Genomic DNA, 57,671 nt, shown 5'->3' with positions numbered 1-57,671 from the left:
TCTCGGGTACCTGCTGCACAAGCACCCCGATCGGGTTCAGGAGTTCACCCAATCCTGTGGTGTCGCACGCGTGTTCTATCCCGAGGCGAACGAGAATCGTTGCACGGCGGCACTGTTGCTCGATGTCGATGCGATTCGACTCGCCCGCACGTCCGGCAGGTCCGCCAACTACGCGCTCGGCCAGTACGTCAACGACCGGCCGTACGCTGTGTCGTCGCTGCTGTCGGTGGCGTTGGCGGACGTCTTCCGCACCGCCCGCGCGGGACGATGCACCGTCAAGCCGGAGTTGGCCGCGACGCCGATCCCCCTGGAGATTTCGCTGCCCGCACTACCGTGTCACGGTGGCCCGGAGTTGGCCGAACGCCTCTTCACGCCGCTGGGGTGGGCTGTCGAGGCACGCCCGGTGCCACTCGACGAAGCGTTTCCGGAATGGGGCGATTCCCGCTATGTGCGGCTCACTGTGCGCGGCGACATCCGGCTCGCCGACGCCCTGAATCACCTGTATGTACTGCTTCCGGTGCTCGACGACGCCAAGCACTATTGGGTCGCCTCCGACGAGGTCGACAAGCTGATCCGGGCCGGTGGATCCTGGCTCGCGGAACACCCGGAGGCAAACCTCATCACCCGCCGCTACCTGCGGCATCAGTCCGCCCTGACGCGCTCGGCGTTCGAGCGGCTCGCCGAACTCGGCGACGACGTGGCGGAGCGGCTGGAACCACCGGTCGACGAGGAGCCCGGCAGCGACGCGGCGGGCATCGGGTGCGAGGCGGACACGGCGGCCGCCCCTCCGCTGAACCTGCTTCGGCGCGAGGCGGTCCTCGGAGCGCTCGGCGAACTCGATGTCCGCACCGTCATCGACCTCGGATGCGGTTCCGGCCAACTCGTTTCCGCGCTGCTCGACGATCCCCGCTTCACCGAGATCGCCGCCGCGGACGTGTCGACCCGGGCGCTGACGATCGCGGCACGCCGGCTGCGGCTCGATCGGATGCCGGAGCGCCGCCGCGAGCGTCTGCAACTGTTCCAGGCGGCCCTCACCTACACCGACAGCAGGTTCGCCGGCTACGACGCGGCCGTGTTGATGGAGGTCGTCGAGCACATCGACCCGCCGCGGCTCACCGCACTCGAGCAGGTGATCTTCGGTACCGCGCGGCCCGGGCACGTGATCGTGACGACACCCAACTCCGAGTACAACGTGCGCTACCCCGAACTCGAGGGAATGCGTCACCGCGACCACCGCTTCGAGTGGTCCAGGGCCGAATTCCATTCGTGGGCAGGCAACGTCTGCCGGGTCCACGGATACACCGCCGACTTCCGACCGGTCGGCGAGGACGACCCCGAGGTCGGTCCGCCGACTCAGATGGCGGTTTTCGCGCGGGCGGGTGGTTCCGATGCCTGACGTCTCTGTGCCGGCACTGTCGCTGGTGGTTCTCGTGGGTGTGTCCGGCAGCGGCAAGTCCAGCTTCGCTGCACGGCATTTCGCCCCGACCCAGGTGCTGTCGTCCGACTTCTGCCGGGGGCTGGTCGCCGACGACGAAAACGACCAGGCCGCAACCTCGGACGCCTTCGACGTGCTGCTCTACATCGCCGGGACCCGGCTGCGGCGTGGTCTGCTCACGGTCGTCGATGCCACCAATGTGCAGCGCGAAGCACGCAAGGCATTGATCGATCTGGCCAAGTCCCACGACGTCCTGGTCGACGCGATCGTGATCGACGTTCCCGACGACGTCGCGATCGCGCGCAACGCGACCCGACCGGACCGCGACTTCGGTGCACACGTAATCCGACGGCAGCACAAGGACCTTCGGCGGTCACTGCCGAGGATCGGCCGCGAAGGTTTCCGGCGAGTGCACGTGCTCACCGGAGTCGACGCCATCGACTCGGCGACGGTGTCGAGCGAGAAGGCCTGGACCGACAAGCGGGATCTGACCGGACCGTTCGACATCATCGGCGACGTGCACGGCTGCCGAAGCGAACTGGAAACGCTGCTGCGCGAACTCGGCTGGCGGCTCCAGCCCGATGGCGCCGGCGCCCACCACCCCGAGGCGCGGACCGCCGTGTTCGTCGGCGACCTGGTCGATCGCGGACCGGACACCCCGGGAGTGCTGCGCCTGGTGATGGGTATGGTGGCGGCCGGAACGGCGCTGTGCGTCTCGGGCAATCACGAACAGAAGCTCGCCCGGGCGCTGCACGGCCGGAAAGTCGCCGCCTCGCACGGTCTGCAGGAGTCGCTCGATCAGCTCGCCGCGGAACCCGACGGCTTCCGTACGTCGGCGCACGCCTTCATCGACGGCCTGATCAGCCACTACGAACTCGACGGCGGCAATCTGGTGGTCGCGCACGCCGGGCTGAAGGAGGCCTACCACGGCCGTGCGTCGGCGCGGGTGCGTTCGTTCGCCCTGTACGGCGACACCACCGGCGAGACCGACGAGTACGGACTGCCGGTGCGGTCCCGTGGGCCCACGAGTACCGCGGACAGGCCGTCGTCGTCTACGGCCACACCCCCGTTCCCGAGACCGAGTGGATCAACAACACCATCTGCCTCGACACCGGAGTCGTCTTCGGCGGCAGACTGACCGCCCTGCGCTACCCAGAGAAGGACATCGTGTCCGTTCCGGCGGAGCAGGTGTGGTTCGAACCGGCGCGACCACTCGACACGGGGCCGGCCACACCCGGGCGTCGGACACAGCGCGATCCGGCCCTGTTGTCCATCGACGACGTGCACGGACACGGCACATCGACGTCCGGTACAACAAGGGACGTATCAAGGTGCGCGAGGAGAACTCCGCCGCCGCGCTCGAGATCATGAGCCGGTTCGCCGTCGACCCGCGCTGGCTGGTGTATCTGCCGCCGACCATGGCTCCACCGGCCACCTCGAACCTCGACGGCTACCTGGAACACCCTGCGCAGGCCTTCGCCGAGTTCGCGGCGAATGGGATCACCGAGATCGTGTGCGAGGAAAAGCACATGGGTTCCCGGGCGATCGCCGTGCTGGCCCGCGATGCCGCAACCGCGGCGGAGCGGTTCGGTGTCACCGACGGAAGTTCGGGGATCGTCTACACCCGCACCGGCCGGCCGTTCTTCGACGACCCGGCCACGATGAGCGAACTGGTGGCCCGGCTCCGCACCGCGTGCAGGCCGCTGATGGACGACCTCGGGTCGTCGTGGCTGGCGCTCGACTGCGAACTGCTGCCGTGGTCGGCGAAGGCAGGAGAACTGATCCGCAGCCAATACGCATCGGTTGGTGCCGCGGCGGGTGCGGCGCTGCCGGACGCGGTCACCGCACTGGAACGGGCCGCGGCGCGGGGGTTGGACGTCGCAGACCTGTTGACCCACACCCGGACCCGCGCGGCCAACGCCCGACGGTTCAGGGACGCGTACGCGCGGTACTGCTGGCCGGTGACCGGCCTGGACGGGGTGCGGCTCGCACCGTTCCACATCCTCGCCTGTGACGGCCGCGCAACCGCGGTCACCGAACCGCACTCATGGCACCTCGCGAAGCTGGCGACACTCGACGATCCCCTCGTCGCCGAGACCAGGCACCAGTTCGTCGATCTCACCTCCGACGAGTCCCGGGATGCGGCGACCACATGGTGGTCGCAACTGACCGATGCCGGCGGCGAGGGCATGGTGGTCAAGCCGCTCGGCGCCACACCCACAGAACTGGCGCAGAGAAGGATTCAGCCTGGCATCAAGGTGCGGGGACGGGAATACCTGCGAATCATCTACGGCCCCGATTACACCGAGAACCTCGACGTTCTCCGCGACCGCTCACTCGGTCGCAAACGATCGATGGCCCTGCGCGAACATGCGCTCGGCCTCGAGGCGCTGACGAGATTCACCGAAGGTGACCCACTGTGGCGAGTGCACGAAACGGTGTTCGCGGTTCTGGCGCTCGAGTCCGAGCCGGTGGACCCACGGCTGTAGCCGTCACCGGGTGTTCTGCCGGCGTGCGGTGATTGCGCCGTGAGGCCTGTAGCCGCTCCCCGTTCGGGTATGCGTCTCGATCACCTCGAAGCCGGCCTGGACCAACTGCCGGCCGAGTTCGGCAACCGGCCAACGACAGGCAGTGGTCACGGCGTGGTCGAAAGTCTCCACGGTTGCTCCTTCGAAGAAGCCGACCAGCAGCCCTCCGCCCGGTCGGATCACGCGCGCGAACTCGGCGAGCGGAATCTCGATGTCCTGTGGACCGTGATGAATGAGCGAATACCAGGACAACACACCACCCAGTGATTCTGTCGCGACGTCCAACGTCTCGAAGCTGCCGACGTCGAAGGAGAGGCTCGGATAGTGCGTGCGAGCCCGTTCCACGAACTCGGGCACGAGGTCGATCCCGCTCACAGCGGCTCCGCACCTGGCCAAGAAGTCGGTCCACTGCCCCGGACCGCACCCGGCGTCGAGCACGGGACCCGTCAGGGCGACGGCCCAGCTGCTCACCAGGGCCCGATCGGACGGGTGTGTAGAAGTCATGGAGCCGAAGAGGTCCGTGTACTCCTGGGATCTGGCCGAGTAGGACTGTCCGACGATGCCGCCTCGTTGGGTTCTCGTGTTCGCCATGCCGTCAATGATCGTCGATCGGGTACCGCATGCGCCGAACCTTCCTCGGGGCGAGTCGGCACCTGGCGTCGACAATCGCCGTACGATCGCCTGGACCGCCCACGACGATGCGCTGTCGTCCTCTGATCGGTCACAGTCTGTGGCAGAGCAGCGTGCAGAAGGATGGAGAGCCGGATGTCCAGCTCAACGGTGACATTGCCATGCTGATCTACTCTATGAGTGTCTCGGTGGACGGCTTCATCACCGACCGCAAGGGCGCGTTCGGGTGGACGGTGCCCGACGAGGAGCAGTTTCGTTTCCACGTCGCGCAGATACGCGAGCTCGGCGGCTATCTGTGCGGCCGCAGGCTTTACGAGACCATGCTGCCGTGGGACACGGATCCGTCGATGCGCGACAACGAGCTTCACGCCTCGTTCGCCGATGTCTGGTGTACTCTCCCCAAGGTCGTCTTCAGCCGCACGCTCGACAGCGTCCTCGGCAACGCCCGCCTCGCCGAGGCGTCGGTGGCCGAGGAGGCCGCCGCGGCGCGCGACGCGACCGACAAGAACGTCGCGATCGGGGGCGCCGGTCTGGCCGCGGCAGCAATCGAACTCGGCCTCGTCGACGAGCTGCGCATGTTCCGCAATCCGATCGTGGTCGGTGGCGGCACACCGTTCCTGCCGCCGGTCACCGAGAACGTTCCGCTGGACCTCGTCGAGACCAGGACGTTCGGCTCGCGCGTGATCTATGAGCGCTACCGGTGCGCCCGCGTCGAATCCTACGGGCAACATTTGCGTTCCTCGCCGCGAAGGACCCGTCGATGACGCTTCGGTTCAACTCGATATTGGCCTGCGGAATCGTCGTCGCCGCGTCAGGGGTGATGGCTGCGTGCAGTTCGGACGACGGCGAGTCAGCACCCCCCTCGGTGGGAATGGAAGCAACGTCTTCCGTGCCGACCACACCCGACATTCCGGGAACGCTCCCGACGGCGGACGAGCTGACCGCTCTGTACAACACTGCCCTCGACTACGACGTCCCGTTGTCCGACCGGGTGAATCTGATTCAGGGCGTCGATGACGCCGATCCACGGCTCGCATGGAAGATCGCCAGAAGCTGGGCATGCTCACAGGTCGGCTGCTAGGCAAGGGCTCAACCGGTTTGTGGCCGCATTGCACCCGCGTCCTACGAACTGCTACCGAATGGTCCGGGCGGCGGCTGGACGGGATAGGCGGCGACATCCATGATCACCGAGCCCTCGCACGGGCCGCTGTCGATATCGGTACGCCAGGAACCGGTCAACGTCCCGTCTGGCTGGGGTGTGTAGTACGCAACCGAGTGCGCCGGTGCCCACACCTTCGGCACGCCCTCGCCCTGGTAGCAGTCCCACTCCCAGTCGTAGGTGTGAACCCAGCTGGTCCCGTCCCAGGTGTATCGCGGCGGTAGCGGCAGTGTCGGATTGGCCGGCGTGGGCCCATCGGTCACGGTCGCTACGCAGGAGTCGTCCGTGCAACTCGTCTCGAATCGGTACGTATCGGAGAAGTCGGGCTCCCACTGCCGCGCGGCCAAACTCGTTCCGGTCTTCGTCGCGGCGAAGCGCTTCAACGAGTACTCCCCCGACCAGGACGGCTGCGTCGGCGCAGCCCCCGCGGGCACAGCCCCGGCAACCGACCAGGACGCGATCAACGCGACTATCAGCAGTGACTTGCGCATGACGAGATTGAAGCACAGGTGTAGGCAGCGCAGTGGGTATCTGTGTCCGCGCAGCGGCGGCCGGGATCGCGGTGTATGTGGCGGCGCTCGTGTTCCGCTCTACGCTTTTCGGCTCGAGCAGGTGTCTCACCGAGTCCTCGACGAGGAACGCCACGTCCCGTTCCAGTGTCGTCGCCTGAGCAGCGGCTTCGGGCATACAGCGGCGCGGGCAGCGATCAGGCGGATATACCGAGCACTGGCCCTGGCGGTTTGCGATGGTCGTCGCACTTGATCACGGACCGGGCCCTGCTGGTCTGTCGGGTTCAGGCGGCGGAGGTCTCGCTGTGTCGAACTCAGCGGCGATGTCAAGATCGCGGCGACGAAGCAGCCTCAACATGATTGGAGTCGCCCGCTCTGCACAGAGAACCAAGTCGCCGCATGCCTGCCAATCCGCGGAACTCCGCAGATCAGGCCCGTGATCAGATCACCGGTCTGGGCAGTGAGTGGCGACCTGTTGCTCGTCGCGACGGGAAGAGTAGTTCGCCCCTCTGACAGAGGGATCTGTTCCGCCCGCTGCAGCGCGACCCCCGGCTGTCGACCCGCGAGCCACGTCACGAAACCCCGCGCAACGCTGCGTCCGGTCGACGACGATGAGTTTCGCAGTGGTTCCCAGTCTGTACCTACATCGATCAAAACGTGACTCGAGGAGAACGACATGACCGCGACCTACACCTTCGACGTCTTTTCCAGCCTGGACGGCTACGGCGGCGTCAGCGGGGGCGACTGGGGAGGCTACTGGGGCAAGCAGGGCCCCGAGTTGCTCGACCATCGCCTTTCCTTGTACGAATCGGATCAGCGGATGGTATTCGGGGCCAACACGTATCGGGCGTTTGCGCAAATGCTGGCATCGAGCACCGAGGAGTCCGAAGTGCGTGACCCATGGGTCACGCGGATGAGGAGTCTGCCTGCAACGGTGGTGTCGACGACGTTGAAAGGACCTCTCGACTGGCCGGACGCGACCATCGTGAGCGGTGACGCCATCGACGTCGTCGCCCGGCTCAAGCAGGAGTCCGACGTGCCGCTGCGTTCCCACGGCAGCCTGTCGATGAACCGGGCGCTGTTGGCCGCCGGCCTCGTCGACCGCCTACAGGTGACGCTCTTCCCGGTGATTACCGGTCAGACCGGTGATGATCCGATCTTCCAGGGCGCGGCCGACTTCGACCTGGAGCTGTTGGAGAGCCGGACGCTCGATGGTCACATCCAGGAGCTCATCTACCGACCCACCCTCCATTGACCTACCAATTCCCGATGTGCGAGTAGAATTTCCGGTCCGTCGTCGACGGATCGGCGCACCGGATGACCGACGGAAAACGGAACTGGCAGTACCGGCCCTGAAACAGCGCACCAATCAGGACTCTGTACACGGATGTCGAGAATGCGGCGCCGGCTCCGTCCCAGATACACCAGCGGCCACGACAGGCCGCGCGACCAAGGAGGAGAACCACATGGCGATTCAGCGGATGGACCACGTGAGCGTCGTCGTCGACGACCTCGAGGCTGCTATTGCGTTCTTCGTCGAACTCGGTATGGAGCGGGAGGGCGCTGCGCAGATCGAGGGACCCTGGGTGGACCGCATCAACGCGCTCGACGGCGTCCGAGTCGACATCACGATGATGCGGACGCCGGACGGTCACGGCCGGCTCGAGCTGACGAAGTTCCACAACCCGACGGCGATCAGCGCCGAGCCGAAGAACGCACTGGGGAACACGCTGGGTCTCCGGAGCATCATGTTCGCCGTCGACGACGTCGACGCCACTGTCGCCGGCCTCCGAGCCCATGGCGCGGAACTCGTGGGTGAGGTGGCGCAGTACGAGGACAGCTTCCGGCTCTGCTACGTCCGCGGCCCCGCGGGGATCATCGTCGCGTTGGCCGAGGAGCTCAGCTGACGGCCCCTTGCCGCCGGATCGACGACCGTGCCGGTCTGCACAGGAATCTAGACTTTCGTGCGTGGTCGATCCGATGCATTTCGAGGCGCACGCCGACATCTACGGTGAGGCGCGGCCGCCGTATCCGCCGGCGCTGTGGGACAGTCTTCGCGGTCTCGGCGTTCTCGAGCCCGGCCGCCGCGCCCTGGACATCGGAGCGGGAACCGGGCAGGCGACCGGTCCCCTTCTCGCCGCGGGCCTGAGCGTCACCGCGGTGGAGCCCGGCCGTCAGCTCGCCGCACGCCTCCGACGGGCGCATCCCGACGCGGCCGTCATCGTCGAGCGCGTCGAGGACGCCGAGGTTCCCGAGCGTGCCTTCGATATCGCAGTCGCGGCCACATCGATTCACTGGATCGATCTCGATATCCTTCTTCCGAAGGTCCACCGCGCGCTGACCCACGATGGAAGGTTCCTGGTGTGGCGGAACGTCTTCGGAGACCCCGATGCCAGGACCCCGTTCCGGGAGTGTGTCGCACGGATCGTGCAGGACCGCGGCGCACCACCACGCCCCAGACCCGATCCGGAGGATGTTTCAGCGCTCACCGCAGAGTTGACTCGGTCGGGACTGTTCACCGTCGACGTGGTCCGCACGTTCCGGTGGACCATCGAGCTGAACGACCGGCAAGTGTTCCGGCTGTTCTCGACGTTCAGCGACTGGACCGCAGAGGAGGCCGACCTCGCTGCCGCCGCTGTCCGGGAACTCGGAGGCACCGTGGTCGAGCACTACATGACGTGGCTCGTCGCGCTGACCCCCGCGACGATTCCTTGCGCGGATCGGTGGTAGGTCGGCGTCCGTGGTTGTGCACGATGTGTGTGGTGCGTGAGTAGTCGTCGAGTGTGTTTCGGTCCACGCGTGCGGCGGTGCCTTCGAGGACCGTGCACTGCGTTGATGCGACGCGGTGCACGGTCCTCGAAGGAATAGCTCAGTCTGTGCGATCCGCCGTGACGGTCGTGGCGCTGCTTTCCTCCCAGAAGTCGGCTCCTTCGATGCCGAGCGACTTCGGGTCGAAGGCCGGGTCGAGTCCTTGCTTCTTCTGCTGCTCGAAGTCGCGGTAGACCCTGTAGACCAGCGGGAAGAGCAGTACCAGGCAGGCGAGGTTGATCCAGGCGATCATCCCCAGCCCGATATCGCCGATGGCCCAGACGATTCCGGCGTTCACCACGGAGCCCACGAAGACGATCGCGAGTGTGCCGACCTTGAGAATCAGCCTGGGCACCGGCCCCTTTCGCCCGTTCAGCAGGAACAGGAGATTGGAGTTCGCCACGTAGTAGTACAGCAGCAGACAGGTGAAGCCGAACAGGAACACGGCTACGGCGATGAAGCCCGCACCCCATCCCGGCGCCAGTGTGTCGATGGACTTCTGGACCCAGTTCGGGCCTGCCTCGACGCCGGGCAGATTCTCGACGAGATGTCCGCCGGCGCCGTCCGAGACGTTGTACTGGCCGGACACCACCATCATCAAACCCGTTGCCATGCAGATCAGCAGGACGTCGATGTAGATGCTGAACGTCTGGACGAGGCCCTGCTTTCCGGGATGCGAGGTCCGCGCCGCCGCGGCCGCGAAGGTGGCCTCACCGATGCCGTTCGCCGACGCGAAGACTGCCCGGCGAACACCCCACGCGACTGCGGCGCCCGCGATACCGCCCAGCACGGGATCGAGACCGAATGCCGAGTTCACGATGAGCTTGATTGCGTCGGGGACGCTTTCGAGGTTCGCGAAGATCACGGCCAGTGCCAGAACGAGGTATCCGATTGCAAGAGTCGGGACGAGGGTCTGCGTGACTTTGACGATCCGCGTCGTGCCGCCGAAGATCACCAAAGCGATCAGCGCGGTGACGAAGACTGCAGGCACCCAGCTCGGCAAGCCGAACGCCAGCTGAGCACTGGAAGCAATGGTGCTGACCTGAAACCCGGGGAACATGAAGCCGTAGCCGACCAGCCCGAGAAACGCGATGAGCGCCGCGACCTTCGGAAGCTTCAGGCCGTACTTGATGTAGTACGGCATGCCGCCGATGTCCTCGCCGGCCTTCTTCCGGTCCTCGTCCTCCACCTGACGTTTGAACACCTGCGCCAGGGTGGCCTCGGCGTATCCGACGGTACAGCCGACGAGTCCGGTCACGGCCATCCACAGCAGAGCGCCCGGTCCACCACCGCCGACCGCGGTTGCGACGCCCGCGATGCTTCCGACACCGACGCGGCTCCCGAGAGCGAGGACGAGCGCTTGGAAGGAGGACAGGCCTCCCTCCCCCTCGCTATGCTCCCTCAGCTGGCGAATCATGTCGGGAATGCGCCGGAACTGAATGCCTTTCATGGCGATGGTGTATGCCAGCCCCAGGCCCAGGACGACATAGGCCATCGGACCCCAGATTCCATCTGCCAGAGTCGTGAGTAACTCGGCCCAGTCGATGTCCGGCACGATTACCCGTTCCGGTCAGCGAGCTTCTTCAGAGCCCGTCCGATTCGCTCGACCTGCTCGGCGGGGAGCTCGGCCGTGGGTCGACGAGGAGCACCGACCGGCTCGCCCTGCAGAGCAAGTCCCGCCTTGACGGCGGAGATGAACGGAACGGAGATCATCGAATCGATCACCGGGTACAGGTCACGCCACTGGGCGAGCGCGCCGTGCAGGTCGCCGTCGGCGATGAGCCGGTTGACTGCGACGATCTCGTCCGGAACCACGTTCGCGGCACCTGCCATGACTCCGGCAGCACCCTCGACCAGAGCGCTGTAGATGTAGGAGTCCCAGCCGATGAACGTGCCGATCACGTCACTGTGGTGGTGAATCAGCTGCAGTGCCTGTTCCCAGTTCGCGCTCGAGTCCTTGATGTAGCGGATGTTGTCGACCTCTTCGGCCAGCGAGCGAACGGTGGCGGGGTCCAGGTTCACACCGGTGACCGCGGGGATGTTGTACAGCATGATCGGCAGTTCCACCGACGAAGCGACATCCTTGATGTAGGTCACTGTCTCTTCGGTCGAGAGCGGCTCGTAGAACGGGGTGATCAGCATGAGCACGTCAGCGCCGGACTTCTCGGCGGCGCGGGACAGCCGGATGGCTTCGGCAGTTGTCGTGGCACCGGTCTGAGCGATGACGGGCACCCGGCCACCGGCATGTTCGATGACCGTGTCGACGAGCCGCAGGCGCTCGTCCGACGACAGCGCCCCGACCTCACCGGTCGATCCCGCGGCGACGACGCCGTCCACGCCCGCCTTGATCGAGCGGTCCACCACGACCTTCAGCTTGTTCACGTCGATCTGCTCGTCGGCGTCGAACGGGGTGGTCAATGCAGTGAGGACACCGCTGAGTTGCTTGGACATGAAATGTGACTCCTGGATCGTTGGCGGGTGTTGGGTGTGCGGAATGTCAGGCGCTGGCGGCCTGTGCGGCCACAGGCCTGCTGTGAAGTGTCTGACGGTGTGTGGCAAGCACACTCGTCACCTCTTGTGCGGCGGAGAACCCGGAGGTGATCGACGTCTCCGTGTAGAGCGTTCCGAGATAGTCGCCGGCCAGGAAGACGCGACCCGCTCCACGAGTCAGCGTGGGCTGCAGCTTCGCGCGGCCCGGGAAGCTGTAGGGCGACGCATTCTTCCATCGCGCAGCCTTGGCCTCGACGACCGTGTCGGAGAATCCGGGCCCGAGGATCTGCTCGAGATCGGCGAGGTGCGTCTGCACGACCTCTTCGTCGCTCTTGTCGAGCAGCGCCTGGCCCAGGGCTGCCGGCGAGAACGTCATGAAGCTGCCGCCCGGCTGCCGTACGGACTCGCTGCCGCGCACGATGCTTGCCTGGTTCAGGGCAATGGCGAAGGAACGCTTCGGGGCAGCGATGGCGTAGATGTCGTCCCACGGCTGCTTCGTCTTCTCGTCGGTGAGGAACGCCGAGCTGACGTGGGGTCCGTACTTGACCTGCGCGAGCGCTTCACGCAACTCCTGCGGCAGATCGACCCCGACGCGATGCGACACGTCCGCGGTCGTGGCGAGAACGACGGTTCGCGCCTCCACCTCGTGGTCACGTCCGTCTTGGCGGTAGCGGACGACGACCGATTCCTTCTTGTGGACGACCTCCTGCACCTCTGCACCCAACTGAACGCGCTCACCCAACGACGCGGCGAGGGCTTCGGTGAGGGTGGAGGGTCCGCCGACGATGCCGCGACTCAGACCCTGTCCGAATCCGAGCACCAAGCTGAAGTATCCGATGCCTGCACCGGCCGAGATCTGGTCCATGTTTCCGGCCGACCGGGTGACGGTGGTCTTGAACAGAGCGGCCGCATCCTCCGGCAGGTCTCCGACGAAATCGAGGAACGACTCGTCGTTCGCGAAGTTGTAGATTCGCTGCTGTCGCATTGCGCCGGACTCACCGGCACGCGTCCGCACCACTCCGGTGTACTTTCCGACGCCCGCAACGATCTTCATTCCGGCACGCATGGTCGCCATCCGCGCCGACAGGGACATCGGTATCCGGAACGGGTAGGTGGCGATGTGTCCCTTCTTCAGGAACTTCCCGTTCATGGAGAGCGCCTGAAGCGACCCGGGAATGTCGACCGACATGACGCCGGCCTCGTTGAGCAGGGCTTCGGTCGACGAACCGGGGCCGGCGAACACGTGGCCACCCCAGTTCAGCCAGTACGACCCGCGACGCTCGGAGCGAATACGGCCACCGACGCGCTCGTCGGACTCCAGAACAAGGGTGTCCCAATGACGCAACCGCCAACCGGCAGAGAGTCCGGCCAGGCCCGCGCCGACAACAACTACATCTCGCACTTCGTATCTCCTTGACTAGCGCCGCGTCCCCCACCGGAGGCATCGGCGAGTTGCTGGCGAATCCTTGTTTCGGGACGCCCGTCCTGGCTTGCGGTAGCGCCGTTGAAAGCCAGGCCGGGTCGAGTCGCACACATCGGGTGTGATGGTGATGCCCGTCATACCCGGACCACCTAAGACTAAAGTGTGATCACAGATCACGCAATCCTGAATCGCGGAAATTTCGGCGATTTCGCAGACTGTGGCGAACTGACTGTCCGGTCAGGAAGGCACAAACACCCTTTTCCGGACTACGAGGCGATCTTCCTGATGCAGCGAGACACCGAACGTGAATGCAACCTGTTCGAGGTTGTCGCGAGCGGGTGAGAGACTGCTCCGCGTGCATGCGTTCATCGACGAATCCACACGGGGCGAGTACGCCCTGTGTGCGGTGACCGGCGACCTCACAGCGCTACGGAAGCAGATGAACGCGCTCCGCCCACCCGGACACCCCGCATCCACAAGACCGGTGTCGGGAAGAAGCCGGCACCTAAGATCGTCGCCGAGGTCGCCCGGCTGGAGGCGACCAGCCGGATCTAGATGATGAGCTCGCGGAAGGTCAACGAACGCCAGGCCCGCGACGTCACCCTGGCTGCCGCGGTGCGGGATCTGGCGCAGATGCCGGCGACGAACCCGATCATCGAGTCATGCGATCAGGACCACGAGGACAACCGCATCATCCGCGACGAACTCGGCGCCGGGGCCCCGTCCCGGTACAGCCACGACCGGCCGGGCAACCCGCTCTTACGGTTGCCCGACGTCCATGCCTGGGCGTGGGGCCGAGGCGGCAGCATGGGGGCGAAGATCGCGCACCGCATCACGTCGTGCGGGTGTAGAAACACGAGAACGCCCCTCGAGGAGTGAGGGGCGTTCGTCGTATGTGTAGGGGCGCGGCAAGGCTGGAAACCGCTAGGTGGGGCTGCCTACAGGGGTACTGACACCCCGGAGACCTCCCACACGAACCACTTCCCTCGGCTACTGCCTCGGGCACCCACATAATGTCAGTGTCGGTTGCGTCGACGCAACCGCGAAGCCCATGGCCTGCACGCTGCGTTGGCGACACTCGCCGCCGATCTGCCCGCACCCATACTGGCGGACCTACTCGGCATCTCCGTTAGTTCCGCGACCCGCTGGAGCGCCCTCGCCGCCCGCGACAACGCCAAATACATCGCCCCCTTTGTCAAACATCCACCCCGCTGACACACCGCACTGTGCCGTTTCGCGGCGCGGTCCGAGTCCGTCTCCGTGCTCACACAGTCGGGCAGGTCCAGCACGCCGCGCGCGGTGTCGACGACAACGGCCGGGATGTCATCCGGCGCCGGGAAGTATCGGCGCCGCTGATACGCATTCAGCGGCGCCCCAGAGCGAGCAGGTGAGAATCGCCCGTCCGCGTGTCACACCCACGTGCGCTGGCCTCATCTTTGTCGGCAATTCGCTGCATCCTTCAAGATGGCCACCAGCTCGTCACGCCGCTCACGCACCACAGCGACGGGTCCCACGAGCGCGATCGCGGCCACCGGATGCTCTCCGTGACGATCTCGGACCGCTACCGCAAGCCCGCTGAGATCCTTGTCGGGGTGCTCATTGAGGCTGTAGCCCTTGTCGCGGATATCGTCGATCTGCCGGAGGAACTCGTCCGCGGCGTCGGCTTGGTCGGCACTTGTGTTGGCGATGAGAAGCCGGATGGTGCTGTCCGGTTGTGCAGCCACGAGCGCACGTCCCGCAGCGGTGTCGAACAGAGGCCTGCGCAGGGACTTCCAGCCATGCTGTCGTCGCTGCCACCAGTTCGCGGTCGAGCCATCCGGGCTCGTCCTGCCGACGTACACGATCGAGGTACCAACGCGGAGCGCGAGCAACGCGCTGGTGCCTGCCCGGTCACTGACGCGCTGAAGGTCCTCCAGACTGAAGTCGTCGAACTGGAGGCGCTCCTGACCGAGCGTCAAGCTGAACGTGACTGGACCCAGGTAGAAACGATTTCCCTCGGCGAATAGCCATCCCGCCGACACCAGTCCCCAGACGAACCCATGGATCGAGGTCCTCGCGCCTCCGGTGATCTGTACGAGTTCCGCGAGGGTGAGTCCGTCCGCGCTGTGTGCCACATGCTCCATGATCTCGGTGACTCGATCGATCGTGCGATGTGGTATTCCATCTCGCGACAATCGATCGTCCTTTGCCCTCGGATCCGGATCCTTCGAGCTGGCCGAGTGCGAGTCGGACGAGAGTGTGGTCACGACCGTGCCTCCTTCCATTGCATTGCACGACGGGTGAGTCGTGAGACAACGCGGTCGACTGTGAAACTGACCGCCACTAGGACAATGATCGCAGCGAACACTCCCGTGGTATTGAACTGGTTCGCACTCCGTGTGAGGAGGTACCCCAGGCCCTGGTTGGAGGCCAACATCTCAGCGACGACCACGGCGATCAGCGCCTGGGGGACGGTGATCTTGAGACCGGCGACGACCCAGACGAGAGCGGACGGCAGTTTGGCCCTCACCGCGATGTTCCAGCGATTCGCCCCCATCACCCGCATCTGGTCGATCAGCGCATGGTTGACCTCACGAATTCCGAAGAACGTGTTGTAGAACATCAGGAAGAACGTGACGATCGCTACGCATATCACTTGCAGCTGGAAGCCGAGTCCGAACCAGACGATCAGGAGCGGGATCAACGCGATCTTCGGGATACCGTAGATCGCCGTGATGAACGGCTCCAACACGCTCGCGACAAATTTCCACTGCGCGAAGACGTACCCGGCGACAACGGCAATGATGCCGCCGGCGGTGAAGCCGACGGCCGCCGCCCACAAGGTGCTTCGTGCGTGGTACCAGAGGGTGCCGTCGGTGATCCATGTCCACAGCAGCGGCGCCACTCGGCTGGGCGACGAGATGTAGAAGCTGTCGACCACGGTGTCAGAACAGAGTTCCCATGCGGCAAGTGCGGCCACCAGCACGAATAGACGGGCCATGAACAACGTGATCGGCGATTCGGACAGCGGCCGGCGCGGTATGTCGTGGTCGTCGACGACCATTGACGGACTGGGAGTCGTGGGCAGGGCGGCTACGTGCGATGACATCATGCATCAACCTTCCGTGCTGAGGCGAGCGCGGAATGGAGTGTGCGCTCGAGTACGTTGAACTCTGGTTCGAAGCGCAGGGTGTGGACATCTCGTACCGCCCCGAACGGCACAGGAATATCGGCGACAACGCGTCCGGGTCGATCACCAACGACCACCACTCGGTCGGAGAGAATGCCGGCTTCGAATATGTCGTGGGTGACGAACAGCGTCGTTGTGTTCTCCGCGCGAACAATCCTGAGCAACTCCGCGTGTAGTTCTGTGCGCAGCTGGGCGTCGAGCGCCGCAAACGGCTCGTCCATCATCAGGAGTGCCGGGCGATAGATCAGTGCACGCGCGAGCAGCGCGCGCCGCTTCATTCCGCCGGACAGCTGCGAGGGGAAGAGTGGACCTGCACTCTCCAATCCCGTGAGCGCCAGGAGGCTTTCCACCCGGTCTTCGATCTCTCGTCGGCCGACCTTGCGCAACTTCAGCGGTAGCCCGACATTCTTGGCGATCGTCAGCCACGGCAGGAGCGTGTCATCCTGGGTGACGTAACCCGCTGCGGTGTTCACCCCGCGGATCGGACTGCCATCGAAGGTGACCGCACCCCGCCGGGGCTGAAGCAGGCCGGCCAGAACGTTCAGGGTTGTCGACTTTCCACACCCCGACGGTCCGAGGAGCGAGACGAACTCGCCCTCGCGCACCTCCAGATCGAAATTTCTGAGAACATCGGCGGATTGACCGAATCCGATGCTGACGTCGGAGAACTCAATCATACTCTTCATTTGGAGTCCTTCCGTGCGATTTCGGCGACGGCTTCATCGAATGGCACATCGACCGATGAGCCGCCCGCCGCGAGGAGCGTGAGGTTCTTCTCGTAAGCGTCCTGGGAGATTTTCGTGTCCGCGACCATGACGCTCTGTCCGAGTTCCCAGGTGATCGCCCAAGCTGCTGGTGACGTCTCCGCGAAGAACTTTGTGTGCAGCTTCTCGCCCGCATTGACTGGATCCGCGGTGATCTGCTCGGTCGCAGCGGCCAGTGCCGCACGCAGTCGTTCCACGGAGTCGGTGTTCTTGGCGATGTAATCAGTCCGGCCGATAACACCGATCCCGATCATGTCTTGGACCGTGGGGAGATCCTTGCCTGTGAGGTACACGGACCCATCACCATCTGCGAGGTTCTGCTCCAGCGCACCAGCCCCGTAGAAGCCCGCGTCGAACTGTCCCTGTTTGAGACCTGAGACCAAGGCTGTGGGCTCGCTCATCCCGATGATCGTGACGTCTCTGTCCGGATCCAGGCCGACGCGACTCAGCTCCGCGCGCAGGATGTTGTAGTTCGTCGAACCGACAGGACCGGTGCCGACGGTTAAACCCTCGAGTCCCCGCAGGCGCTCGTCGACGGACTTGTCTCCATAGCGTTCGGCAACATCATTCGACACGACCATTAGCGACGCCACTTCCGCCGTCCCAGCAACGATCTCGATAGGTGCACCGGTGTGGATGGCCTCGATCGCCGGAGCGAGTGCCAGCACCCCGAAGTCGGCCTCCCCCGACATCACGCCCGCGATCACGGTCGAACTCGCAGCTCCGACGGCCTCATATTTCATGTCCAAGCCCGCACCGTCCGCCGTGCCCAAAGCAACCATGGCAAGCGGCAGTCCCGTGTTCATGCTGGGTGTCGTGGCCAGGACCCGAACGGGAATCGCTCCTGAATCGGAAGCTGGATCGCCGCCGGTGCCACAGGCGGTCAATCCCGCCATTGCTATCACGAAGGCAAGCGTGGCCTTCAGTCCGCGAGCTTTCATTGGTCAATCCTCACCTTTGTCGTATATACGACTCCAATAACGTAACTGCGAGACTAGTAGTGACTCGGGTCACGGTCAACAGGCACCCCTGAAATTGCCTTAACGGGTTGCGGTTCAACCACTCCCGAGGTTCACCGGCACGAGCTTCAGCCCTGACGCCAGTCGGAGATTGCGGCTTGACGCGCACGCCTCAGGCATGCAACTGTCGTATAAGCGATCTAAATGTCGTATATAGGACGGATGACGGTATGAAACGAGTCCCACCCCCTGCAATTCAGGACGCCATCAATCGATGGCTGGCACCGACCGACGAGGTGAACTGCGACGATGGCATTCACGAACCGCACTGCGGCTGCCTTACAAATACCGCGGACCTGCTAGAGATCGGGGCGCGATGGGGCGACCTGATCCACATCCAAGATGGGTCGGTTACGGTCAGCTTCGCGGATATCGTCCGCTCCGCCGACAGGTTTGCGGTGACACTCGCACAGCACGGGGTCGATCGCGGTGACCGAGTCTTCATTCACGGACGCAACAGCGCCGCATGGGTTGCCGCCGCGTGGGGTGTCTGGCGGGCCGCGGCTGTTCCCGTCCTCGGCAATCCGTCATGGACCAGCGAGGAGGTTCGCCACGCGCTGGCTGTCACGACAAGCCAATTCGCCGTCGTCGATTCGTCGTTGATGGACAGGCTCCCATCAGGAGCGCAACGGTGGCGTCTGGACGACATCGACTTCGACGAGAAGCACGTCGATGACAGTTGGTCCAGACTCCTCGATGACCGGGCTCGAGAAGTCGCGGCGAACGATGCAGCTGCGGTCGTGTTCACGTCGGGAACGACAGAGTTCGCCAAGGCCGCCGTGCTGACCCACCGCACCTTCGCGCTCAACCTCCAAGGCTTTCTGGCGCTGACAGGCAAGACCGATCGGGTCGTGCGACGGGAGCCGGCACCGACAGCCCTCATCACCGCGCCCCTCTTCCACATCGGGGGAATTCATGGTGTCGTGCGCAGCCTTGTCGAAGGGAGCAAACGGATCTTCTCGTCCGGTCGCTTCGATGCCGGCGAAGTACTCCGCATCTTGGAAACCGAAAAGATCCGGAGCCTGTTCCTGGTGCCCACCGCGCTGACTCGCCTTCTCTCGCACCCCGATTTCGCGCACCGCGATCTGTCCTCCCTCCGATCCGCAACTCTGGGCGCCGCGCCGGTACCTCCGTCACTTCTCGAGCAACTCCGTACGGCAATTCCGAGTCTGAAGGTCGGTGTCAACACTGGATACGGGCTGACCGAGGCCGGAGGAGCCGTCACAGCCGCCTCCGGCGCCGACGTCGCTGCACGCCCCGGTACCGCCGGGCGGGCACTGCCGTGGGCCGAAATCCGCATCGACAACCCCGACGAGCATGGCCGTGGAGAGATAGGTGTGCGATCAGGAGCACAGATGCTCGGCTACCTGACACCGAACGGACTGGCCGAGGAGCCCGCCAACTCGGGCGGGTGGGTCATGACCGGCGACCTCGGTCGGATCGACGACGACGGGTTCCTGTGGGTCGAAGGTCGCAGCAAAGACATCATTATCCGTGGCGGCGAGAACATCTCGGCCGCGCGCGTCGAAGCGGTGCTCCATGCCCACCCAGCGGTGTTGGAAGCCGCGGCCGTGGGCCTACGCGACCCCGAATGGGGCGAAGTTGTGGCCGTCGTGGTGCGGGTGAGCTCGGACGACATCGATGAACAAGAACTCGCCGATCACGCCTCCACGCTCCTGGCGCGATTCGAGATACCGGCGCACTGGCAGATCGTTCGCGATCCTCTGCCCACCAACGCCATGGGGAAGATCCTCAAGCGCGAGCTCCTTCAGCTATTCGAGGACCGGCCGAGCCCCGACACTCGACCGGCCATGACGTGAAGGACACGAGGACGACCCACGGCGTACAAGACAAACAAGACCGCGACGAGGCGCTGGCCGTCGACACCCTTGATTGCTCTTGTTGCCCCATCTCATACGGACACCAACTTCAGGAGGGACGATGATCGAAGCACCCTTGGAAGGCGTAACCGTCCTTGATCTGGGACAGGTTTACCAAGGCCCCTACGCCGGCTTCCTGATGGCGCGGGCCGGAGCTGACGTGATCAAGGTCGAGCCTCCCACCGGCGACTCGGTTCGCAAGCGGCCCGGAGAGACCGGCTACACCTTCAGCGCGCTCAACGCGGGCAAGCAAAGCGTGGTGCTCGACCTCAAGAGCAGCCACGGCGTTGCGCTACTTCACCGGCTCGTCGAACACGCAGACATCCTCCTCGAGAACTTCGTCCCAGGCACGATGGAGCGCCTCGGATGCTCGCCCGGAAAACTACTCGAGATCAATCCCCGACTGATCTACGCCTCCGGATCCGGGTTCGGTCGCACTGGGCCGGCGCGCCGGAAACCGGCGATGGACCTGACTATTCAGGCTGCCGCCGGCGTCCTCAGCCTGACCGGTGAACCTGACGGCGTTCCGACCCGCGCGGGGCCCGCGGTCGCCGACTTCATCGCCGGCATCCACATGTACGGGGCGGCAGTGAGCGGCTTGCTGGCCCGGAGCCGCACGGGCCGGGGCGGCGTCGTGGAGGTGGCGATGATCGAAGCGTTGGTGCCCACTCTGCTATCGAGCATGGCGTGGATGTTCGAGCGTGACGTTACGCGACCGCCACGCACCCACAATCATCATTCGGGGGAAGCGGTAGCACCCCACAACGTCTACCCCACCCGGGACGGATGGGTGGCGATACTGTGTCTCACCGACGACCAGTGGGCTCGCTTGACGAAAGCAATGGACTCCCCGGACCTGAGCTCGAGGCCAGGGTTGGCAACGACCGCCGAACGCATCCGGAACCAGGACGAACTCGATGAGATCGTCGCTGCGTGGACTAGATCGCACTCCGCCGACGAGGTCAGTCACCTGTGCGAAGAGAACCGCGTGCCCGCCTCGCCGGTTCGCGAGATCAGAGACGTCATGAGTGACGCAGGCATGCGCGAGCGGGGCTTTCTGTACGACGTCGCGCGGCCCGGCGGCGGTACCTCGACCTTCTTCAACAGCCCGCTGCGTTTCGCGGAATCCACACCCCAACCCCCGTTTCCGGCGCCGAGGTTGGGTCAGCACACGGAGGAAGTGCTCGAGACGCTTCTTCACCTCGGCACGGACGAGGTGAACGAGTTGAGAAGCCGAGGAGCCTTCGGGCGACCATGACGGCCACGAAGAAGCCGCATCGCACCCGTCACTTCGAGTGACGTGCTGCGATGCCGACCCCCGACGCCGACGGGACATCCGCCGGCTAACGCCGCAATCCAAGAGAACTGGAGTTCACATGAGCGAGAAGACCGCAATCCTGCCGGATGCCGCCATCGACGACGAGATGATCGCCCGGATGAAGCAGAAAGTCGGTGTGCAACTGCGCATCGACCACTCGGTCAACAACGAAGAAGCGACCCGGATCGCCGTCACCAAGTTCGCGGGTGGAATCGGCGATATTAATCGACTCTGGACTGATCACGAGTACGCCGCCACGACAAAGTACGGCGGCCCCGTTGCACCGCCCTCGTTCGTGATCGGCTGCTTTTCCGGACTCCAGTTCGGTTGGCCCGGTCTCGGATCGTTCCACTGTGCGACTCAGATGGATATCCTGCGCCCGATCTACTGGGGTGACAAAGTCACTGTCACTTGCCGTTACGACGGATTCACCGGTCCCCAGCCGTCCACGTTCGCCGGCCAGATGGTCACCGATCAATTCACAAACGAGTACACAAACCAGAATGGCGAGAAGATCGCAGAGGTTCGCTGGCAAGTCATGAACTACGAGCGCACCAAGGCGATCTCGACCAGCAGCCTTCGCGCCACTCCCGAGATCCCGCACCCCTGGACGATCGATGAGGTCGAGAGGGTCGAAGCACAGGTGCTGAGTGAGAAACCACGAGGTGCCGCGCCGCTCTTCTGGGAGGATGTGGAGATCGGCGAGGAAATCACCAGTCTCACCAAGGGGCCGATCGGGCTCACCGATGAAGTGGCATTCATCGCGGGCGGAGGCACACCCATTCCGCGGCTGAAGGCTCACGCCGCCTCACTCGCTGATTACCAAGCGCATCCTGCCTGGACTTACCGCGATCCGGAGACCTGCGCCTCAGAACCGATCTACGCCGTGCACTACAACAAGTCAGCGGCGCGGGGGATGGGCGTGACCTATCAGTACGACGTAGGGTTCCAGCGTCAGTGCTGGCAGCTCCAGCTCCTGACGCACTGGATGGGGGATGACGGGTGGATCAAGAGCGTGTCGGCACAATACCGCGGCTTCGTGTATCTCGGTGACGTCGTCACATTGGGCGGAGAAGTCGTCGGCAAGGCTGTGGACCCCGATGGTGAGCACATCGTCGAGCTGCGTACATTCGCCAAGAACCAGCACGGCATCGACGTGATGCCAGGTACCGCCAAAGTTGCCCTGCCAAGCCGTTCATCGGCGCAGAATCCGGTCAGCCGACGCCGAAGGTGATCAATCCCGGCGACCACCACGGCTGTCAGATGCGGAAGCCGAGCTGTCTGTCAGGGGTGCAGAGCGGTTGCGCGCTTCAGCGCCGCCCCGACCCGGCCGGGGTACCGCCATCAAGGGAGCAGGGACCTGTCGTCGATGAGCTGTACCCTGGCCGACAGCTCCTTCGTCGGTGCCGGGGCGCCATACGGAACGGAGTGGATAACCCCCAGCGGAAGGGCAGGTTACGCCGCACTCCACACCCCCAGAGAAGGGCCGCGTGCCTTTTGAGGACCGGGCCCGGTCGGATCGTCGCCGTTGGTCGAGGCCGAATCTGTGGCGAAGAACCGGGCGCCGCGAAAGCCGTCGTCACGGGAGTCCTCCCAGAAGTACTGCCAGGTCCGCCGCGTCGTACCCAGCGGCCACCTGGACTGGGGGCGTGGGAGTTTGTTCGCGGGTGGCCAGATGCAGCTGAACCCGGCGTACAACCTCGGCGTGGTCTTCGATCATGTACACGTCGGCGGTCGTGGACAGGCGGGCATGGCCGAGGATGACCTGGACGTCGCGGGACGAGAGGTGCTCGTCCCGGACCATCCGTAGTGCGGCAGTGTGGCGCAGATCGTGCATCGTCCAGTTCGCAACGTCTCATCGTTCTGAGGATGGCGCCGAAGACCCTCGCCGCGGTCACGCCGACGGCGGGTCTGCCAAATCGGTTCGTCCAGGGAAAGGGCTTCGCCGAGGTCCGCAAGGTAGAGACGCAGCCAGACGAACGAGTCTTGGCTGGCCGGGAGCCACTGCTCGGCGCGAGTGCCCGTGCAGGTCACCCGGACGCGAATACCGCTTACGGGTGACGAGGTTGACCGCGCCCGCGTGCGCGGCGACCACCAGGTTTGGCGGCCTGGGTCAGCCACAACACCAGGCCCCTGCCCTCGGCCGGCGTGGCCTGGCCCCATTCCACGCCGACCGCACGTAGCCAGCGCCACCACCGCAACAGACCGTACGCGTAACTTCGCACAGATTCGGGGCCGTTGTCCTGTGCGACAAAGTCTGTGAGGTGTCGCCGGATCGGCTCGACCGGCATCCCGGCGTCGTCGACCACAAGCCAGGGCACCAGTCCCTCCGCGCGACCGACGCGACCCCATCGTGGCAACCTGATCGATCGGATATCCCGCTCCACGTTGTCGAACGACTGCACTCCGGCTCTCCGAGTTCGAGGTGATGTCTACCGACTTGACGACGCATCCATGGCGAAGGAACCGCGCGTGTCGCCCGGTAGTCCGGTCAACAGATCATCATCAGCATCGGCGCCGATGGCAACCTCACCGGACCGATCCCCGGCAGCCGGCAGAACACGGCCCTCGCGGCGACCGCAGCCTCCGCAGTCTGGGCACTGTCCGCCGGCGCCCATCTTGCCCCCCCACCACACTCACACGCTGCTGCGCCGAAAGCGACTGCGGCAATAGGCGTACGAATGGACACAGCCCGACACCCCACCGGGATAGCACTCGATGAGCCAGAGTGCGGCCATGCAGACTGATCTGGTGATGCTCAGTGCGTCGAGCGCGATGTGGGGTCGAATCCACGGAGGAGGGCCGCGAGGCCGGTGTCGAACTCGTGGTCCTGGCCGAGGGCGACGACTCGCTGTGCGATGTCGACAAAGTGAGACGCTGCCGCGTCGGTTCGATCGGTGGCGACAACGATCTCACCCCCGTCACGCGCCGTCTGCTGTTCGATCGCCGAACCGATGGTGTACCGCGAGATGGCGATCAGAGCCAGGGCGGCGTCCGTATCGCGAAAGCCCGCATCCTCCAGAAGCGCTATCTGCTCGATCGCGGTATCGAGACTCGGACTTCGCGAGCCCGTCGACGCGATCAGTCGGGCGCCGTCGCGGACGCTCAGCATGGCACGGCGCAGGCTCCGCGCGTTCCGGGAAACGAACTCGTCCCAGCGCTCACCGTCGGCGGGAAGACGGTCGGTGTGCCAACGGCACAGGATCTCCTCCGCGACGGCGTCGAGCAACTCGGTCTTGCCGCCGAAGTAGTGGTAGAGGCCAGGCTGACGAATGCCGAGGCGAGCCGCGATCGCTCGCAGCGAGACGCTGTCCAGTCCACGCTCCTGCATCAACTCGATCGCAGCCGACACGATCGAATCCCGGTCCGTGCGTCGCGGGTACGGCATGAGCGTCAACGTATACCTTGAACGGCAAGATTATCAACGATAATCTTGGGGGGTGTCCGACCGAGCGAAGGGAACGACATGAAACGAGAAGACGTCTGGAGGGGCACCGTCGTGAGGAAGTCACGCGGGCTGCTGGACGGCTCCAACCTCTACCGAAGGGTCACCGTCCGCACCGACGACGACCGGACCGCGAAGGTCAGGGTCAATCGCACGCTCTGGAAGGAACTCGACATCGGCGACCGCATCGTGAAGGACGCGAGCCAGGAGCCTTACCGCGCATGACTCGCCACGATGTGCGGAGCGTCGGTCGGCCGGCGGCTTCTCCGACTAACCCGGTTCACCAGCCTTTTGTTGTGCCACTCGCAGATTCGCGCACCATTCTCGGTGCGCGGCCGAAGGCACTATTGCGCTCGCACGAACAAGAATGGATGGCGGACCCAGGCGGCCGACGCGCAAGTCCTGATGAGGGAACAACTCTGCATCGGCCGGCTGGGTCCGCCATCCGTGGAACGTCGGCGGTGGATCGGCGAGTTAGCCGATGCTGAAGGGCTTACCCCAGAGGGTGATGCTGCTGGTCACGTTGTCGGTGTTGATGCCGACCTGAACGTAGCTGCGAGCCTGCGCGTAGCCTGCGCAACCGCTCACTCCGAGGGTGGAGTCGCTCCAGGTAACCGAGCCGGACTTGCCCATGAACGAATTTGCTCCGGAATGCTGTTCGGCGCCGTAGGAGTCTGCGCTCTCGATGTCGAGGATGCTGACTGCCTTCGCCTCACCGGGTCCGAGGGTGATGCCACCGCTAGTACCGCCGGCGAGCGGGCCGGACACCAGATTTCCGGTGCCGTCATCGATGGACAGGTCGGTTCCCGTCGTGCCGCCGGCGTTGGCGCCGAAGTCGACCTGGCAGGCAAGCACGTAGCCGGGTGCGATCACAGCACCCTTGGCGCCGTCACCTTCGAGAACGACCGAGGCCTTGCCGGAGACCCAGACGTTGCGGTGCAGCGGTGTCGACCCCAGCGACGGGGAGATGTTCGCACTCTCCTCGGTCAGGTTCACCGTCACCACGGTGCCGTCCGCCAGCGTCTGCGTGAGTGTGCCACCGGGCAGCGGCACGAACGTGTCCGCGTTCGCCGCACCGACGGAGAAGAAGCCCATGGTCGCGGCGGCGGCAGCACCGACCGCCGCCACACGCACACCATTCTTACGGTTGATGATCATTGTTTCCCTCTCAGGGAGATAGAAAAGTCCGCACGTGCAAGAAAAGAAGGGGGGAAAGGAGGCCTACGTCAGGACGCGACCGAGATCAGCCGATGCTGAACGGCGCACCGTAGAGAACGGTCTTCGAGTAGTCGTTGCCCACGATCTCCACGACCGTGTACGCGCGCGCCTGCGCGAAGCCACCGCACTTCTGAATCTGCAGTTCGGTGTCCTGGTACTGCAGCGCGTACACGCCGTCCTTCTTGATGTCCCTGCCCGACACCGGCACGTACTTGACCTCACCGGAACTCAGCGGCACCGACAGCCCCATGCTCGGTGACAGCGAGTCCAGATCCGCCGAGAACGACGGTGACGCCGACAGACCCGTGATATCGACCTGGCAACCCACGATGTAACCGGTCGACACCCGCGAAACACCGTGCGTCGAGGTGGCGTTCGTACCGTTGTACGTGCCGTCGGTCTTCACCGTTCCGTTGTAGTCGGCAACCTCGGTAACCTCCGCGATGCCCTTGACATCGACTGTCACCGTGCCCGACACCCACGCCACACGACCGGCGCCGTTGGCGGCCAACGACGGTGAGACCAGCGCGCTCTCCGCCGTCCGCGTCACTGTCGCATTCGGACCCGCCTTCGACCCGTCCGGCAGCGGGATAAACGTGTCCGCGTTCGCCACACCGGTGGACATCACACCGAGCACGGCCGCGGCAGCGCCCAGGCACGCGATGCGGGCACCGCGGCGCAGGCCGGACGTGGGGTTCTTCATCATTCGTTCCCTCAGAACTTTCTCAAAGTCGTGATTTCACACGAGGTTTCGGCAGTGTTCACATCACTGCGATCGAACGTTGGGTAGCATAACCTAACAATGCGCCGGCGAGGGGAAACGTGGCGCGCGTCACGCCGCACGCGAAACGGTGCGGGACACATGCACCGCCGCGCGCAGGCCGACCCGGTGAGCCCATCGACCCGGCTGGGGTGGGCGTTATGCTCCGATACCGTTATGCGTCAACGGTATTCGATGCCGCAGCCGTGACGAATCCCCCGGGATCGTCAGACGGATGTCAGGGCTCGCACCGTCACCCGATCGGCTGACGACACAGATCCACAACGGCGATTCCCCAGCCGACGAGCCGCGACGCGGCCACCACGAGACCCGCATCTGCTGCGACTGCGGCGAACTCGGACTCGGTGCGCACACCGGTGCCGTGCATGCAGAGCATGAGTAGATCGAACTCGGCGGTCTCCTCGGTCAGCGGTGCCGCGTCGGTTCCCTCGTCGAGTAGCCGTTCGACGACCACGAGCCTGCCTTCCGGTCCCACTGCGTCGATCGCGGTACGAAGCAAGAGGGTCAGGTCGTTGTCAGGCAGTCTCCCGGTCGCCTCGAGCAGGAGGTAGGCGTCGAAGGGGTCGGCGTCGACGGGGGTGAGCACGCTCTGCGGCAGGTACGAGACCTGTTCGGAGACTGCGGGGTCGAGATCGGCGCGGATACGTTCGAGTTCGCTCGGCATGCCCACGATCGTCGCCTCGAGCTTCTCCTCGGATCCGAGGACGGCGCTGAGGACGACTCCCGATCCGCTGCCGGACACACAAATCCGGTGCAGGTCGGTGAACGGGTACTCGGCGGCGAGGGCGGACCCCAGGAAGGTCGCCTCGTCGGCGATGTGATGGTGATGCTTCTCGGCCAGCAACGGATGCGCGTCGAGATCTTCCTCGAGCGTGCGGCCGGTGATGGCACTGACCGCCGCCGAACCCGACCTCACTGCACCGACCAGCCCGGTGATGGACAGTTCGACGCGTGCTTCGATCCCGTTGAGGTCGAGCCAGTTCGACACCCATTCGTCTCCGAGCATTGCCTCACCGACGTCGCCGAGCGCGAGTGCACCGTCGGTGTTGCGGGTCAGGACCTCCGCGGTGATCAGGTAGCGGACGAACTTCGCCAGAGCGCGGGGGTCCGCGTCGGTGCGGGCGGCCAGCTCGTCCAGGTCGTGGGCGCCGTCGGCCACGTGGTGTGGGATGCGGAGCGTGTTCGCGGCCCGGATCGCGAACGGCGACACGATTTCCGCCCGTTCGGAGAGTTTGTCGAACGGCTCCGGTGGTGCTGCGGCGAGGTCGGGGACGGCGGGGTCGTCGGCGCGGGTCACGACGTCGGTGCGCCGCCAGTACCCGGTGATGTCGACCATTTCGGCCGGCATCCGGCGCTCGTTGCGCAAGTAGCTGCGAATGCCCTTGAGGGATGTCGATTCTCCGGCCACCCACGCGAACACGGATCCGTCGCGCCACGGCACCGAGCGGACCGCTGCTTCGAGGTTTGATCCGTCCCCGGCCGGTCGCTCGCCCCGGTCCACCCGGGTGAGCGTGACGGACGCGGCACTCGGCAGCTCGAGGCGGTACTCGGCGGAGGCGACTTCGACCACGACGCGGGCATCGAGCCCCGCCGGCATTTCCTCGAGCCAGCGCGCGATGGCGGGTAATGCCGTCTCGTCGCCGACGACGAGCACCCAGTCGACGTTCAGGGGTGCCAGCCCGGATCGGACCGGGCCGAGGAGGTCGATGGTGTCGCCGGGTTGACACCGGCGACCCCAGGTGGAGGCGACCCCGGTGTCGTGGGTGACGAAATCGAGTGTCAGCTCGGCGGTGTCGGGATCGAACCGGCGCACAGTGTAGTTGCGGGTGACGGGTTTCGGCTCACGTGGCCACTCGACCGACCGTTCACGTTGGTGCGGCAGCACTACCTCGCCGGACTCGGTGGGGAAGAACAGCCGGACGAAGTCGTCGAATCCCGCGCTGCGGAGCGGTGGGAACGTGAAGCCGTCCCGTTCGAACGCCGCCAGTTCCTCGCCGCTCAGGACGACGCGGCGCATTCCGGTGGTGACGTCGAAGGTGTCGACGACGGTGGCCCGCCGGATCACCTCGGGTTGAACCAGCTGTTGGCGATGCGATCTGGCCACGTGTCCCTCTCACTTCTCCGTGTCGTGATTGCTCGGCCGCCGAACGAGATACGGTGCCACGCTGGCGAGCTTCTCACAGGTCTCGTCGAACTCGCGTTCCGGTGTGGACTGGGCGACGATACCGGCTCCGGCCCGGAGCCAGGCACGTCCCTGCTGCTGGTACACCGCTCTCAGGACGAGTGCGGCCTCGAGAGTTCCGTCCGACGAGGTGCGCACCACCGCTCCCGAGTACAGACCGCGTTCGTCGTCGTCGAGGCGCGTGATCGCCTCGATCGACTCTCGTTTGGGGATGCCCGATGCGGTGACGGCCGGGAAGACCGCTGCAAACGCGTCCCACGAGGATAATTCGTCACGGAGCCTACCCCGGACGGTCGATGCCAGGTGTTGCACGCTGCCTCGCTCGCGCACGCTCATGAAGTCGGTGACCGCGGCCGATCCGTTGCTGGCGACGGAGGCGACCTCGCGGAACGCGGTGCGAACCGAGACCGCGTGCTCGGCGAGTTCTTTCGGGTCTTGCTCGAGATCGCGGCGTGCCGCGGCGTCCTGTTCGGGGCCTTGGCCGAAGGCGCGGGTGCCGGCGAGCGGTTCGGCCGAGACCATGCGCTGTTCGTCGACGGCGACGACGAGTTCGGGGCTGAAGCCCGCGGCGGCGACACCGCCGATATCGAGCAGGAATGAGCGGGCCGGTGTGTTGGCCAGGCGTCCTGCGCGGTAGGTGTGGGGCAGGTCCACCTCGAATGGGATCGGGACGGTGCGGGAGAGGATGACTTTCGCGTACTCGCCGCGGCGCACTTCGTCGATCGCCGCGCTCGCACGGGCGCGGTAGTGGTCGGTGTCCGTCGAGATATCGACGGTGCTTGCCTGCGGTGGTGGCTGCGACGGGCGAACCCGCTGCAGCGCAGCAGCAATGGCGGTCTTCTCGGCGGCGGTACCTCCGGTGACGAGGACGTCGTCGCCGGTGGATCGTCCGAACCTGATCTCGATCCGCGGGACGAACAGGTGCGCAAGGGTGGTGTCGCCGTGACGCCGTGCGTCCGGCGCGACCTGGGTGTGGGCGGAGAATTCGAAGCCGACCCAGCCGACAGCATTCCACTGCGGCACCGGGAGTGCGGCGAAGGCACGCTGCAGGGCCGCGGCCGGATCGCCGGACCACGGGGTGACGCTGTGTTCACCGTCCCAGGTGGTGGTCACGGTCCGGGTGGTTAGGACGACCGCGCCGGCGATGTCGGCGGCGATCACCCAGTTGCCGCGGTTCTCGTACACCAGATAGTCGTCGAACAGTCCGGCTTCGGTCAGGGCGATGACACGGGTCAGGTCCCGGTCGAGCAGATCAGCGTCCGTCGACGGATCGAGCCCGACAGCGGCGTCGAGTTCCTCGACCGTCGGCGTGGTCACGATCGGCTCCCTACGTCGGCGATCAACGCGTTCTTGTCGATCTTTCCGACCGCCGTCATCGGAAGTGAGGGGCGGCTGACGGTGCGATCCGGCAGGGTGTTGCGGGCGCATCCGGAGTCGAGCAGGAATGAACGCAGATCGGCGAGTGTCGGCGGCGCCCCGCGGGCGACGATGACGGCGCAGACGCTTTCCCCGAGATCTCGGTCGGGAATCCCGATCACCGCGACCCGGGAGACCGCCGGGTGCGTGAGCAGCAAGTCCTCGAGTGTGTCCGCGGCGACGTTCTCGCCCCCGCGGGTGATGACATCCTTGATTCGACCGGTCACGATCAGGTGGCCGGTTTCGAGCATGCGGACCTGGTCGCCGCTGCGGTAGAACCCGTCCGCGGTGATGGCGGTTCGATTGTGCTCGGCGGCAGAGTAATAGCCGTTGATCGTGTAGGGACCGCGGGTCAGGAGCTCCCCCACCGTGCCGGCGGCGACATCGTGTCCGTGCTCGTCGACGATCCGGACCTCGTCGAACTCCGAGAGCGGCCGCCCCTGGGTGGTGATCCGCAGTTCGTCGGGATCGGTCAGGCGGGTGTAGTTCAACAACCCTTCGGCCATGCCGAACACTTGCTGCAACGTGCAGCCGAGGGTCGGCTGGACGAGTTTGGCCACCTCCGGCGTGAGTTTGGCACCTCCCACCTGCAGCAGTCGCAGCGTCGAGAGGTTCGCGGTCTCCCATTCGGTCGCCTCGCACCACAGATGCGTGAGTGAAGGCACCAGGGCGGTGACGGTGATGCCGTGCTTCTCGATCAGCCCGAAGGCGTGCTCGGGGCTCGGGTCGCGCGTCATGACAACCGCGGCACCGGCACCGAGCGTCCCGAGAATGCCGGGACACGCGAGCGGAAAGTTGTGGGCGGCGGGAAGGACGGCGAGATACACGTCGTCCGCTGTCAGCGCGCACACCTCGGCGCTGGCCCGGGCGTTGTATTCGTAATCGTTGTGGGTGCGGGGAATCAGCTTGGGCAGCCCGGTCGTTCCGCCCGACACGAGCAACACCGCGACATCACGTGAGTCGGCGCGGTCGAAGGTGCGTTCGGTGGCCCGGACGTCGGCAAGCGGTGTGAACTCCGCCGCGTCGCCGTCGATGATCACGGTCGTCACGGTCGGCACGGCAGCCACGACGTCCCGTGCGAGTTCGCGGTGGTCGAATCCACCGTCGACATCGGTGGTCACGTACGCCGTCGCCTCGGACAGTGCGGCCAGGTGGACGATCTCGCGGGCGCGGTGGGCAGGCAGCGTCAGTACCGGAACGGCACCGCATTCGAGCAACGCGAAGAGCACCACGACGAAGGCCGTGGTGTTGGGCAGTTGCACCACCACACGGTCCCCCGGGGCGATCCCGCGCTCGGCGAATCCTGCTGCGGTGGTGCGTACCCGGCTTTCGAGTTCGGTGTAGGTGATCTCGCTGCCGTCGTCGATCACGGCACGACGGTGTCCGTGGGCGTCGACCCACTCGTCGAACGCCGCGGGAATGGACCGACCGCGCCACAGCCCCGCATCGACATACCGCTGCGCCCGGTCGTCCTCGAAGGCAATGAAGTTGGGCTGCACGGCGAGTTCTGTGGTCATCGTTGTTCCTCGGATTCTGGTGTATCGGCGCCGGCGAATTGTGGCGTTGCGTCCGACGCTGCGGCGTCGAGAGTGTGGTCGACGTATCCGCGCAGCGAAGCGAGCGACACCAGCGCGAGCAGGGACAGCACCACCATGATGGCGCCGTAGACGATCAGGGCCGTCGAGGCGACGAAGGCCGTGCCGATGAGACCGGCCACCGCGGACCCGACGGACAGTCCGAAGACGTTCTGTGCGCTCCAGAGGCTGTTGGTGCGGCCGAGCAGTCGGTCCGGTGTGTTGGTCTGGATGAGGGTGTAGGCCACGATCTCCTGGATTGCCCCGAACGCTCCCGCGACGGCCAGCAGCACGAGAGCCACCCATACGACGGGCGCGAACCCGACCCCGGCGAGGGCAACGAAGCTTGCGGCGAGCGTGAGGACGAGCGTGTACCCCTTGCGTCGTGCACCGCCGATCCAGCCGCTGCCCACCGATCCGAGCGCTGCGCCGACGGCGGTGGCCGAATACAGCAGGCCTGCGGCGCGCGGGTCGCCGCCGAAGCGCTGTTCGACGAACGCCGGGATCAGCACCCCGACACCGCCGCCGAGCAGCGCGATGGTCCCGACGATCAGGACGGAACGCACGGTGTTCTCGCTCATCGCGAAACGGAAGCCGCCGGCGAGGGACGCCCACGGCGGCTCGGTGTCGGCCTCGTCCGGTCGCAGTTCCGGCAGCGTCATGAGCAGGGGAACAGTGAGTAGGGTGCCCGCCGCGGCCGCCCAGTAATTCCAGGTGACCCCGGCGGCCGCGATCACCACGCCGCCGAGTGCCGGTGCCGCCATCATGCCGAGCTGGACGGTCAGCGCGTTGATGGCTCCGGCTGCGGCGAACGAGTTCTCCGGGATGAGCGCCGGTGTGACCGCGAGCAGCGCGGTGATGCTCACCGCGCCGACCGCTCCGTCGACGGCCCCGAGTGCGTAGATGGCCCACACACTCGGATCCGCGGTCGCCGCGTTGAGCGCGAGTCCGACGAACGCGAAGCCGCAGACGGCGCGGGTCCACACGATCAGTCGTCGCCGGTCGTATCGATCGGCCAGCACACCGCCGGTGAGCAGTCCGATCAAGGTGGCGACACCAGTTGCCGTGGAAGCGAATCCGACGTGCGCCGTCGATCCTGTCAGTGCAAAGATCTGTATCGGCACTGCCACGATCAGCATGCCGATCCCGAAGACCGCGATGGTGCGTGCGATGACAATGCTTCGGAAGGGCGGGCTCTCGCGCAGCGGCGACAGATCCACCAGCAGAGCGTTGCCGCTCATCGTGATCCTCCTGCCGTTTCCGGCTGCTATCGGTTGACGTTCCCGGCCGCGGTGTTCAGCACGGACGCGACGTCATCGAGGATGTAGGGGATGGTCAGGACCGTGAGTCCGCCGAACGCGAAGTTCTTGTCGGCACTGAAGTCCTTGGTAGACCCTGTGCGTCCGTCCCCGACGACCGGCTGCGACGCCACCACGGGCTCGGCGAGGAAGGAGTTCAGGGACTCCTTGTCGTAGGCCACCACGAACAGCACGTCCGATCGGAGGAGTGCCGCCTGCTCGTAACTGAGCTCGAAGTACACGGCGTCCGGATCCTTGGTCGGGTCGGCCTCCTGGATCGTCGGCTCGTTCTTCAGACCCAACTGCTCGAGGAACTCGACGCGCACGTCGGCACTCTTGCTCACCGCGAAGGTGCCGGGGCCGTTGGGAAGGGCGATACTGACCGTCTTGCCCTGCAGAGCCGAGTTTTTCGCGGCCACATCAGCGATCGTGGCATTGGTGTGGTCGATGAGGTCGGCCGCCTCGGACTGCTTCCCGAGCGCCTCACCGGCGATGGTCAGCTGTTCCTGCCACGACGCGGTCCACGGCTTGTCCGGGTAGGCAACCACCGGCGCGATCTGGGACAACGCGTCGTACTCCTGCTGCGTGATGCCGGAGTACGGAGCGAAGATGAGATCGGGGTCGGCCGCCGCGAACTGCTCCACCGGCACCTCACCGGTGCCGTCACCGGACAACAGTGTGGGCTGCTCGCCGCCGAGCTTGTCGAGGGCCGCGGCGTCCCACGTCAGGATTCCCTGCTCGTTCGCACCGTACTGCGGTCCGGAGAAGGTGGGCATCGCGACAGGGACGACACCGAGCGCGAGGATGGCGTCCTGGTTGGACCATCCCCACGTGGCCACCCGCTGGGGGGCTTCTTGAATGTCGGCGACGCCCAGACTCGACTCGATCTGCACGGGGAACGCGTCACTCGACCCCGCAGACGACTCTGCGGCGTCTGCCCCGTCATTCGAACTGCATCCCGCCAACCCGACTGCGAGTCCGACCGCGGCCAGCACGGCTACCATTCCGCGAACGCGGCCGGCTCCGGCCCGTCTGCGTCGACTGGCGAGCCCGGTTTCCAAAATCCCTGTCACTCCAACACCTCTCGACCGTTCGATCTGACCGTGCGCCCCGGTGGGCGACGGCGCGTACAAAGTAACACAAAGGTAACCCTTGCCTCAGTTGCTCTTTTCGTCGGTCGCCGCCGCCACGATCTCGGCAACGGACCGCAACGCGGCTGCCCAGGCATCCACCAGTCGGGGCACGTCGGGCACCACTCCCCCGGGCCACGACACCGTCGCACCCAGCGTGGAGACGGCCCCACCGTCCGCCTGCCTCCGGTCGTGCACGTAGCTGTCCACCACCAGGGGATACGCACACGGCACGGTCGCACCGAGTCCGTCGTCCATGCTCTCCCGGAACGGGCTCGCCCCGAAGGCACCTCCGGCATCGCCACCGCCGAGATCGAATCGGCCGAGATAGTTGAATTCCACCGCGGCCGACGGCAATCTCCCGAGCACCGCACGCCCGCACGGATTCAGGTAACGCAATGCCCCGTATGACGATCCGTCTCCCGGAACCGCGGACCGGCTGCGGCGGGCAGCGGCAACGAGATCGCGTACCGCGTCCTCTGATCCGGCGACGAGGGCGTCGTGCCGATCGGCACGCGCGGCGACCCGGATCGGATGGACGTCGGTGAGCCAGCCCACCACTCCCGATCCGTCGACAGCGCTCGCTCCCACCTCCCCGCGGCCGTGCCCCTCGATGTCGAGGACGAACTCGATGTCGCCGTCCCCGGTCCCGGCACCCGACCAGGCGACGAGCGCCGCGGTGAACGTGCCCAGCAGGACATCGTCGATCGACCCACCGAACACCTCCGATATCCCGGTCAGCAGGCGCGCCGTCTCCTCCGCCGCCACCGTGAACGATGCCCGCTGCACGGTGGCGCCCACATCGACGGCGGGATCGATCGGGCGAATCAGCGGGAGCGGTGCGCCTGCGGCGCCGATCGACGACCAATGGTCGAGATCGGCCAGGATCGCGTCCGAGTGCGCGTGATCGTGCACGGCGTGCGCCCACTGCCGGAACGACTGGGGCGCCGGTGCAACCACGGCGCCCGGGCCGTGATCGCGGGCGGCGGCGAGGTCCGGCAACAAGACCCGCCACGACACTCCGTCCACCACGAGGTGATGGAGGGTGATCAGAAGTTCTCCGGGCTCGCCGCCGTTGCGCCTGAGCCAGACCAGATCCATCATCCGGCCGTCGGCGGGGCGCAGCCGTGCCTTCGCTGCGCGCGACGCCGTCCGAACCGCGTCGCGGACGGCGTCGTCGGGCAGTGCCGCGACATCCAGTTCCGACAGCCAGTCGTCCGGGACGTCACCGGGCTCGGGGACGAACAGGTGTGCCCCGTCGAATCGTGCCCGCAACACCGGATGCCGGCGCGTGAGGGTGTTCGCCATTGCCAGGATCGCGTCCACGGTCAGGTCGGCGGGAACCCGCAGCAGCACCGCCTGCGAGATCTGTTCGACCGGGCCGTCGAGTTCGGCGAGCCAGGTCACGATCGGAGTGGATGGGACCTCGCCGTACGGCGAGACGCAGGAGTACGGCGATTCGCCCGACGGGCCCGTCGACTCCACCGGCCCCGCCGCGAGCTTGCGCACCGTGCGCTTGGTCAGCACGTCCCGTGGTGACACCGTCAGACCGCCTGCGCGCAGTCGCGCCGACAACTCCATCGACATGATGCTGTCGCCACCGAGGTCGAAGAAGTCGTCGTCCGTTCCGATGTCGGGAACGTGCAGCAGGTCGGCGATCTCGGCGCACAACCGGCGTTCGAGTTCGGTCTCCGGCGGACTCGGCGCCCGGTCGGGGACCTGACCGTCCGGCAGGGCGGTGAGGTCGAGTTTTCCGTTGGGCAGCAGCGGGAAACGGTCGAGGATCGAGTACGCGACGGGCACCATGTAGGCGGGCAGCCGCTCGGCGACACCGGCACGCAGTTCCCGGACGTCGAGCGTGCGTGCCGGCTCCGGGATGACGTGTGCCGACAACCGTTCGGCGCGTGCGACGACACGGGCATCGGCCACCCCGGCGAGGGAGCGCAGGCAGTGTTCCACCTCGCCGAGTTCCACGCGGTGACCCCGGATCTTGACCTGGTGATCGGCGCGACCGATGTAGTCGAGCAGACCTCCGTCGGTCCACGACACCAGATCGCCGGTGCGGTACATCCGGGTGCCGTCGGCGGCGAACGGGTCCGCCGTGAAGTGCTGCGCAGTCTGTGCGGGGGCGTCTCGGTAGCCGCGGACCACACCGGGTCCACCGATGTACAGCTCACCGACCACCCCGGTGGGAACCGGACGCAGTGCGGCGTCGAGGACATACGCGCGCAGCCCCGCGACCGGCCTGCCGATGCGCGGCGCATCCGACTCGTCGGTGGCGACATGGACCGCGTCCACCGTTGCCTCGGTGGGGCCGTAAAAGTTGTGCAGCACCACCGAATCGAGCGCACGCATCCGATCCCAGAGCTCCCGGGACACCGCTTCACCGCCGACGCCGAGGGTGCCGATCTCGCGACCGAGGCCGGCGCGGATCAGGTGTTCGAGCAGCGACGGGACCACCTCGACGAAGTCCGCCGACACCCGGTGCAGTTCGCCGAGCAGTGCACTCGGGTCGGTGACGCGATCGCGGTCGAACACGTGGACGGCGTGGCCGCCGAACAGCCACAGCTGCGGCTGCCACGACGCGTCGAACGCCAGTGACCACGCGTGACCGACGTTCAGTTGCGCGCGACCGGTCCGCGCCACCGCTGGGTCGTGCACTCTCGCACGGTGACTGAAGTACAGGTTCGCCAGCCCGCGATGCGGGACGACGACTCCCTTGGGTGTCCCCGTGGTGCCGGAGGTGTAGATCAGGTACACCGGTGACTCCGGGTGGATCGGGGTGCGGCGTTCGGCATCGGTGATGTCGCGGTGATCGTCGTCGGATTCGGCGAGGGTCGAGGAGTCGAGGATCCGGCACCGACCGAGAGACACAGCACCGCTCAGTAGTGCGTTGTCGGCAGGGAGGTCCGCCGGTCCCGTCACGATCGCCGCCGGCCGGGCGCTGTCGATGATGCGCTGGGTCCGCTCGGCGGGCGCGTCGGGTTCGATCGGCAGATACGCGGCCCCGGATCGCATCACCGCGACGATCGTGGCGATCGTGTACGCCGATCGTGTCGCGGGCACGACGACCACGTCCTCGGCGCCCACCCCCGACCGGATGAGCGCGCGGGCGATGCGGTTGGCCCGTGCGCCGAGTTCGGCGAAGGTGAGCGTCGTGCGCGCGTCCGTCACCGCGACCGCGTCGGGGGTGCGGGCGCACTGCGCGTCCAGGACCTCGACCAGGGTGCCGCCCGGGTAGGGTGAGCTCGTTCCGGCGAAGTCGGTCAGGATGCGCTGCCGCGCAGCGTCGTCCACCAGCGGAAGACCCGCGACCCGCCCGGATCCCGGGGAGAGCATCGAGGCGAGAACCGCGTGCAGCGATGCACTCATCGTCGCGGCTCGCCCTGCCTCGACCAGGTCCGGCCGGTACTCGACGACGACGCGGAGCCGCTCCCCCGGGAAGACGGTCACGGTGATCGGGTAGTGCGTCATCGTGTGGAAGTCGCCGACGCGGACCGAGAAGTCGTCGGAGTCGATGCCGGAGGTGTCCGCTGCAGCGAAGTTCTCGAATACCACGAGGGTGTCGAACAACTGGCCGACGCCGGCGAGTCGCTGGATATCGGCGAGACCCACGTGGTGATGGTCGAGAATCGATACCGTCTGCTCGCGGAGCCGGCCCAGGACATCGGCCACCGTGGCGTGCGCCGGGACGTCGACCCGCACGGGGATGGTGTTGACGAAGAGTCCGACCATGTCGCTGGAGCGGTCCAGTCCGGCGGGCCGCCCGGACACCGTCGAGCCGAACACCACGTCGCTCTGACCGGTGACACCCGACAGTGCCACCGCCCATGCCACGTGCACCAGTTCGCTCAGTGTCGAACCGAACCCGGCCGCCGTGCGCGCGAGCGCGGCGGTGCGCTCGGCGGTGAGATCGACGACGATCTCCTCGGCGTCGACTCGTGAGGGCCGGCCGGCCGCATCGGAGACCAGGCAGGGTCGCACCGGGCGCTGCTGCGACGCGGGGCCGGGGGCGACCACCTGTCGCCACGCCGCCGTCGACTGCTCGGAATCGCGAGCGGCCAGCCAGCGCAGGTAGCCGTCGAACGAGGCCGGGGCGTCGAGGGTTCCGCCCTGGTAGAGGCGGAACAGTTCGGTGCCGACGGTACCCATCGACCATCCGTCCACGAGCAGGTGATGCATCGTCACGATCACTCGGTGCCGGGTCGGCGACTCGTCGAGCACGGTGACCCGGATCAGGAGCGAGTTCTCGACATCGAATGTGCGCCGATCCTGTGCGGCGAACGCCGCGGCCTCCGGTCCGTCGAGAGGGTCGACCGTCGTCCGCCGGACCGCAATGTTCCGACCGTGTTGCAGCACGGCGACGGTCCGGCCCGACCGTAGGGTCACGAACCGTGACCGTAGGCTCGGGTGGCGGTCGAGCAGTGCGCTCAGCGCCGCGTCGAACCGGGGACCGTCGAGTTCGCCGGTCACCTCGAATTCGGTGGCGATGATGTAGATCTCGTCGGTGTCGTCGGCGGCGGTCACCGACTGGAACACGATGCCCTGCTGCAGCGGGGTCGCGGGGCGGACGTCGGCCGGGTCGATCCCGGCGGCCGCCAGTTCCGCGAGTTCCGCATCGTCGAGGACTGCGAGCGGAGCCGATGCGTGATCCGCCGCGGCAGCGTCGTCCGTGCGGGTGGTGGCTGCGCGGGCCGCGATGGCCTCGACCGTCCGTCCGGCGAAGATGTCCGCGGTGGTGAGCACGACGCCCTCTCGGGCGGCGCGGTGCACGAACGAGATGGCGGCGATGCTGTCGCCGCCGAGCGCGAAGAAGTCGTCCTCGACTGTCACAGCGGCCACGTCGAGGCCGGCGAGATCGGCCAGTATCGACGCCACGACGCGTTCGGCGGGCGATCGTGGTGCGGCGCCTTCGGCGGAGTCCACCGGAATCGGGATGCGGGCGAGGGTGAGTCGGTCCAGTTTGCCGTTCGGTGTGGTCGGGAGCGTCTCCTGTGGCACCCAGGCCGCGGGAACCATGTACTCGGGCAGTCGCCGGCGTAGCAGTGCGGCGAGGTCGGCGCCGACCGTGTCCGCGGCGTCGCGTCCGGCGGGAACCACGAATCCGGCGAGGCGTTCTCGCCCGGCACCGTCCGGTACGGCGATCACGGCGACGTCGTCGACGAGTCCGCTCGCCGCGACGGCCGCTTCGACCTCGGCGAGTTCGATGCGGTGGCCGCGGATCTTGACCTGCCGATCGGTGCGACCGATGATGTCGAGGGTGCCGTTCGGCAGCTGTCGTCCACGGTCACCGGTGCGGTACATCCGCTCCCCCGCGCGGCTGCTCGGATCCGCGACGAATCGGGTTGCCGTCGCCGACGGGGCGCGGTGATAGCCGCGGGCGAGCTGGATCCCGGCGACATAGACCTCCCCGACCGCGCCCGGCGGGGTGGGGACGAGGAACTCGTCGAGGATCCGCAGGGTGGTGTTCGGGACGGCGCACCCGACGGCGCTCGCCGGGGTGGATCCGGCCGCGGGGAGAGTGACGTCGTGGGTGGCGACGTCACCGGCCACCTCCGATGAGCCGTACGAGTTGGTCAGGCGTGTGGTGGGGCAGGCGCGCGCGATCGAGTCGACGACGCCGGGGGTCAGGGTTTCGCCGCTGACGATCCAATGCGTCACCGTGGCGGTCTCGGCTGCGGCGACGTCGCTCAGTGCAGCGGCAAGGGAGCCGACCGCGGTGATCTGGGCGGCCGTGTGGGCGGCGGTCAGCCGGGCCAGAGCGTAGGCGTCGGTGAACTCGTCGTCGCGGGCGACGATCACTTTCTGGCCGGCGAGCAGGCCGGTCAGGAGTTCGGTGGTGCCGTCGATGAAGCTCAGTGAACTCTTCGCGAGCCGGCTCCGCGGGCTGCCCCAGCGATGCACGGCCCACTGCAATCTGCTCGCCAATCCGTCGCGGGTGCCCAGTACGCCCTTCGGTGTGCCCGTCGACCCGGAGGTGTAGACCAGATAGGCGGGCAGGCTGCCGTTCCGGGTGGTGGTGAACGGCGTCGGCCCGGAACCGCTTTCGCTGTCGGAGACGGTGATACGCACGGCATCGGGCGCGAGATGGTCCAGGATGCCGGCGGTGTCCGGGTGCACGATCACGGCGTGTGGGTCGGCGTCGGTCATCAGGAAGGCGATGCGCTCGCGGGGGTACCGGGTGTCGATGGGCACCACCGCCGCGCCGACGTCGAGGACCGCGAGCAGCGCGGCGACCATGTCGACCCCGCGTGGCAGCGCCACCGCCACCGGTGTTTCGGGTCCGGCGCCGACGCGGCGAAGGTGTGCGGACAGGTCCGCAACGCGCCGGGCGAGGGCGCCGTAGGTGACGGTGACGTCACCGGAGACGAGAGCGACGTCGTCGGCGGACGCCGCGAACCGTTCCGCGAGTTGCCGTTCGAGTGGTTCGATGGCGACGAGGGGGCCGGGCTCGAGCTGACCGGGGTCCGGTCGGAGCGTGGTGAGCGCCCGCACCACCGGTGCATCGAGCTCGCGGGTCAGCGTGTCGAGCAGGGCCGCGAATCGGTTGACGAGAGTGGCCGCGACCGCGGCATCGACCGCGCCGGGCCGGTACACGACGAACGCCCACAGGCGGGGATCCGGTCCGGCGACCAGCGCGAGGGGGAAACTCATGGGTGCACCGAGCACCGTGACGTCGTCGACGCCCGCATCGTCGTCCGGGACGGCGCTGGGATAGTTCTGGTACACGACCGCCGTGTCGAACAGTGTCGGGTGCGGCGTGGTCCGCGCGATGTCGGACAACCCGAGGTGGCGGTGTTCGTCGAGGTCGAGGTGACCGGCTTGCATGCTCGTGAGCAGGTCGCGGGTGGTGACAGTGGGGTCGATCGTCACGCGCACCGGGACGGTGTTGAGTAGCAGCCCGACGATCGACTCCGCGCCGGGAAGGTCGTAGGGGCGGATGGACGCGGCCATGCCGAATACGATGTCCCGCTGCGCCGTCAACCCGGACAGGACAAGGGCCCACGCGAGTTGCACCACCACGTTCACGGTGACCCCGGCGTCTTTCGCGCACAACGCGACCCGATCTGCCAGGTCCGCCGGCAGGTCCGCGTCGATCCGGATCGCGGTGTGCTCGTCGGCACCGGCACCGGCACCGGCACCGGCCGCAACGAGTGTCGGCGCGTCGAGCCCGTCGAGGTACGCAGCCCACTGTGCGCGGGCTGCGTCGACGTCCTGCGCGGCCGTCCACCCGAGGTAGCGGCCGAATTCGACGGCGGGGACGAGGCGGTCGGTGGTGCCGCCGGCATCGTGGGTCTGGAGGAGTTCGCGGACGAACACCGCTTCCGACCAGCCGTCCATCAGGCTGTGGTGGTAGGTGATCACCAGCGTGCGATCGATGATCGTGAACCGGATCAGCGGCCGGCGGAGGAATTCGAACCCGGCGGCGCGATCGGCCGCTCGGATCGCTTCCGGGTCTGCTCCCGGATCGGCTGTCGTGGTCTCCGGGTCCGTCGCGCGCGGCACCACCCAGACGAGCGTGCCGTTCGCCCGCTGTCGGAGCACCGCTTTCAGGTGGGGGTAGCGGTCGAGCATCGCGGTGATACTCGACGTGAGGACCGCGGCGTCGATCGGCGATCGGAACGTGACCACGGTCTGTGACAGGTACGGATCCCGTGCCGGCACCGCGAGCGAGGACTGCAGGTACATGCCGGTCTGCAGCGCCGTCAGCGGCAAGACCTGGAGGATCTTGGATTCGCCCGGCGTCGTGTTCACCGGCTGCTGCCGGCTCACAGGCTGCCCTCGAACTCGTCGAGTTCGTCGGAGCTGAGGTCGGTAACCGTGACCGTCGCCGGTGTGAGTTCGGTCAGCGGTGTGTCGTCGACGGTCACGTCGGCGCCGAACAGTCGCACGGTGCGCTTGTGCATGATCGCGCGTGGGGTGAGCGCGATACCGGCGGTCCGCGCTGCCGATGCCACTGCGAGTGAGGAGATGCTGTCGCCGCCGAGACCGAAGAAGTCGTCGTCGATGCCCACTTGCTCGATGCCGAGGATGCGAGCGGCGATCTCGCACAGCACGATTTCGACGGGGGTACGTGGCGCCTGGTAGCTGTCACCGGTGGAATCCGGTGCCGGCAGTGCCCGTAGGTCCAGTTTGCCGTTGACCGTCATCGGGATTCGGTCGATGAGGGCAAACCGGGTCGGCACCATGTAGTCCGGCAGCCGGGTGGCGAGGCGGTCGCGGATCGTGGCGAACAGTTCCTCCCGATCGGCCGCGCCGTCGGAGACGACGTACGCGGCCAGTTGCCGGCCCCCCGATCCCGCCGCGGGGACCGCGCGGACCACCGCTGCGACGATCCCGGGGCATGCCGTCACGGCCGCCTCGACCTCGCCGAGTTCGACGCGATAGCCGCGAATCTTCACCTGGTCGTCGGCGCGCCCGCAGTAATCGTAGAGACCGTCCGGACGTACTCGCACGAGGTCGCCGGTGCGGTACATCCGGCCGCCGTCGGACCAGGGATCCGCCACGAACGCGGATGCGGTCACACCGAATCGTCCGAGGTAGCCGCGGGCGAGACCGGCGCCGGCGAGATACAGCTCGCCGATCGCACCGTCCGGGGTGGGCCGCAGCCAGCCGTCGAGGACGTAGGCGCGGGTCTCGGTGATCGGCGCGCCGATCGTCGCCGTCGCACTGTCCGCAGTGCCGCCGCCGAGGGCGTTGATCGTGTATTCGGTGGGCCCGTACAGGTTGTAGCCTTCGACGCCGGATTCGGCCTGCAGCCGCGACCACAACGTGTCGGGGACTGCCTCGCCACCGAGGAGCACGAGCGGCAGTCGGTGCTCGCCGTCGAGGATGCCGTGGTCGAGGAGCAGTTGGGCATAGGTCGGGGTGACGTTGACGACGTCGATTTCCCGTTGTGCGCAGTACGCGGCCAGCCCTGGTGCGTCGCGGCGCAGGTCCTCGTCGCAGATGTGGACCTCGTGGCCTTCCACGAGCCAGAGCAGTTCTTCCCACGACATGTCGAAGGAGAAGGAAACGGTGTGCGCGATGCGCAGTGTCCGGCCGTCGGCGGCGGCGATTGTCGGCGCAAAGATCCTGCTGCGGTGGTTGATCTGCATGTTGGTCAGGCCGCGGTAGGGCGTGACGACGCCCTTCGGTGCGCCCGTCGACCCGGAGGTGTAGATGACGTACGCCGGATGCGCGAGCCGACCCGGGATGCCCGGCGCGAAGGCAGCGAGATCCGCATCGGTGAGCCGTGCACCCGAAAGCAGTTCCGTCGCCGTGGCAGCATGGTCGATCACCAGCACGTCGGCGTCGGTGACGAAGGGGCGCGCCGAAACGGCGGACGTGGTCACCAGGAGGTCCGGTTGTGCGTCTGCGAGCATCACGTTCAGCCGCTCGGTCGGATGATCGAGTTCGAGCGGCAGGTACGCGGCCCCGGTTCGCAGCACAGCGAACAGCGCCACGACCATGTCCACCGTGCGGGGCAGGGCGAGTGCGACGATGCGCTCCGGACGGGCGCCGCGACGGGCGAGTGCGGCGGCGAACGAATCTATGCGGGCGTCGAGCGCGCCGAAGGTCACCGATTCCTCCCCCAACACGAGGGCGGTCGTGTCCGGGATCTGCCGGGCCCGGTCCGCGAGCATTTCGGCGATCGTCACGTCGGGTGTCCCGGTGAAACACGCGGGGTCGGGTGTGGCACCGCTCGCCCAGCGGGCGAGAGGGCGGTCGGGATTCGCGGCGATCGTCTCGAGGGCGTCGTGGAACCGGTCGAGGAGCTCACGCGCCCGTGACTCGTCGACCGCGTCGGGCAGGTACGTGATGCTGAGGTTCAACCGCTCACCGGGGTCGATCGCGATCGAGATCGGGAATTCCGAGCCATCGACCGTCGACAGGTGGCGCATCCGGGGCGTGGTTCCCGTATCGGGGGTCGCCGCGTTGCGCAGCACGAGGAGGGTGTCGAACAGCTCGCCGAGTCCGATGGACTTCTGGATGGCGCCGAGGCCGATGTGGTCGTGCGGCATCAGATCGAGCCGCTGGTCCTGGATCCGGGTGGCCAGTGTCGTCGCCGTGTCGGCTCCGCGGGCGGTGGCGCGCACCGGCACCGTGTCGATGAAGGCGCCGATGGTGCGGTCGCTGCCGGGAACATCGATGGGGCGTCCGGACAGGGCAGTGCCGAACACGACATCCTGGCGGCCGGTGACGGTCGTCAATACCGCACCCCACGCGGCGGCGAGCACCGTGAACGGGGTGACCTGGGCCGTGCGGGCGATCTCGACCAGACGTGCCGACGATTCCCCCGATAGCAGGCGCTCGAGGCGCCGCGGCAGGAGCGATCCGTCGCGGTCTGTGGTGCGGTCGGTCAGCAGGGTCGGAGAGTCGAAGTCCGCGAACACGTCCCGCCACACCGCCGCCGATTCCTCGGGGTCACGACGTGTGAGCCAGGCGAGGTGATCGCGGTAGCTCGTCGCGGGCGCGGGCGCGGGGCGGTCGTCGTGCAGGTCGAGGATCCGGTCGGCCAAAAGCCACGACGAGGTGCCGTCGAAGGCGCCGAACCAGTAGTTGACCACCAGCCGGTCCTGGCCACCGGGCAGGTGCAGGACGGTCACCCGGAAGAGTGGAGGTGCGTCGATGTCGTACCCGGTCGCCCGGTCGTTCGCGAGTTCGTGCGCCACCTGGCGCTCGGCGTCCGGGTGGCCGGACAGGTCGATCACGCGCACGGGTGCGGCGGCCGAACGCCGGATCACCTGCACCGGCTCGCCGGCCTCGGTGAACGTGAACGCCGCTCGCAGCGTGGGGTTCTCGGCGACCACCCGGGCCACCGCATTGCGGATTCGCTCGTCGTCGAGGCGCCGGTCGAGGGCGGCGACGTTCTGCACCGCGTACAGCAATGTCGCGGCGGGGTCGATGCGGACCTGGTAGACCAACCCCCGTTGCAGTGGCGACAGGGGCCAGATGTCCTCGACGTCGCCGAATCGATCGGTGACGGCCTCGCGCTCGGTCCCGGTGAGCGTCAGCAGCGGCGCATCGGGGGATGCCGTCGACGACCTGCCACCCGGGTCGCCCAATTCCGTGATCTTGTCGGCGAGTCCCGCGACGGTGGGCGCAGCGAACACCATCCGCACCGTCACCGCGTCGGTGTTCAGGCGCTCGCGCAGTCGTGCGACGATCGTGGTGGCGAGGACCGAGTCGCCGCCGAGCGCGAACAGGGTGTCGGTCACGCCGACGCGGTCGACACCCAGCACGGCTCGCCACACGTCCGCGATGGTCGTCTCCAGCGGCGTGCGGGGAGCGAGGTGGGCGGCGCGGCGCTGCGAATCGGACAGCTCGCGTGCACTGGCCACGATCGCGTCACGGTCGATCTTGCCGTTGACCGTCACCGGCAGCGCGCTGGTGACGACGATCCGGTCCGGGACCATGTGCGCCGGAAGCGAACCCGCCAGCCGATCGAGGACGGCGTCGGCCGAGGCCCCGGCATCACCGGTCAGGACTGCGGCGGCGACCAGGATCGGCGATCCGGCCGTGTCGAGTGCCGCGGCGGCGGAGATGATGTCACGGTCCTGGTTCATCACGGCCTCGACCTCGCCGAGTTCGATGCGGAAGCCGTTGATCTTCACCTGGTTGTCGATGCGGCCGAGGAACTCGACCATGCCGTCCTCGACGTAGCGCACCAGGTCGCCGGTGCGGTACCAGCGGCGACCGCGCGCCTGGACGAATCGTTCGGCGGTCCGCTGCGGGTCGTTGAGGTATCCGGTGGCCAAGCCGATGCCGGATACCCACAGTTCGCCGCCGACCCACTGCGGAACATCCCGGCCGTGTCGGTCGACCACCCGGAACGCCATGTTCCGCAGCGGTGAACCGAACGGGACCGTCCGCCAGCGGGGGTCGACGAAGCGCACCTCGCAGATGCTGTTGTGGATCGCGGTTTCGGTGGCGCCGCCGAGCCCGGCGAACCGGCATCCCGGTACGGCTGCGGTCAGACGGCGGTACAGATCGACGGTCACCTTGTCCCCGCCGAGCATGACCACCTTCAGGGTGTCCCCCAGATCGACCCCGGTGGACAGGATCATGTCGAGCAGCGGAGGCACACAGCTCAGGACACTGACCTGGTCCTCGACGATCATGTGGGCCCAGCGCTGGGGATCCTTACGCTCGTGCTCCTCGATCAGCACGGCGGTGCCGCCGACGGACAGGCAGGAGAACAGGTCGAACGTGCACAGGTCGAAGTCCAACTCGGACAGGCACAGCGGCCGGTAGGACTCGTCCAGGTCGTAGCGGTCGACGAGGTCGCCGATCGTGTTCATCGCCGCCACGTGCGGAACGACGACGCCCTTGGGCCGGCCGGTCGACCCGGAGGTGAAGATCATGTAGGCCGCATCGTCCGGGGACCCGAGGTGTGGCCGGGCAATCGGATTGTGGGTGAGGGCGTCGGACATCGAGAGGTCGCGCCCGATCACGGTGCGGAACTGCGCCGCGTCGGCGATGAGGTCCGCGCGCGAGCGTGGCTGATCCACCCCGATGGGGACGTAGACCGCGCCGGCGGCGAGGACACCCAAGACGGCGATCACCTGGTCCGGCCCCTTGGGCAAGGTGATCCCCACCGCATCACCCGCGGTGACCCCGGTGGAGGCGAGTGCCGCGGCGACGCGCAGGGCACCGTCCGCGAGAGCGCCGTACGTCATCACGGTTCCCGAAGCCCACGTCAGGGCCACCGCATCCGGTGTGGCCGCGGCCCGCTCGAAGAAGCCGGCATGCAGCAGTGCCGGTGATGCACCCGCCGGGAAGTCGCCCGGATGGCTGTCGATCGGCGCGGGCTCCCGGATGAGGGCCTGGGTGTCGGGCAGCAGCGCCGGAATCGCGGAATTCCAGAAACCTGTTCCACCGTCGACGATCAACGACACCAACCGCTCGAACGCGTCGAACATCGCGGCAGGAACACCGGGGAGGAACTCGTTCTCGCGGACATCCCAGTTGACCAGCAGGCCGCCGTCGAGTTCGGTGATCTGCGCGTCCAGAACCACCTGGGGCCCTTGGGAGATGATCCATACCGGGTCGCCGAACGTCTCGCGAACCCGCCGATGGAAGAGCTCGCCCAGGCTGAGGGCGCTCGTGAACACGACCGGAGCGAGAACCTGTTCACCGCGCGATCGGCCCAGGTCGCGGAGGACCTCGACACCGGAGTAGTCGACGTGGGAGGCGTCCGCGTGCAGGGTCGCCTGAACGGCGCGTGCCCGGTCCACGAACGGCAGATCGTCGGTGAGGTCGACGTCGAGCATCACCGAGCTGGAGAAGTCGCCGACCAGTTTTGCGACGTCGGGGTGGGTGTGGGCACGGTCGAACATCGGGACGTTCAACAGGAATCGGGATTCTCGGGACCAGGCGCCGATCACCTCGGCGAAGGCTGTGGCCACTGCCACCGCGGGTGTGACCCCGTAGGCCCGAGCCGCCGAGCGCAGTCGGTCGTAGCCGGCGGCGTCGAGATGGAAGGCGAGGCGGGTCGCTCGGGCCGCGCCGGCATCGCCGTCGACCAGCGGCAACGACGGTGCCCCGGGCAGCTCGTCGAGGCGGCCGCGCCAGTAGGTTTCGGCAGCGGCCCGGGATGCGCGCCGCTCCGCCGGACGATCCGCCAGGTAGCGACCATAGTCGTATTCGATGAGCGGCAACGTCTCCCCGCCGTATGCCCGGGCGATGTCGTCGAGCAGGATGCGGTAGCTGACCGCGTCCCCGGCGATCATGTCGACGTCGAGGTGCAGCCGTGATCGGTCGCCGGGCAGGAGAGTCAGTTCGGCCGAAAACACCTCCCCCGCCTCGATATCGAGCATCTGGTGCGACAGTCGGTGTCGGGCGGCGGCGAGGTGCGCCTCGACGGTGGCGGTGTCGGCGGCCGCGAGATCCGTGACGGTCAGGGGGCGACGGCCGGAGGTCGGTAGAATCTGCTGCCTGCCGTTGTCGGTGATACGGGCGCGGAGCATTCCGTGCCGGGCGGTCACCGCATCCAGTGCGGTCCGCAGCCGAGCGGGATCGACACTCGGGCCGTCGAACTCTGTGTACAGGTGTGGTGCCACGCCCCCGAGGGTCTGGTCACCGCCGCGCCCCACCCAGTAGGCGTGTTGCAGAACTGCCAGGTCGAACGTATCTCCGGAATCCGAGTGCGCACGCGGGGCGGCATCGGTCACGACGGGCACATCCGCGGTGGTCAGAATCGAGGACCAAGCCGCAACGGTCGGCTCGGCAGCGAGATCGGCGAACGTCACTATCAGCCCGTCTCGGCGCCATCGACCCACCAACCTCATCACGACGAGTGATTCGAGACCGAGTTCGAACAGGTTGGCGCCACCTCCGATCGTTGATTGCTCAACTCCGAGCGCCTCCGCCACGACCGCCCGCACGTCGTCCACACTTGTCGCCTGCCGATGCACAGCCCAGCCCCTTAGTTGCCCGTGATCCACACATGAAAGAGAAAAGTTTAGGTAAACCTACCCTGAGAGTTAGGGAACCCTACACCAGAAATCCGCCGGAGTGGGTCGCTCCCTCGGCGAGAACCGAGATGCCCTACACCGCTGTTGATTAGGCTAACCTACCGAGCGTGACTTCAGCAGCAGAGGCGCAACGGTCCGCGTCGGAATGCCCGACTTCGACCGCCTCCAACGATCCACCCGGCCACCGCATTGACGCGAACACATGTGCGGCATCCGGACGTGACGGTCGGCGCCCCGGACTCGGACCGACGTCCAATTCGCACCCGGGCGGCCGACACTCGGACCGTTGAGCCGGACCCCTTCGCCGATCACCTGAGTCCGATCTCAGTTCGGCACGATTTCTCCCACCTCCACCGCGTAGACCAAGTCTCACGCCCAGATCCAGCACCGAAAACGGAGTAAACATGTTCCGCACCATGGTCAACGGCAAGATCCACCGCGCACGGGTCACCCAGGCCGACCTGCACTACGTCGGGTCCGTGACGATCGACGAAACCCTCATGCGCGCAGCCAATCTCATCGAGGGCGAGAAAGTCCAGATCGTCGACATCACCAACGGCGCCCGCATCGAGACCTACGTCATCACCGGCGACGCCGATTCCGGAGTCATCTGCATCAACGGCGCGGCAGCCCATCTGGTGAACCCCGACGATCTGGTCATCATCATGTCCTACGTACAGCTCGACGAAGCCGAACTGGTCGTTCACGAACCGTCCGTTGTCCACGTGGACGCCGACAACAAAATCGTTGCCCTAGGCAATGATCCGGCCGAGCCGGTACCCGGATCCACCGATCAACTCTCGTCCCGCCACCTCAGCATCCCGTGACCCGAGAGTCGGCAGACCTCGACGGGCGCAATACACACGCGGAAGGTGACGCAGTCGATCACTGACCGTTGCCTCAGGGAGGTGGGCACGTGAAACCGGCCGTGAGGCCTATCGAGCGGTGGGAACTGTCTCTCAGCGGGCGCTGCGTCGCCGACACGGCGCACCAGCGCACGTAATTTTCTCAGGTTGAGCCTGCTTGTTGCTCGCGGGATGAGCGCAAAGCCTTCCCCACGGGCGACAGAACGGATGGTGTACATGACCGATGCAGATATCGTGGGAGTGGGATTCGGTCCGGCCAATCTCGCGCTCGCCATCGCGATCGAGGAATACAACGCCGAATGTGCACCGGGCCAGAGCGTCCGGGCAACGTTCGTCGAACGTCGGGACCAATTCGGTTGGCACCCCGGGATGTTGCTGGACGGCGCCACGATGCAGATCGCGTTCCCGAAGGATCTGGTGACGTTCCGCAATCCGCGGAGCGCCTACTCGTTTATCAACTATCTGTTCGAGCGCGAGCGGCTGGTCGACTTCGTCAACCACCAGACCTTCTTTCCCACCCGCCACGAGTTTCACGACTATCTGTCGTGGGCTGTGGACCGCGTCGATGCCGACGTACGCTTCGGTACGTCCGTCGAGTCGATCCGCGCGATCGAAGCCGGCGACGTGCTCGAGGTCCGGTGTGACGACGGCACCGTGGTCCGTACGCGGAACGTCGCGATCGGGGCAGGGCTGCGTCAGCGGATCCCGCAGTGGGCGAAACCGTCGGCTCGGTGCTTCCACAACCACGACTTCCTTCCTCGTATCGCCGAGTTGCCGGATCCCGCCCACCGCCGGTTCGCCGTCCTCGGAGCGGGGCAGTCGGCGGCCGAGGTGGTGCAACACCTCCACCAGCGATTCCCGCGAGCCGAGGTACACAGCATCTTCTCCCGCTATGGCTACAGCCCCGCCGACGACAGTCCGTACGCCAACCGCATCTTCGATCCGGGCGCTGTCGACGAACTCCACCGCGCACCCGCCGAGGTGCGGGCCGATCTTCTTGCACGGCATCGCAGTACCAACTACTCCGTCGTCGACATCGAGCTCATCGACGAGCTCTACCGCGCCGAGTACGCCGAACGAGTCAGCGGCGACCGTCGGCTGTTCATGCGCCGCGCATCGAGTGTCGACTCGGTCGTCGACACCACGACCGGTATCAACGTCGTGGTCCGCGACCACATCAGCGGGGCCACCGACACACTCGAGTGCGACGCACTTGTGCTCGCGACCGGGTTTGAGCCGGCTCCACTACGTCCCATGCTCGGTGAGCTCGCACCGACGCAGACCGCCGAGCAAATCGTGTCCCGCGACTACCGACTCGCGACACCCGCAACCGTGACCGCGGGAATCTACCTGCAAGGCGGTACCGAAAAGACACACGGAATCACCTCGTCACTGTTGTCCAATGTCGCGGTGCGCGCAGGGGAAATCCTCGACTCCGTCGTCACCGGGAGAGGTGGCGAGGACAGCGGCGTCCGGGTCGACCCCAGTACCGAAACATCCCGCCGGGTGACTCCGGCAACAACGTTCGCAGGGAGCGCAACACGATGAGCACGAACCCGTTCGACGATGAAGACGGCCGCTTCTACGTTCTGGCGAACGCCGAGGATCAGCACTCGTTGTGGCCGATCTTTGCGCAGATCCCGGCGGGCTGGGATGTCATGTTCGGCGAGGCGAGTCGCCCCGCTTGCCTCGAGTACGTCGAGAAGAACTGGACCGATATGCGTCCACGCAGTTTCTTCGCGAGATGAAGGGCACCGTCGCTGCAGCGTCTGTGCCCCAGCACTGAACTGTCGCAGCCAGAGCGGATTCACCCTCGTACAGGTCGATGGCGCTCAGGCCGCTGTCGACATGCAGCGGCTGCCGGCGCCCCTCTCCACCGGTTGCCGGTGATGGCGGCTCAGCGGTCCCTTCCGGTCGGGGCGGGACTTTCGTCACTGCTCATCCGGTGTAGTCCGAGAGGTCGTACACGGTGGCCGACCCCACGGTGGTCGGCTGGAAGTGGGCCGTCACCCAGTCCGCGATCTCGGAGTGCCGGTTTTCCCGTCCCGCGGCGTTCGCCGGGATCCCGCCGGCACCCGCGGCGCTCGGCCGGGTAGCGCCGGCGCCGGGTGCCGTGTCGGGTGCGGTGTTGGGCTGGTGGTCGTCGCCTCGATTCTCGACGATGTAGTAGGTCACCCGGTGGCCGGTGATGTCGTCGATGAACTGTCCGAGCGTCGGCGCCGGGTCACTTCCGGTGAACCCGCCGACCGCCATGACCGCTGTGCCGGTAAACAGTTCGAGGGCGGCGGCGGCCGAGGAGCGGTCGATCGCCGCCGACCATGTGGTGCCGGTAGCCGCGAGCAGGCGATCGAGTTCGGGATTGTCCGCGTTCTCACCGAACATCCCGCCGCCGCGACCACCGGGCTGCGGCGTGGCCGCGGGCCCGACGGTCGGGCTGCCCCCGAGGTGCGGCTGCCCGATCGTCTCGATCGCATACGCGGTGGGGCCGCCGAGCGCGGCGACCACACCGGCAATGAGCGCTGCTGTCGAGAGCCAGCGGACCGGGCGCGCAGTCCGAGACGGCACGATCGCGAGGGCAGCGAGCACGGCTAGCAGTAGTAGCGCCCACCGCAATTGCGGAAACCAGTTGCTGTTGCGGCCCAGGATCCACCAGCCCCAGACCCCGGCGGTGAGCACCAGCGAGGCCAGGCCCGCCCGGCCCAGCCACGACCCGCGCCGGACCCACATCTCGTGCCCACCGATGGCCACCATGCCGGCGATCGCCGGCGCAATCGAGAGACTGTAGTAGGGGTGGATGGTGCCCTGCATGTAGCTGAGCACCAGCCCGTCGACGATCAACCAGCCGCCGAACACGATCCCGCCCGCCCGGACGAGATCCGTGCGTGGTGCCCGCCACCGGGACACGATCACCAGGACGGCGGCGAGCAGTGCTGCGGGCAGCAGCCAGGCGATCTCGAACCCGAATTCACCGGTGAACAGCCGGGGCAGCCCCTGCATCTGCCCGCCGAATCCGCCGTGGGCAGATTGTCCTGTCGCGGGATTGCCGGCGTCGGGCAGCTGACCCGTCGCGAACACGGACGCGCCCGGGCCGGGTCCGGGCCCCTGCCCACCGGGGTGGTTGCGGCCGAGGACCCGGGCGAACCCGTTGTAGCCCAGCACCAGATTCATGAAGCTGTTGTCCGTCGACCCAGCCAGGTAGGGGCGGGCGGACGCCGGCCAGAGCACGGTGAGCAGGACGTACCACCCGGAGGAGACGATGAGGGCGGTCGCCGCCCCGACCAGGTGCATCAACCGGCTACGCAGCGGCGTCGGCGCTGCGATCAGGTACGCGAGCCCCAATGCCGGCAGCACCATCAGGCCCTCGAGCATCTTCGACAGGAACGCAAACCCCAGGGCGACACCCGCCAGGGCGATCCACTTCGCGCTCGCGCGTTCGAGAGCACGCACCGTGCAGTAGGCCGCCGCGGTCATCAGCAGCACCATCACCGCGTCGGGATTGTTGAACCGAAACATCAACGCCGCCACTGGGGTCACCGCGAGGACGGCACCGGCGAGTAGACCCGCTGCGCGGCCACCGATGCGGGCGACCGCCGCATACAGCAACGCCACCGCGCCGACCGCCATCAGCGCCTGCGGGATCATCATGCTGGCACTACCGAAGCCGAACATTCGGCCGGACAGCCCCATCACCCACTGCGACAGCGGGGGCTTGTCGACGGTGATGAAATTCTCCGAGTCGAGCGAACCGAACAGCAGCGCCTCCCAGTTCCTCGAACCGGCCTGCGCAGCCGCAGCGTAGAACTCGTTGCCCATCCCGTTGACGGTGATGTTCCACAGGTACATCACCGCGGTTCCGACAAGCAGCACAAGCAGACCCGCGCGTTCCCACCCTGCGATCCGGCCGGGTTCTGCGGGGTCAGTCGACTGCTCGGGCGCTTCCGTCGTCGTGGTCACACCGCATTCACCCATGCCCAGCTGCTCGGGAACTGTCAGCACCCTGTGAAGTAGCTGGCAACTCGGGCTCGATTCGTTCGGCCATCCATGGCAGCGCCTCCGAGAACGCGCCGGCGGCGAACTGCCAGGCGTGCCCGCTGCTGACCGTGTGCACCGAGCAGGCGATCGCCTGCGCGCTCGCGGCGCCGCAGAGATTCTCCGTGGCGCCGCCGTAGAGCCGTTGCGGGCTACCGGCCCGGGACGGCACAGCTGCCGGTCATCATCTTCCGCAGCTTCTCGAGATCTGACGCAAGATCAACAGCGGTCACGCGCGGGCAACATCGGAAGCAGCTCCTGCTCGGAACGGGTCCCCGTCGGCGCACATGACCGCGCGCCGGTGGAGTTCCTTTCCCACAGCTATTCCAGGCTGGACCTGACGCCAGGGGTGTCCCCAGCGCCGTTGCCCCCGCTATCGGCGCCGACCACAAATCCCGACCACGCCGCCACTCCCGTCGTCATCACGAAACTCTCCACCCACACCGAACACTCCTCCAGAAACTCCCCGAACCGCATCAACGCCTCCGTCGCGAACTCGACACCATCGCATACCTCGAAGAAGACGAAGTCTCGCCTGCAGTACGCAAACCGCAGAAACAGGTACCGCCATACGCCAAACGACCCATGCGCAACCTCGCAGATCACGGCACAATTGAGACCATTCGGATCACAGCCGAACCGTCAGAAGGAGGCCGCCGGACACAACGTCCGAACCACAACTTCACTCGCAGACACGCAGGCAGCACACTCCGCGCAGCCGCAGACAGGCAACATGCGCCCCCTTTTGAGGGATCGGTGCTGCACTCCCCGACCGCACCACCCCCTGGTGCGGTCGGGGGATCACCCCGCCCGTACGACGGCACCGTCGTGCGGGCGGGCGTCCCTGCGCCCGACACGACCACCGGCCCCCACCGGACAGCTTTACCGTCGCTCTCCACGCCGCCAGCTTCATCTCCGTTACCGCTACCCGCCTGGCATCGACCGCGCCGAACTCGACGATCTGATGCCCACGCGCAGAATATGATTGATGCGCATCGACTGAATCCGATGTGCGGGTTGTCGGCGCCGAACCCCGTCGGCCGTGAGTACGACCCGCCCGAGAAAGTCCTGTGTCGTGGGTCATACTTCGGAGTTGAGGGCCGGCGGCGGATCTACCATTTCCTCGCACCGGAACACGAAGGAGAAGGCCGACAAGCCACTGCTACGCCAGCCAAACCACTACTGGCCGACAGGGATTGATGATCCCCGGTCCTGCCGACAACCGTGAATCCGGTCGATGGTTTCACACGGAGCACACGTCCGAGCGGATATCAGCGAGGCCAACTGCCCAGATACACCATCGCCGAACCGCACGTCCCGGCGAGGCCCCGGCCGGCGCGAAACCCGCACCGGCGCACTCCCGGCACCCGTCGTCGACCTCACCCGACACAGATCAGAACACCCACCACCGCCACTGCGACGAGCGAGGCGCCGCCGCAGATCAGCCACGCCCGCGTTGCCAGCTGCCGGCACTGATCGCACCGCTCGTCCACGTCCGCGACCGGCCCCCTCGGTTTCGCATCGGGGGCTCGGGACTGCGAGAGACGGCGGACCTTCGCGTCCGCTCGTGCCGCCACGCCGAACGAGACGGGAACCACCACCAGTGCAGCCACCAGTAGACCGACCATCGCGCCGACGTTCGTCCCGAACATTGTCGTTCCTTCCACACCACCAGGAGCCCGTTACAGGTACCGCGCGTTGATCACCGGTCGTGACGCCGCCACCGGCCCAGGGCCATGAGCCGCGGCGGGCCTACACGCCGGGCATCGGGAACTTCCACACCGCCACCACGACCACGCCCATGATGAGCCCGGCGTATAGAACAGTGCCAACCACACTGACCCGCAACGCATTCAGCAAACTGGTACCCGAATTCTCGGCGATCGGTGCCATGGCAACTCTTCTCTCAGGTGCAGATATTCTCGGTTGCCGCGTCGATGACGTGGCGTACCAGCTACCTTGGACCGACTTCGGCACCTGCACATTGGCCGAAATACCTGCACCCATACCCGTATTTGGGAATGGAGGCTTGGGTCTCGGCTAAGAGTTGCAACCGAACATCCCCGAGCACCAGACTTCCCCCGTAGATTCAGCTGTGTTTTACGTCACACATTCGGCGTCTACACGCTGTCGCCCAAGTATTTCGCGTTGCTGGCGCAGATCATGCAGGATCACCGACCCCTCCGAGCCCGCATCCAAACATGCTGTAGAACAAAGCAATCGGCCGTCTCGGCCGATCTGGCTTCTCACGCAACAGCTCGACAACCGACGTTCGCCGACACTACACAACTCCAACCGGATCATGGATGACGTACGAGGACTTGAAATAGCACTTACTGGTCGGTAATTCGGAAGTGCGAAAATAGTGCAATGGCATGGATCACATTCCCTGGACTTCCATGCGCCGGCTCGCCAACATCAGTGATGCGCTGCTCGTTACTACGTGCAGGTTGTCCGTGTAGCGCCCCTGCCAGCTGATATACATCGTTGGCGGGGGCTGCGCTTGGCTTCGCCACAACTATCAACCGGGCCACCGCTTGGCTACGCCACAACTATCAACCGGGCCTCACGGACAAGACGCCGACCTTCGGCGTACCCGAACTGGGCAGACCGATTCCGTCTCGCACATGAAACCCTTTGTCCGCCAGTCACAGTCGCTGTCACTGCGTAGATCCGACACCGACAACCGGCCCCACGGCCGACATCTGTACTCGATGTCGACGCGTGTGCGCCGGCCACATGCATGACCTTCACCGCGTGCGGATCCCACCCTACGGACTGCCCCCGGGCACGAAATAGGTATGTCTACCGGTCGTTCTACCGTCGTCGGATGGACATCTCGCGAGGAGTGTGGGAGTCGAACAACCCCCGAACCCTGCAAGTCGAGGCCCCGATGCACGATCAGCTCCACTGCTCCCTCCTCGTCGCACGCGACGTCTGCACCATCCGCCACTGCGATCAGTGCCACACCATGCTCGCCGCCGACCCATCCACGTGCTCGTCGTGCCGCAGCACCGAACCGAGCAAGGCTCCCTCGTCGTCAGGCATACACCTGAGTCGACGACTCCCTCACTCAGGGTGCCCGGGGCAAACTCCGCGTCCGCGATGACCGGATGAATCTGCGCCCTGACTGCCCTGCCGAAGGCTGAGCCTGAAGCCGACGGCCACCGGCAGGCAGAGTCCCGCTGCTTCAGGCTCCCCGCAGTCAGCCGTGGACAAATCGTCATATCGAGCCCAGCTCGCCGCCACGAAGAGCGGCCTCGAGATCGTTCCCCGAGGCCGCGAAGAAGAGAGAACTCAATTGAGAAGGCAATACGGGTTTCTAGCGTGTCTCGCAGTCACCCTCGGCGCATTCCTGGTCAACACGCCGACGGCGTCGGCCACCGGTGTCGTCTCCAACGGTATTCCCTGGACCGACGACCTGAACCCGATCCCACAGCCCCTCGGCGTCATCGATTTCTGCACGATGGGCGTCGTCGGTACCGACTCGCTCGGCAACAAGATCGGCATCTCCGCCGCCCACTGTGTCGACGACGCACCCGACGGTGCGCCCGTCTACCGCTACTCGCCGACCGGACCGCGGGAACACCTCGGGAATATCGCGTACCGCAGCCCCGGCGGCGGCACCGGCGTCGACTGGGTGGTCATCCGCCTCAACGCTGACGCGGTACTCACGTCAAATGGTCCCAGTGCCCGGGTCGACGGGATCGGCGCCTCCGACCCGGTTGGTCCTCATTGCAAGGACGGGGCCGGTACCGGCGTTCATTGCGGGTCGATCACTTCGCAGAACATGACACGCTTCTACAGCGACGCCCAATCAGGCGGTGGCGACTCGGGTGGTCCCGTACTTCAGAACAACACCGAGATCGTGGGCATGGTCCGCGGATTCGACACTGCGCTCTTCGCATTCGAGTACATCAAATTCGCTGCCGTCCTCGACGGCATCTCCGCCCAACCCAACCCTGTCGGCAAGGGCTTCGTCGTCACCGATAACTAACCCACATCCCAGAAACCTCGAAGCGGAGAAAACGTCGCGGACTCAGGTCGGTAGAACAGCGGACTACCAGAGCTGCTGCACAATCAGCCACAACCATTCTCGGACAGGTTGAGGAAACGGGCTGTAGTACAACCACCAATTGTC

General features: G+C 66.5%; 39 protein-coding genes and 1 pseudogene (1 of these 40 only partly in view). 16 read left to right on the top strand and 24 right to left on the bottom strand.

Annotated elements, in window-relative coordinates; genetic code table 11:
* Together P3H15_RS05585 and P3H15_RS05580 are read left to right on the top strand one after the other, a co-directional pair.
* Window positions 1–1,396: the 3' portion of a 3' terminal RNA ribose 2'-O-methyltransferase Hen1 gene (locus tag P3H15_RS05585; protein WP_276136329.1), read on the top strand. Its footprint begins 41 nt before the window's first position; 1,396 of the gene's 1,437 nt are visible here — the last part of the coding sequence; its start codon lies beyond the left edge, outside the window; the stop codon is at window positions 1,394–1,396.
* Window positions 1,389–3,924, top strand: a pseudogene (locus P3H15_RS05580) (polynucleotide kinase-phosphatase). Before P3H15_RS05585 ends, P3H15_RS05580 begins: the two are co-directional and overlap by 8 nt.
* 3 nt (window positions 3,925–3,927) lie before the next feature.
* Here P3H15_RS05580 and P3H15_RS05575 read toward each other — a convergent pair.
* Window positions 3,928–4,554, bottom strand: coding sequence for a class I SAM-dependent methyltransferase (locus tag P3H15_RS05575; RefSeq protein ID WP_276136328.1), 627 nt, complete (start codon window positions 4,552–4,554; stop codon window positions 3,928–3,930).
* A gap of 200 nt (window positions 4,555–4,754) precedes the next feature.
* On the opposite strand from P3H15_RS05575, the gene P3H15_RS05570 reads away from it, so the two are divergent.
* Window positions 4,755–5,357 carry a dihydrofolate reductase family protein gene (locus tag P3H15_RS05570; RefSeq protein ID WP_276136327.1) on the top strand — a complete coding sequence of 201 codons (603 nt, stop codon included), beginning with the start codon at window positions 4,755–4,757 and terminating at the stop codon, window positions 5,355–5,357.
* Complete coding sequence (locus P3H15_RS05565) at window positions 5,354–5,674, top strand: hypothetical protein (RefSeq protein WP_276136326.1); 321 nt, start codon at window positions 5,354–5,356, stop codon at window positions 5,672–5,674. Before P3H15_RS05570 ends, P3H15_RS05565 begins: the two co-directional genes overlap by 4 nt.
* 41 nt (window positions 5,675–5,715) lie before the next feature.
* Here P3H15_RS05565 and P3H15_RS05560 read toward each other — a convergent pair whose 3' ends face one another.
* On the bottom strand, window positions 5,716–6,243 hold the full coding sequence (locus P3H15_RS05560; protein WP_276136325.1) for a hypothetical protein: 528 nt from the start codon (window positions 6,241–6,243) through the stop codon (window positions 5,716–5,718).
* A gap of 694 nt (window positions 6,244–6,937) precedes the next feature.
* On the opposite strand from P3H15_RS05560, the gene P3H15_RS05555 reads away from it, so the two are divergent.
* The 3 genes from P3H15_RS05555 (at window position 6,938) to P3H15_RS05545 (ending at window position 8,991) form a co-directional block, all read left to right on the top strand.
* On the top strand, window positions 6,938–7,516 hold the full coding sequence (locus P3H15_RS05555; RefSeq protein WP_276136324.1) for a dihydrofolate reductase family protein: 579 nt from the start codon (window positions 6,938–6,940) through the stop codon (window positions 7,514–7,516).
* Window positions 7,517–7,727: 211 nt separating this feature from the next.
* Entirely contained in the window at window positions 7,728–8,168 is a 441-nt protein-coding gene (locus P3H15_RS05550; RefSeq protein WP_276136323.1) for a VOC family protein, read from the top strand.
* 61 nt (window positions 8,169–8,229) lie between these two features.
* Window positions 8,230–8,991: a trans-aconitate 2-methyltransferase gene (locus P3H15_RS05545; RefSeq protein WP_276136322.1), complete on the top strand. Its 762-nt coding sequence runs from the start codon at window positions 8,230–8,232 to the stop codon at window positions 8,989–8,991.
* Window positions 8,992–9,130: 139 nt separating this feature from the next.
* Here P3H15_RS05545 and P3H15_RS05540 read toward each other — a convergent pair whose 3' ends face one another.
* From P3H15_RS05540 to P3H15_RS05530, 3 genes are read right to left on the bottom strand one after another with little or no spacing between them, the layout of a single operon-like run.
* A complete protein-coding gene (locus P3H15_RS05540) occupies window positions 9,131–10,624 on the bottom strand; it encodes a sodium:alanine symporter family protein (protein ID WP_276136321.1) in 1,494 nt (497 codons plus the stop codon).
* A gap of 2 nt (window positions 10,625–10,626) precedes the next feature.
* On the bottom strand, window positions 10,627–11,520 hold the full coding sequence (gene dapA, locus P3H15_RS05535) for a 4-hydroxy-tetrahydrodipicolinate synthase (RefSeq protein ID WP_276136320.1): 894 nt from the start codon (window positions 11,518–11,520) through the stop codon (window positions 10,627–10,629).
* A gap of 46 nt (window positions 11,521–11,566) precedes the next feature.
* A complete protein-coding gene (locus tag P3H15_RS05530) occupies window positions 11,567–12,961 on the bottom strand; it encodes an NAD(P)/FAD-dependent oxidoreductase (protein ID WP_276136319.1) in 1,395 nt (464 codons plus the stop codon).
* Between the two features lie 576 nt (window positions 12,962–13,537).
* Here P3H15_RS05530 and P3H15_RS05525 point away from each other — a divergent pair.
* Window positions 13,538–13,861 carry a hypothetical protein gene (locus P3H15_RS05525; protein ID WP_276136318.1) on the top strand — a complete coding sequence of 108 codons (324 nt, stop codon included), beginning with the start codon at window positions 13,538–13,540 and terminating at the stop codon, window positions 13,859–13,861.
* 551 nt (window positions 13,862–14,412) lie between these two features.
* Here the strand turns inward: P3H15_RS05525 and P3H15_RS05520 are convergent.
* From P3H15_RS05520 to P3H15_RS05505, 4 genes are read right to left on the bottom strand one after another with little or no spacing between them, the layout of a single operon-like run.
* The gene (locus P3H15_RS05520; protein WP_276136317.1) at window positions 14,413–15,228 is read right to left on the bottom strand and encodes an IclR family transcriptional regulator; all 816 of its coding nucleotides are present in this window, start codon (window positions 15,226–15,228) and stop codon (window positions 14,413–14,415) included.
* Window positions 15,225–16,073 carry an ABC transporter permease gene (locus P3H15_RS05515; protein ID WP_276136316.1) on the bottom strand — a complete coding sequence of 283 codons (849 nt, stop codon included), beginning with the start codon at window positions 16,071–16,073 and terminating at the stop codon, window positions 15,225–15,227. Before P3H15_RS05515 ends, P3H15_RS05520 begins: the two co-directional genes overlap by 4 nt.
* Complete coding sequence (locus P3H15_RS05510; RefSeq protein WP_276136426.1) at window positions 16,070–16,828, bottom strand: ABC transporter ATP-binding protein; 759 nt, start codon at window positions 16,826–16,828, stop codon at window positions 16,070–16,072. The genes P3H15_RS05515 and P3H15_RS05510 overlap by 4 nt, the downstream gene beginning before the upstream one ends.
* A 5-nt stretch (window positions 16,829–16,833) precedes the next feature.
* Window positions 16,834–17,856 (bottom strand): ABC transporter substrate-binding protein, encoded by a 1,023-nt coding sequence (locus P3H15_RS05505; protein WP_276136315.1) that lies wholly within the window; start codon window positions 17,854–17,856, stop codon window positions 16,834–16,836.
* Window positions 17,857–18,104: 248 nt separating this feature from the next.
* Between P3H15_RS05505 and P3H15_RS05500 the strand changes: the two genes are divergently transcribed.
* The 3 genes from P3H15_RS05500 (at window position 18,105) to P3H15_RS05490 (ending at window position 22,366) form a co-directional block, all read left to right on the top strand.
* Window positions 18,105–19,754 (top strand): class I adenylate-forming enzyme family protein, encoded by a 1,650-nt coding sequence (locus P3H15_RS05500; protein ID WP_276136314.1) that lies wholly within the window; start codon window positions 18,105–18,107, stop codon window positions 19,752–19,754.
* A gap of 121 nt (window positions 19,755–19,875) precedes the next feature.
* On the top strand, window positions 19,876–21,072 hold the full coding sequence (locus P3H15_RS05495) for a CaiB/BaiF CoA-transferase family protein (RefSeq protein ID WP_276136313.1): 1,197 nt from the start codon (window positions 19,876–19,878) through the stop codon (window positions 21,070–21,072).
* A 118-nt stretch (window positions 21,073–21,190) separates the two neighbouring features.
* Window positions 21,191–22,366, top strand: coding sequence for a MaoC family dehydratase N-terminal domain-containing protein (locus P3H15_RS05490; protein WP_276136312.1), 1,176 nt, complete (start codon window positions 21,191–21,193; stop codon window positions 22,364–22,366).
* A gap of 345 nt (window positions 22,367–22,711) precedes the next feature.
* Here the strand turns inward: P3H15_RS05490 and P3H15_RS05485 are convergent, their stop codons facing one another.
* Window positions 22,712–22,969 carry a tyrosine-type recombinase/integrase gene (locus tag P3H15_RS05485; RefSeq protein WP_276136311.1) on the bottom strand — a complete coding sequence of 86 codons (258 nt, stop codon included), beginning with the start codon at window positions 22,967–22,969 and terminating at the stop codon, window positions 22,712–22,714.
* A gap of 921 nt (window positions 22,970–23,890) precedes the next feature.
* Window positions 23,891–24,520 (bottom strand): TetR/AcrR family transcriptional regulator C-terminal domain-containing protein, encoded by a 630-nt coding sequence (locus P3H15_RS05480; protein WP_276136310.1) that lies wholly within the window; start codon window positions 24,518–24,520, stop codon window positions 23,891–23,893.
* Window positions 24,521–24,631: 111 nt separating this feature from the next.
* On the opposite strand from P3H15_RS05480, the gene P3H15_RS05475 reads away from it, so the two are divergent.
* Window positions 24,632–24,802: a hypothetical protein gene (locus P3H15_RS05475; RefSeq protein WP_276136309.1), complete on the top strand. Its 171-nt coding sequence runs from the start codon at window positions 24,632–24,634 to the stop codon at window positions 24,800–24,802.
* Between the two features lie 249 nt (window positions 24,803–25,051).
* Here P3H15_RS05475 and P3H15_RS05470 read toward each other — a convergent pair whose 3' ends face one another.
* The 9 genes from P3H15_RS05470 to P3H15_RS05430 all read right to left on the bottom strand — a co-directional run bounded on the left by P3H15_RS05470 (window position 25,052) and on the right by P3H15_RS05430 (window position 48,554).
* On the bottom strand, window positions 25,052–25,735 hold the full coding sequence (locus P3H15_RS05470; RefSeq protein ID WP_276136308.1) for an MspA family porin: 684 nt from the start codon (window positions 25,733–25,735) through the stop codon (window positions 25,052–25,054).
* 85 nt (window positions 25,736–25,820) lie between these two features.
* The gene (locus tag P3H15_RS05465; RefSeq protein WP_276136307.1) at window positions 25,821–26,501 is read right to left on the bottom strand and encodes an MspA family porin; all 681 of its coding nucleotides are present in this window, start codon (window positions 26,499–26,501) and stop codon (window positions 25,821–25,823) included.
* 307 nt (window positions 26,502–26,808) lie between these two features.
* Window positions 26,809–28,680: a siderophore-interacting protein gene (locus tag P3H15_RS05460; RefSeq protein ID WP_276136306.1), complete on the bottom strand. Its 1,872-nt coding sequence runs from the start codon at window positions 28,678–28,680 to the stop codon at window positions 26,809–26,811.
* A 9-nt stretch (window positions 28,681–28,689) separates the two neighbouring features.
* The gene (locus P3H15_RS05455) at window positions 28,690–30,075 is read right to left on the bottom strand and encodes a salicylate synthase (protein WP_276136305.1); all 1,386 of its coding nucleotides are present in this window, start codon (window positions 30,073–30,075) and stop codon (window positions 28,690–28,692) included.
* The gene (locus tag P3H15_RS05450; RefSeq protein ID WP_276136304.1) at window positions 30,072–31,691 is read right to left on the bottom strand and encodes a (2,3-dihydroxybenzoyl)adenylate synthase; all 1,620 of its coding nucleotides are present in this window, start codon (window positions 31,689–31,691) and stop codon (window positions 30,072–30,074) included. Before P3H15_RS05450 ends, P3H15_RS05455 begins: the two co-directional genes overlap by 4 nt.
* A complete protein-coding gene (gene entS / locus P3H15_RS05445; protein WP_276136303.1) occupies window positions 31,688–32,989 on the bottom strand; it encodes an enterobactin transporter EntS in 1,302 nt (433 codons plus the stop codon). Before entS ends, P3H15_RS05450 begins: the two co-directional genes overlap by 4 nt.
* 26 nt (window positions 32,990–33,015) lie before the next feature.
* Window positions 33,016–34,119, bottom strand: a complete 1,104-nt coding sequence (locus P3H15_RS05440; protein ID WP_276136302.1) for an iron-siderophore ABC transporter substrate-binding protein — start codon at window positions 34,117–34,119, stop codon at window positions 33,016–33,018.
* A gap of 84 nt (window positions 34,120–34,203) precedes the next feature.
* Window positions 34,204–41,949, bottom strand: a complete 7,746-nt coding sequence (locus tag P3H15_RS05435) for a non-ribosomal peptide synthetase (RefSeq protein WP_276136301.1) — start codon at window positions 41,947–41,949, stop codon at window positions 34,204–34,206.
* Window positions 41,946–48,554 (bottom strand): non-ribosomal peptide synthetase, encoded by a 6,609-nt coding sequence (locus tag P3H15_RS05430; RefSeq protein ID WP_276136300.1) that lies wholly within the window; start codon window positions 48,552–48,554, stop codon window positions 41,946–41,948. Before P3H15_RS05430 ends, P3H15_RS05435 begins: the two co-directional genes overlap by 4 nt.
* Before the next feature lie 485 nt (window positions 48,555–49,039).
* Here P3H15_RS05430 and panD point away from each other — a divergent pair, with 485 nt between their 5' ends.
* The 3 genes from panD (at window position 49,040) to P3H15_RS05415 (ending at window position 51,249) form a co-directional block, all read left to right on the top strand.
* A complete protein-coding gene (gene panD, locus P3H15_RS05425) occupies window positions 49,040–49,462 on the top strand; it encodes an aspartate 1-decarboxylase (protein WP_276136299.1) in 423 nt (140 codons plus the stop codon).
* A 246-nt stretch (window positions 49,463–49,708) separates the two neighbouring features.
* Window positions 49,709–51,049, top strand: coding sequence for a lysine N(6)-hydroxylase/L-ornithine N(5)-oxygenase family protein (locus tag P3H15_RS05420; protein ID WP_276136298.1), 1,341 nt, complete (start codon window positions 49,709–49,711; stop codon window positions 51,047–51,049).
* Entirely contained in the window at window positions 51,046–51,249 is a 204-nt protein-coding gene (locus P3H15_RS05415; protein ID WP_276136297.1) for an MbtH family protein, read from the top strand. Before P3H15_RS05420 ends, P3H15_RS05415 begins: the two co-directional genes overlap by 4 nt.
* 190 nt (window positions 51,250–51,439) lie before the next feature.
* Here the strand turns inward: P3H15_RS05415 and P3H15_RS05410 are convergent, their stop codons facing one another.
* The 4 genes from P3H15_RS05410 to P3H15_RS05395 all read right to left on the bottom strand — a co-directional run bounded on the left by P3H15_RS05410 (window position 51,440) and on the right by P3H15_RS05395 (window position 55,423).
* Window positions 51,440–53,470 (bottom strand): glycosyltransferase family 39 protein, encoded by a 2,031-nt coding sequence (locus tag P3H15_RS05410; RefSeq protein WP_276136425.1) that lies wholly within the window; start codon window positions 53,468–53,470, stop codon window positions 51,440–51,442.
* A 381-nt stretch (window positions 53,471–53,851) separates the two neighbouring features.
* The gene (locus tag P3H15_RS05405) at window positions 53,852–54,136 is read right to left on the bottom strand and encodes a hypothetical protein (protein ID WP_276136296.1); all 285 of its coding nucleotides are present in this window, start codon (window positions 54,134–54,136) and stop codon (window positions 53,852–53,854) included.
* 773 nt (window positions 54,137–54,909) lie between these two features.
* The gene (locus P3H15_RS05400) at window positions 54,910–55,182 is read right to left on the bottom strand and encodes a hypothetical protein (RefSeq protein ID WP_276136295.1); all 273 of its coding nucleotides are present in this window, start codon (window positions 55,180–55,182) and stop codon (window positions 54,910–54,912) included.
* 100 nt (window positions 55,183–55,282) lie between these two features.
* The gene (locus tag P3H15_RS05395) at window positions 55,283–55,423 is read right to left on the bottom strand and encodes a hypothetical protein (protein ID WP_276136294.1); all 141 of its coding nucleotides are present in this window, start codon (window positions 55,421–55,423) and stop codon (window positions 55,283–55,285) included.
* Window positions 55,424–56,741: 1,318 nt separating this feature from the next.
* On the opposite strand from P3H15_RS05395, the gene P3H15_RS05390 reads away from it, so the two are divergent.
* The gene (locus P3H15_RS05390) at window positions 56,742–57,527 is read left to right on the top strand and encodes a hypothetical protein (protein WP_276136293.1); all 786 of its coding nucleotides are present in this window, start codon (window positions 56,742–56,744) and stop codon (window positions 57,525–57,527) included.
* Window positions 57,528–57,671 lie beyond the last annotated feature (144 nt).

It is taken from the genome of Rhodococcus sp. T2V, assembly GCF_029269925.1.
Classification (GTDB): Bacteria; Actinomycetota; Actinomycetes; order Mycobacteriales; family Mycobacteriaceae; genus Rhodococcus_F; species Rhodococcus_F koreensis.
Note: the sequence above shows the minus strand (reverse complement) of the source record. Positions and strands in the feature narration are given on the sequence as shown.

Coding starts and splice junctions, on each gene's coding strand:
- panD (WP_276136299.1), top strand. CDS start 49,040: ATGTTCCGCACCATGGTCAACGGCAAGATCCACCGCGCACGGGTCACC.
- P3H15_RS05510 (WP_276136426.1), bottom strand. CDS start 16,828: ATGATTGAGTTCTCCGACGTCAGCATCGGATTCGGTCAATCCGCCGAT.
- P3H15_RS05400 (WP_276136295.1), bottom strand. CDS start 55,182: ATGTTCGGGACGAACGTCGGCGCGATGGTCGGTCTACTGGTGGCTGCA.
- P3H15_RS05465 (WP_276136307.1), bottom strand. CDS start 26,501: ATGATGAAGAACCCCACGTCCGGCCTGCGCCGCGGTGCCCGCATCGCG.
- P3H15_RS05525 (WP_276136318.1), top strand. CDS start 13,538: ATGATGAGCTCGCGGAAGGTCAACGAACGCCAGGCCCGCGACGTCACC.
- P3H15_RS05450 (WP_276136304.1), bottom strand. CDS start 31,691: ATGACCACAGAACTCGCCGTGCAGCCCAACTTCATTGCCTTCGAGGAC.
- P3H15_RS05470 (WP_276136308.1), bottom strand. CDS start 25,735: ATGATCATCAACCGTAAGAATGGTGTGCGTGTGGCGGCGGTCGGTGCT.
- P3H15_RS05570 (WP_276136327.1), top strand. CDS start 4,755: ATGCTGATCTACTCTATGAGTGTCTCGGTGGACGGCTTCATCACCGAC.
- P3H15_RS05575 (WP_276136328.1), bottom strand. CDS start 4,554: ATGGCGAACACGAGAACCCAACGAGGCGGCATCGTCGGACAGTCCTAC.
- P3H15_RS05395 (WP_276136294.1), bottom strand. CDS start 55,423: ATGGCACCGATCGCCGAGAATTCGGGTACCAGTTTGCTGAATGCGTTG.
- P3H15_RS05495 (WP_276136313.1), top strand. CDS start 19,876: ATGATCGAAGCACCCTTGGAAGGCGTAACCGTCCTTGATCTGGGACAG.
- P3H15_RS05560 (WP_276136325.1), bottom strand. CDS start 6,243: ATGCGCAAGTCACTGCTGATAGTCGCGTTGATCGCGTCCTGGTCGGTT.
- P3H15_RS05515 (WP_276136316.1), bottom strand. CDS start 16,073: ATGATGTCATCGCACGTAGCCGCCCTGCCCACGACTCCCAGTCCGTCA.
- P3H15_RS05500 (WP_276136314.1), top strand. CDS start 18,105: ATGAAACGAGTCCCACCCCCTGCAATTCAGGACGCCATCAATCGATGG.
- P3H15_RS05410 (WP_276136425.1), bottom strand. CDS start 53,470: ATGGGTGAATGCGGTGTGACCACGACGACGGAAGCGCCCGAGCAGTCG.
- entS (WP_276136303.1), bottom strand. CDS start 32,989: ATGAGCGGCAACGCTCTGCTGGTGGATCTGTCGCCGCTGCGCGAGAGC.
- P3H15_RS05550 (WP_276136323.1), top strand. CDS start 7,728: ATGGCGATTCAGCGGATGGACCACGTGAGCGTCGTCGTCGACGACCTC.
- P3H15_RS05480 (WP_276136310.1), bottom strand. CDS start 24,520: ATGCCGTACCCGCGACGCACGGACCGGGATTCGATCGTGTCGGCTGCG.
- dapA (WP_276136320.1), bottom strand. CDS start 11,520: ATGTCCAAGCAACTCAGCGGTGTCCTCACTGCATTGACCACCCCGTTC.
- P3H15_RS05490 (WP_276136312.1), top strand. CDS start 21,191: ATGAGCGAGAAGACCGCAATCCTGCCGGATGCCGCCATCGACGACGAG.
- P3H15_RS05420 (WP_276136298.1), top strand. CDS start 49,709: ATGGTGTACATGACCGATGCAGATATCGTGGGAGTGGGATTCGGTCCG.
- P3H15_RS05565 (WP_276136326.1), top strand. CDS start 5,354: ATGACGCTTCGGTTCAACTCGATATTGGCCTGCGGAATCGTCGTCGCC.
- P3H15_RS05555 (WP_276136324.1), top strand. CDS start 6,938: ATGACCGCGACCTACACCTTCGACGTCTTTTCCAGCCTGGACGGCTAC.
- P3H15_RS05485 (WP_276136311.1), bottom strand. CDS start 22,969: ATGCACGATCTGCGCCACACTGCCGCACTACGGATGGTCCGGGACGAG.
- P3H15_RS05505 (WP_276136315.1), bottom strand. CDS start 17,856: ATGAAAGCTCGCGGACTGAAGGCCACGCTTGCCTTCGTGATAGCAATG.
- P3H15_RS05415 (WP_276136297.1), top strand. CDS start 51,046: ATGAGCACGAACCCGTTCGACGATGAAGACGGCCGCTTCTACGTTCTG.